The sequence below is a fragment of the Kribbella sp. NPDC005582 genome (assembly GCF_040605415.1).
Classification (GTDB): domain Bacteria; phylum Actinomycetota; class Actinomycetes; order Propionibacteriales; family Kribbellaceae; genus Kribbella.
Genome location: NZ_JBEXCU010000002.1, coordinates 1,124,375 through 1,180,585 on the forward strand (window position 1 = coordinate 1,124,375; position 56,211 = coordinate 1,180,585).

Here is a 56,211-nt window from a genome sequence, read left to right on the forward strand (position 1 = left end):
GAGACGCTCGAGGAGTTCCATCTGGAATTCCTTGGTCTGCTGGCCGAACCGCTCGTCGTCGCGGCCGTCACCCCGGACCTCCGGGAGTCGATCCCATTGGTGCTCACACTGCTGAGCGACGACGAGCGGCGCCGGCTCGCCGCCAACGTCGCCCCCGAGCACTGGCCGCTCAAGCCCGGCGCCACTGCGCCCAAACGCACGACCAAGGAGACCGAGCTCGACCTGCAACTCAAGCGCCACGCTGCCGCCCTCGAACCGAGGCTGCACAAGGACGGCAACACCGAGAGCAACTACGACCAGTTCGTCCGCTTCCTGGTCAAGCGCGGCCGCCTGAACGACAAGGGCCGCGCCGCCTTGCTGGCCGCCTTCGCGATCGACCGCAAGGCCGAGCAACTCTCGTCCGCGGCACCTGGTGCCGGCGGGTTCCTGATGCAGTTCGCTGTCTCGGACCTGCAGAAGCTGCTCCTCGAAGGCAACGCCAGGTCCGCGGAGCTGGACAAGACCGCGGACTCGGTCTTCGCCCTGGATTCCGACAACGGCGCGTTCAACGAGATCGTCGGCTCGCACTCTCTGATGTCGAAGGACACGCTCACGTCGGTCCCGTTCTTCGACGACGCCCGAGTGCTCGCCAGTGTCGCGTCGTCGACCGTCTTCACGATCCTGCTCGAGCAGATCGCCACACCCAAAGCCGACCGCAGGTTGGCGTGGGAAGAGGTCCTGCATCACCTCATCCGCTTCCCGCCGTCCAACGGCGGCTGGGAACGCCGAGCGCTGGCCCTCTTCGCGCCCGAGCAGAAGATCCCGCGGTACGCCGACCTGCCCGAGTTCGCTCAGCTGGTCGCCCGATCGGTCCGGCCTGCTCCGAAGCAGCAGCCTGGGCAGTCCAAACGCGCCGACCTGGAAGAGCGCTACCGCCGTCTGGAATCCGAATTGTCGAAGTACCGCTATCCCTAGGCTCGTTGGAGTCGAGGGCGCGGACCGGGTAAGCGGTCCGCGCCCTCTAGGGCCGGCTTTGTGACACCGGGCAGCCCCTGTGCTGCGTCCCTGAACCCAGAGCTGCGGCGCTGGGGCGACTCGGGGGTATCACCCCAGCGCCTTGGCCTCGCAGTACCCAGGAACCACGGAACGAATCACACCGATCACGGACAGAGTTGGGTGATGCCCTTGATCGAGTTGCGGTCGTCGGTGGTGATCGGGAGCGACCACTTGTGGGCGACCTGGAGGTAGCGCAGGGCATAGGTGCAGCGGTAGCCGCGGTTGATCGGCATCCACTCGCCCGGGCCGGAGTCGCCCTTCGAGGCGTTGGCCGATCCGCCGACCGCGATCAGGTTCATCGCTTCGTCGTTGGCGAAGTCGACGCGGCGTTGCTTCGGCCAGCCGGCGGCGCCCATGTCCCACGCGCGCGACAGCGGATAGATGTGATCGATCTGGATCTCGGAAGCCTTCTCCTTGCGGAACTCGACGCGCTGACCGGTGTACGGCTCGACGAGCAGCGTGCCGGCGATCACGACACAACGGGACTTCCCGCGGAACTTCGGCGCCTGCAACTGCGCAGCCAGTACGTCGTTGCGCGTGTCACAACCGTTGTGGCCGCCGATCCCCGAGTGGTCGTCCGACCAGGCCTTGCCGAATTGATCCCGCCGATACCCAGCCACCTCGGGCCGCTTTCCGAGCACCCGCACTTCGCGGAGTGCGGCCGCGATCGCCTTCCCCGTCCCCGGCGAAGCGGTCGACGTCGCCACTGGCGGCTTCGGCCTCGGCTTCGACGGAGTGGTGGTCGGTCGCGGCTCGGCTCCAGCCAACGTGCACCCGGTGAGTACTACGGAAAACAGGCAAACGACAGCGAGCAGGCGGCGAGTCACCGGCGGGACAGTACCCGCTTGAGCCGCCCGCGCATCTGAGAATCGCCGGTGGTCGAGGCCCGCTCCTGCGTGATCCGCCGTACGTCGTGGATGCTGTCCAGGTGGAGTACGTGTCCAGAGTGCCGCGACCGCTCGACGGGCTGATCGACGACCTCTACTACCTGGAGGGTGCGCCGCCGTACCCGCGGCTGACGCTGCCGCCGCCGTCGGCCTTGCTGATCATCAATCTTGGGGCGCCGTTCCGCATCCGCGGCGGCGCCGACCTCGAGCTGACCGAGTACGCCGACGGTTGCGTCGTCACCATGCCGACTCGTGCCTGGGAGTTCGGCTACCCGCCCCAGACGCGGTCCGTCGGCGTGCACTTCAAGCCGTGGGGACCGGGGCCGTTCCTGCCGATGCCCGCGGCGGAGCTGTGTGACCGGCCGGCGACCCTCGAGCAGGTGTGGGGCGGGCCCGCCGTTGCCGAACTGCGAGACCGGCTGGCCGCTGCTGATGGACCGCTCGCCATGCTGACGCTGCTCGAGGAGGAGCTGGTACGCCGGCTGCGCGAGACAGCCGGCTTGGACCTGGTCAGCCAGGCGGGCAGCGTCATCGCGGCAACCAACGGAGCGGTGGCGATCGGCGACCTGACCGCGGCAGCCGGTGTCAGCAGCACACATCTGAACCAGCGGTTCAAGGAGATCATCGGCGTCACGCCGAAGCGACTCGCCCGCACCTACCGCTTCGCCGCCACCGTGCTCGCGATCGATCCCGCCGTACCGATCGACTGGAGTGAGGTCGCCGCCCGCGCGGGCTACTTCGACCAGGCCCACTTCGGCCACGAGTTCCGCAAGTTCACCGGGCTCACCCCGACCCGGTACGTCGAGATCCGGCGGCGGTTCCTGCGCGAACACCCCGGCCACGTGCTGGACAGCTGGCCGCTGCCGGCCGATTGATTTCTTACAAGCGCTGCCGCCCACAGCTCGCTACTTTGAGGTCTCCAATGAGAAGGGAGAGCCTTGTGGGCAAGGTGGTCATGTACAGCACGGTGTCGCTGGACGGCTTCGTCGCGGACGAGAACGACCAGCCCGGACCGCTGTTCGACTGGTTGACCAGCGGTGACGTCCCCTTGGACGACAGCGGCGTGCTGAAGGTGTCGCAGACGTCGTACGACTACGTTCGGCCGTACTGGGACTCGATCGGCGTGACCATCGTCGGCCGGCACGTCTTCGACCTGACCGACGGCTGGGACGGAACGCCGCCGGGCGGAGTGCCCCACGTGGTCGTCGTGACGCACCGCCCGCCGCCCGAGGGCTGAGACCCTGCCGCGCCGTTCCACTTCGTCGACAGCATCGAGGCAGCGGTGTCCAAGGCCCAAGAGCTGGCGGGCGACCGCGTCGTGGAGGTTGCCGCCGGCAACGTCGGTGGCCAGGTCCTCGCCGCGGGTCTCGTCGACGAGGTGCGGATGGACGTCGTACCGGTCGTCTTCGGCTCCGGCAAGCCCTACTTCGGATCGGCGCAGGTGCAGCACCTGCTGGAGGATCCTGAGGTAGCGATCCAGGGCAACCGCGTGCTGCACCTGCAGTACCGAGTACGTCGCTGACGAATCACTTGCTGGCCTGGATGCCCCAAATGGGCTGGGTGCTCGTCAGCCCGTTCGATCCGGGGATTTCCACCGGCTGTCCTGAGGCGTCCAGGAACTGGGTCTCCAGGGTGGCGCCGTCGGGCTGTACCACGATTTTGTCGGTCCAGGCCTGCAGGTAGACCACCCCGTCCATGGCCCGGCTGGAGTACCAAGGACTGGTTCGGCCGTGGTCGACGATCCGCTGCCGAGCCCGCTGCACCGACGAAGGAACCCGGACCCAGGTCGACGAGTAGCTCTTGCCGCCCTGACTGATCAGGTTGGTCCCCTCAGCAGGCCGGAAGCTGTCGTCGTAGCGCATCTTGCCGGTCGTCGTGATGAAGTTCTCCATCCGGAAGCCCTGGGCGGCGATGGTCCCGTCGGTGACGCCGGTCGGCTTGCCGGAGCAGCCGGTGATCCGGTTGTCGCCTCCCGTCACGCCGTTGCCGCCCTCGCTCCGGCCGAGCCAGGCGACCGTCCACTCGGTCTCGCCCAAGGCGGTCTTGATCTTCGTCGCGTGCAGAGCCTTCCGCATCGTGCCGTTCCAGAACCAGCAGTGCTTGAAAAGCGTCGCGGTCTCGGCCGGCGTCAGTGGTCCCAGATCGATGTCGATCTCGGCGGGCTGGGTCGGCGTCGCGGCCGGTTGCCGGTCCGGTGCCCCGGACCTGAGCGCGGGCGATACGACGACCGCGGCGGTGACGACGGCCGCGGGACTTGACCGTGCCTTCGGGAATACCGAGGACCGCCGCTGCTTCGGCCATCGAGCAGCCGGACCAGGCAACGAGTTCGACGACCTCGCGCTGGCCGGCCGGAAGCGTGGCCAGAACGGCTCGCAGCTCCCGCATCGCGCGTTCGGAGTCGACGTTCGCGGCCGCCGTACCGGAGTGATCCGGTACGGCGTCACCTCGGACCGCGACGCGTAATCGCTCCCGCAGCGCGCGCAACCGCCGTACCGACCGGAGCACGTTCGTGCACTCGAACGTGGCGATCCGGAAGATCAGCGGCCGCGCACTGTCCAGCAGCAACTCGTCCAGCGCTCCGTCGCCCGCCCGCCGCCACAACGCCGTGAACGTCGCCTGCACGACGTCCTCCGCGCTCGACCACGAACTCGTCCGCCGGAACGCGAAGTTGTACACCGAGTCACAGTGCCGACGGAACAACTCGCTCAGCGCTCCTTCGTCACCGCCCCTCAGCCGCTCCCACAACTCGCGGTCCGACGTCGGCTCAAGCCCCGGGCCATCGCTCACCGCCACCCCTAGCTTCGTCCTCATACCCCGCCCGTGTCCGCCACCCGGAATCCGGTTCCCCTTGGATTCTGCTCCCAGGCGGCTCCGGCTCAGAGTAAGTAGTGGTCGATCAGGTCGGCGACGGCTCCTTGGGAGCAGGGGGACACGATGACGTCGGCAGCTCGTTTGACGTCAGGGTGGCCGTCGGCGACGGCGGCGCCGAGGCCTGCGGTTTGGATGAGTTCCAGGTCATTGGGGTTGTCACCGATGGCGGCGACGCGGGCGAGGGGGATCTCGAGGGATGCGGCGAGGGTGGCGAGGGCGGATCCTTTGTCGGCGTGGGCGGGAAGGACTTCGAGGTAGGTCTTTTCGGAGCGGACCAACCGCACTCCGGTGATGGAGTCGGCGATCAGGTCGACCAGGTCGCCTGGCGACTCGGCGATGAGCATGAGTTTGGTGGGGACGCCGGGCGGGGCGGAGGTCTTGAGCTCGATCTGGTCGCGGGCGGCGTAGTCGGTCAGGGCTGGAGCGGATTTGACGATGTAGGCGTCGAGGTCCTGGAAGGCGACGGCGCCGACCGTTGCGGGGAGCAACGGCAGGCTCTGGGTGCAGAGGACGTCCCAAGCATCGCCCAGGGTCAGGTCGAGCAGGCGGTTGCTGGAGGCAAGGTTCGTGATGCGGGCGCCGTTGTACAGGATGAGCGGGGTGTCCAGGCCGAGTTGTTCGTGGTAGCGGCGGGCCGAGTGCTCGTTGCGGCCGGTCGCGATGGTGACGACGCCGCCGGCCGCACGGTAGCGATCGATCGCCTCGGCGTTCCGGGGTGGGATCTGCAGGTCGCGGCCGACGAGCGTGCCGTCGAGATCGGTGACCAGCCAGTCGTACTTCAGGCGCGCGGTCATGCGCGGTAGGTGTCGGCGAAGTGCTGGAGCACTGCCGGCTGGAGGTCCGGGGTGTGCGCGGCGTACCGGGGCTGGTCCCAGCCCTTGCCGCCGAAGCCCAGGTAGGCGCCGCCGGCTTGGCGGACGATGAGTTGTGCGGCGCAGATGTCCCAGGCGCTGACCGACGTGCCGAGTGCGGCATCGGCCCAGCCCGCGGCGACATGGCACAGACTCAGGGCGGCGCTGCCAGGACGCCGGACGGTCCCGTAGCCGGCGATCAGGTCTGCGTAGAGCGCGAGACCTTCGGCTCCGTCCTCGGTCAGGGCGCGTGCGTTGGGGTAGCTGGTGATCAACAGCGCGCGAGCCTCGGTGGTGACGCCGCGGGAGCGTAGCGGTTCGCCGTTGAGCCAGGCGCCGGTGAGGTCGGCGGTGAACAGGTGTCCGGCGATCGGGTCCAGTACGGCGCCCGCCACGATCTGGTCGTCGACGACGGCGCCGATCGACGTGCAGAAGAACGCCAGTCCGCGAGCGAAGTTCGCGGTGCCGTCGATCGGGTCGACGTACCAGGTGACCGTGCTGCCGCCGGGGCGGACGCCGTCCTCCTCGCCGACGATGCTGCTGCCCGGGATCTTGCTGGTCAGCAGTTCGGCGATGGCGTCCTCGGCCTGCCGGTCGTGGACGGTGACGGGATCGTGCTCGTCGCGTTTGAAGTCGACAGTCATCGAGCTGCGAAACGCCTGCTGCAGCTGGGGACCGACGAGTTGGGCGGCTTCCGCGGCGACCGCACGGAGCTCTTGGGACAGGACGGTCATCAGACTCCTCAGTCAGATTGATGCGAGCAGCAGTGCGCGGAGGCCGTCGGCATCCGGTACGACGGCATCGGGGACGGCTCGGACGACGTACGGCCGGTCGTAGGTGCCGGGCGCCTCCATCAGGATCGTTGCGCCGACCCCGGCGCGCCGGCCGCAGACGACATCACGGTCGAAGTTGTCGCCGACGTACCACGTCTGCTCGACCGGTACGCCGAGGGCGCGGACGGCGAGCTGGATCATCTCGGGATTGGGCTTCCGGACGCCGACTTCGTCGCTGTAGACCTGCAGGGCCAGTTGCTTCACGAGCCCGGTCCGATCCAGATAGTCCCGGTGAACGGCGCCGCTCAACGCGTTGCTCACCACGGCGACCGGGATGTCCGCAGCGGCGGCCGCATCGAGCAGCTCGGGGATCCCGGGCCGATGCTCGCGGTCCTGCCGGACCTCGCCCATCCGCTTGCACAACGCCGTCGCGTGCGCGATCACCCAGTTCTGTGGGCCGATCGGCCAGTCGGCGGCGACGAAGTCGGCCCAGAACTCGCGATGAGTCAGCTCTCGTGGGGCGGCCGGGCGGGACATCGCGTTCTTCCACGCCGAGTCCGCCGCGGCTCCGGCCTCGATATCCGTCCGCATGTCGTCGATGCTGAGTCCTGCCGGACCGAACCGTTCGTAGAGTTCGGCGGCGAGTTCTCTCGACCAGTCCGGCCGCTTGGTGGTCGCGACCAGTACGCCGCCGAAGTCGAGCAACAAGGCCGCCGGCCTGGTCAGCTGATCCATTGCGCGGCCTCGTTCCGGACGAGCTGACGGTCGTTGCCCAGGTCGAGACGGTTGCCATCGGCACCGAAGAGGTGGATCGCCTTGCGTTTGACCGCGCAGCGAAGGACCTCACCGGAGGCCGCGGACACTTCGTCGGTGCTGACCAGGTAGAGCTCGGTCGCGCCGACCGTGACCGAGACCGTCCACGCGGCACCGGTCGGAAGGACGGCGCGGACCTGCGCCTCGAACACCCACTCGTTCTCGGTGCCGAGATGCCCGTCCTCGACAACCCGGATGGCCTCCGGGCGCACCCCGATCGTGGCGACGTCATCGATCGCGCGGGTCTGGGTGAGCGTCAGATAGCGCCGGGCATAGCCGCCGAGCGACGAGTCGTCGCTGTCGCACGGCGCGAGGTTCATCGGGGGACTGCCGACGAACGCCGCGACGAAGGTGTTGGCGGGCCGGTGATAGACCTCCAGCGGCGGCGCGAGTTGCTGCAGTACGCCGTCCTTCATCACCGCCACCTGGGTCGCCAGAGTCATCGCCTCGAGCTGGTCATGGGTGACGAACACGATCGTGTGACCGGTCTCCTCGTGCAGCCGCTTGAGCTCGGCCCGCATCTCCAGCCGGAGCGTGGCGTCGAGGTTCGACAGGGGTTCGTCGAGCAGCAGAACAGACGGATTGACCGCCAGCATGCGTGCCAGCGAGACGCGCTGCTGCTGGCCGCCGGACAGCTGGGACGGGTACCGGTCCGCGGCCTGTTCGATCTGCATCATCTTCAGCGCCGCATCGACTCGCGCTGTGCGTTCCGGTGCCGCAACCTTCTGCACCCGCAGCCCGAACTCGACATTGCGGCGGACGGACAGATGCGGCCAGAGCGCGTAATTCTGGAAGACCAGGCCCATCCCACGTTTCTCGGTGGGAACGAAGGTGCCCTGGGCCACTGAATCGAGGACCCGGTCGCCCACGGTGATGGAGCCGTCGGACGGGTGCTCCAGGCCGGCGATCATCCGCAGCGTGGTGGTCTTCCCGCAGCCCGACGGACCGAGCAGGCAGGTGAAGGAGCCGTCGGGGATGGTGAGGTCGAGGTTGTCGACGGCCCGCGGACCGACGCCGTACGACTTGCTCACGGATTGCAGCGTGATGGTGGGCACAGGCCTAGCCTCCGAGTCCGGACGCCAAGCTGGTCCGGGTCAGTCGTTGGGTGAGATAGGTCGCCAGGAACGCGACCAGCGCGATGACCAGCACGACGGCGTTCGCCATCTGGTCGTAGGCGAAGTCGATCAGGTTGATGGAGAGCGTGGTCAGCAGTTGAGTCCCGGTCGTGGTCAGCATGATCACGATGCTGAGCTCCTTGATCCCGGAGATGAACGGCAGCACGATGCCGGTGACCAGCGAGCCGCGCTGGATCGGGATGACGACGGTGCGCACCCGGGTGAACCAGCCCGCGCCGGTGATCTGCGCGGCCTCCTCCGGCTCCCGTCCGAGCTGCGTCATCGCGCTGATGCCGGATCTGGACGCGTACGGGAGGTGGGTGACCGCCAGCACGATCACCAGCAACGTGATCGATCCGTACAAGGCCGGCACGGGACCTCGGCGTACGGCGAACAGGGACAGGAAGGCGGCGGCGAACGCGATGCCCGGCACCAGGTAGGGCAGGAAGCTCACCTGTCGCAGGGCGGTCGCGATCCGCGATCCGTCGGAGCGGACGACGACGTACCCGATCAGGAGGCCGATGAGACCGCAGATCAGTGCGGCCAGACCGACGATCCGCAGGCTGTTCCAGGCCGCATCGAGCAGTTCGGTACCGCGGAGCAGGCCGTGCGGGAAGCCCGGGGCATCGGGCAGATCGCGCGCCAGCCAGTACCTCAGCGTGAAGTTCTCCGCCTTGAAGACACCCGGCGTGATCGTCACGGTGGACAGCGCCAGCGTCAGGACCGGCACCACGACACTGAAGACGAAGATGCTCAGCGCGACCCCACCGGCGACCCAGCGCCAGCGTCCCAGTTCGATGATCCGGTCCATCGCGCCCTTGCCGCCGACGGTGACGAAGCGTCGTTGTTCACGGAGCAGCCGGGCATCCGCCAGGACGACAGCGACCCCGATGACGACGATCACGGTCGCGATCACCGCGGTGATGCCTGGCTCGTGGTTGCGGACGGAGGCGAACAACGAGGTCGACAGCAGGTTGAAGTCGACCGGCAGTCCCAGGATGTACGGCGTACCGAACGTGCCGAGGATCCGCCCGAAGACGAGCAACGTGGACGACGACAGCGACGGCAACATGAGCGGCAGCGTGATCCGGCCGAGCACGGTACGGCGACTGGCGCCGAGGATCCGGGCCGAGTCCTCGAGCTGTGAGTCCAGCCGGCGCAATGCGTTGCCGAACAGCAGCAGGACAAAGGGAAAGTAGTGGAGTCCCAGACAGATGATGATCGGGACCGCGCCGTAGGCCAGCCAGTCCGGCGTACTGATGCCGCGGGCTTCCAGGATGCCGACTTGACCGCCGGAGCGCTCGTTCTTGAACAACGCCAGCCACGCCAGGGCGAACGTCCACGACGGCAGCATGTACGGGACTACCAGCGCGGTGGACAACCACTTGCGTCCGGCAACATTCGTCCGGGTGAGCAGGAAGGCGCTGACGCCGCCCAGCAGGAGCGCCAGCGCGGTCACGCCGACCGCCACGATCAGTGTGTTCAGCAGCGGCTCCCAGAACACGATCGAGCTGATCTGCGAGCGGAAGACGCGCCAGAGGTAGTAGCCGGTCAGCTCACCAGCGGCCTGACCGGTCTTCGGTTCGTCGCCGAACTGCACGCGCGCAGCGTCGGACAGGACAGCGATCAACGGCGCGATCACGAGGTAGAGCAGGACCAGCGTGAGCACGATGCCGATCAGCAGCGTGGGTTCGTGCAGGGCTACGCTCAGGCGATAACGCCGGCGGCGGGTACGGCGTACCGCCGGGCGGGCATCGGTGATGACCATGGGGGAGTCCTTCGGGGAGCAGGGGGATCAGCGATGGTTGAGGCGCCAGTGGTCCTGCATTGTCTGCGCGTCCCGGAAGTCCGCGAGCAGCTTCGAGGAGTCGAACTTCATCAGCTGCCGGCTCCAGTCGTTCAGCCCGGGCGGGTTGTTCTTGCTCGGCGGTACGGCGTTGCTGCCGGAGATCCCGCCTGAGCCCATCTCCGGTGTGATGCCTTCCGCGGTCAGGACGAAACGCAGGAACAGCTTGGCCGCGTTCGGATGTTTGGAGCCGGTCGCGATCGCGCCGAACTTCGGGTACTGATAGCCGACGTACGGCTTGAGGGTGTCGCAGACCTTCATCTTGTAGCCCTTGCCGGCGACATCGCGGAACTTCGCGATCGACACCAGGCCGATGCGGGGCTCCTTCTGATTCGGCGCGGCGACCGCGGCTGAGACGTCGTCGTCGGCCGAGGTGAGCACGGGACTGTTCTTCGCGAGCTGCTTCACCCATTCCTTGGCCGCGGACGATTCCGTCGTCTTGAGGTCCTGCCCGCTGTTGGCCTTGTACGCCGTTCGCAGCTCCTCGTCGTACGTCGAGCCCATCTGGTTGAACCACTCGACGATGTTGGGTTTGCCGAGCGGATCCTGCAGGGTGACCTTGCCCTTCCACTCCGGCGAGGTCAGGTCCCAGAGATTGTCGACCGGGCAGCCCCGCGGGAAGACCGCCGGGTTGTAGATCCAGACGTTCGCCTTGGACAGCACCATCAGCGGATTGCGGTTCGACTCGTCGATCTGGTCGGCGACGTCAGCCGGGATCCAGGTATAGACCGTCTTCTGCGGGAGCAGCTGGCCGACCAGCGTCGGCCCGTTCTCGTACAGAGTCAGGTCGATCGTGACGTTCTTCGCCTGGGCCTCGCGGGTCATCTTCTCCAGCGTGTCGCCGACGTCCGACTTCACGCCGGTGGTCTTGATCCCGTACTTCGTTTCGAACGCCTCGGCCACCTTCTTGATGTCGCCGGTGCTGTCGTAGACGGTGACCGAGCCTTCCTTCTTCGCGGCGGCGGTCAACGCGGCCAGGTCGAAGGCGGTGTCGATCACCGGCTCGGCAATGGCTGCGGCATCGGTGGCGTCCGTGCCGTGCGTCGCCGTGGACGGTGCGCAAGCGGCGACGGCCAGCGTGGCGAGAACCCCGGCCGCGAGCAGCCGGTGCCGGCGTTCGGCGGGGCGGCGAGTAGTCCTGGTACGGCTGACCATGAGCGATACCTCCTGGATCTGACCGGGCGAGAGCCTCGGCGTGGTGCAGAAAGGCTCACTCGGTTACGTCGTTATGTCAAGACATAAGGACGTACTGATTGGGCGATTGTTGGTAAGGACATACTGATGTATGGTCCAGCACACATTCACCGCTCCGCCTGATCTGGAGGTACTGGTGTCAACTCCCCGACGTTCCTTCCGCCTACCGGTCGTGCTCGGTCTGGGCCTCGTCGCCACTGCGGCGATCGGCCTGCCGGCAGACGCAGAGACGACCATCCCCTCGATTCACGCCGTCACCGAGACGCCGGCCCAGTTCGACGACGACGCCGGCGGCAATGCCGACGCCGACGACCCCGCGATCTGGCGCAACAACGCCCACCCGTCCAAGAGCCTGGTGATCACGACCGCCAAGGAAGCCGGTCTGAAGGTCTACAACCTGGCCGGTGCTCAGCTCCAGGTGCTGCCGGTGCCTGCTCCGCCGGCGCCCGGTTCGGAGAGCGGCCGATTCAACAACGTCGATCTGCTGACCGGTGTGCAGTTCGCCGACGGGAAGGCCGACGTCGCTGTCGTCTCCGACCGCGGTCGCGACCGGATCCGGACATACCGGATCAACCCGAACAGCACGACGACACCGTTGACCGATGTGACGGCGGCGTCGGTACCCCGGGTCTTCTCCGCGACCGAGGCCGAGGTCGAGGACCAGAACACGGCGTACGGGCTGGCTGCCTTTACGGACAAGGCGACCGGGAAGCACTACGCGATCGCCAGCCGGCGGAACAACACCACCCTCAAGCTCGTCGAGCTGAAGGTGCTCGGGGCAACTGTTACCTACACCACCGTCCGCAGCTACAACCTCCCGGCCAGTTTCACGCTGCCGAACGGGACGAGCTGGGCACCCTGCGACGAGCCGGGGTCGACGCCGCAGGTCGAGGGCATGGTTGTCGACAGCTACACCGGCAAGCTGTACGCCGGGCAGGAGGATGTCGGCATCTGGAAGCTCAACGCCAACCTGGTCGGGACCCCCGTACTGGTGGACAAGGTCCGCGAGTTCGGGGTCCCCGGGACCTACGACCCGGAGACCGACGAGTGCACGGCCGGTGCCGATCCCGGGTACGGCGGGACGCACATCACGGCCGACGTGGAAGGTCTGACCATCTTCGACGACGGCGATGGTGAGGGGTACCTGCTGGCCTCGAGCCAGGGCGACAACACCTTCGTCGCCTACGACCGTGAGGGATCCAACTCCTTCGAGACCAACTTCCGGATCGCGCCCGGTACGTCGGTCGACGGTTCCGAGGAGTGTGATGGCGCCATGGTCTCCAGTGCGTCCTTCGGTAGCGCCTATCCGGACGGACTGCTCGTCGTGCAGGACGGGTTCAACGCCCCGGACGTGATCGGCGACGACGGCGAGCCGCGCGCCAACACGAACTTCAAGTTCGTCAGCTGGGACGACGTCGCGGACGAGACCGGCCTCGACGACTGAGTCGCGATCACCGAAAGAAGGCCTGCTTCCTGTGCCGTTCCTCCTCCTAGCCGCTGCCATCGCCTTCGTCTTCATCTGCGGCGCCAATGACGGTGGAGCCTTGTTGTCCTTGGGAATCAGGCATCGCGGCGCCTCGTCCGTAGTGGTCCTGACCGTGCTGGCGTGCGCGGTAGCTGTTGGACCTGCTGTCTTCGGGCTTGGCGTCGCCGCGACGTTCGTCGATGTCACCGGTACCGATGGTCAGTTGATCTTTCTCGTCGGTACCGGAGTCGCGATCGGCCTCGTTCTGGCCCTGACCTGGCGAGGTATCCCGACCAGCATCACGCTGGCGCTGCTCGGAGCGGTCGCGGGCGCCGCGGTCGGGCTCGGCTCCGCACCCGACTGGGCTCGCCTCGGCTTCGTCCTCGCGCTGGGTGCCGCTGCTCCCTTCGTGGGGATGGCGGTGGCGTATCTGCTCGGCCGCGCCGTACGGCGGGTGCCGGTGCAGCGGGTCGCGCGCTGGACGAGCGCGGTCCAGCTGCTCGCCTTCGTCGGTCAGAGCCTCGCGTACGCCGCGAACGACGGGCAGAAGATGTACGCCGTAGCCGTGACGACCTTCGGGGTCGCCGGCTATCCACTGGCGCTGGAAACCCAGGTCGTGCCGGTCGCCGCCATCGCGGGCGTCTTCATGATCGGCGCCGCCGTCAGCCTGCGACGGGTGGGCCGCGGGGCGACCTCGACCTTGTTACGGATGCGTCCTGGCCATGTCATCTCCGCCGAGGTGGCGGCATCGGCGGCCGTCTTCGGCAGTGCAGGTCTCGGCGTTCCGGTCAGCATGACGCAGGCCACGACCGGCGGCTTGGTCGGGGCGGCGCTGAACGACGGCCGGCGTTCCATTCGATGGCAGTACACCGCACCGCTGGCCGTCGCCTGGGCGGTCACACTGCCTGCCGCGCTGGCGGGCGGCGTACTGATCGGGCTTGTTGTGAACGGAGTGAAGTCATGAGGATCCGTAGGTTGTACGACGACCTGACCGGCCGAACACATCATCGGGCACTGGAGGCTCTGCGCGGCCAACTAGGGAAGGCGATCGACGGCGTGAGCCTCACCGCGCGAATGGTCAGGGGCGAGATAGGCCCTGCCGAGGCCCGTGCCGAAATGGTCGACGTCGAGCACGACGGTGACTCGCTGCGGGCGGTCTTGGTCGGCGAACTGTCCACGGCCTTGACCACCCCGATCGACCGCGAGGATCTCTACCGGCTGTCCAGATCGGTCGACGACGTACTGGACAACCTGCGTGACCTGGTTCGCGAAACCGACCTGTACGGCGCACTCCCGGACACCGCCGACAGTGAGATCCTGGCAGCGGTCGCCGAGGGGCTGGCTCTTCTGCAGACTGCGATCGGGAGTGTCTCGCGGCGGCCGGCCGAGGTCACCATGACGACGCTGGCGGTTCGCAAGTGTGCCGGCAGAGTGCGGCAGCTCTACCAAATGGCCGTAGCGAAGCTGTTCGAGCAGGAGCTGTCGACCGACCTACTGAAACGCCGGGAACTCTTGCGGAGGCTCGATGTCGTCGGTCTTCGGCTTGGTGAGTGCGCCGACACTCTCTCCGACGCGATGCTGAAGCGCAGCCACTGAGGCGGTCAGTCGAAACCGAAGGAGATGTCCACCGAGTACAGCGATGCCCGGTACAGGTCGCGCCCGAATTCGATCGGGCGCCCGCTGCCGTCGTACGCGGTTCGGTGCACTGTCAGCAGCGTCGCGCCGCGGGATTCATGTAGCAGACCGGCCTCGGCCGGCGTCGCCTTCCGGGCCCCGACGGTCTGCTCGGCCGACTTCACCTCGGTGCCGGCGGCGCGCAGCAACTGGTAGAGCCCGCGGCTCGCCAGCCCTTCGGCCGTCACGTCGAGATCCGCCAGGATGTGGTTACGCAGGATGGCCAATGGCTCGTCATCGGCGAACCGAAGTCGCTCGATCGCGAGCACCTCGGTTCCCGGCTCGAGTCCCAGCGCCGTGGCCACTTCCTCCGGCGCTTCCACCAGCTCACACGACAAGACCTCGGTCCGCGGTCGCCGTCCGGATCGCTGCAGATCCTCGAACAAGCTCGTCCGCTCGACCTTGCGGCGGACCCGGTTGTTGACCACCGACGTACCGACGCCGCGCTTGCGACTCAGCAGCCCCTTCTCGACCAGGTACTGCATCGCCTGCCGCACCGTCGGCCGTGAGATCCCCAACTGCTCGGCCAGCACGATCTCGTTGTCCAGCCGGGTCCCGGACGGAATCTTGCCCGCCTCGATCAGCTCCTGCAGCCGCTGCGCGACCTGAAAGTACAACGGCACCGGACTCGACCTGTCGATGTCGACCAGCTGGTCGAGACTCTGCATCATTCCTCCAAGCCTGTCCGAACACCCAATGTCATTATGTCAGCATCAACGACCAAACGCGCAAAGGCGGGGGAGCGACTCGGTGACCGCAACCTGCCAACGTCGGCACAACTGCCGCGGACGGCGGGAGACTGGGCGGCCAATGGCCGCTAGCGCAAGGACTGTGGATGAAACGACGACATCTGGCTGAGGTTGCGATGGCCGGTCTGCTGGTTCTCGGTGTCGCACCGACCGGTGCCGGTACGGCGTCCGCCGGCGGGCGGACGTTGACGGTCGGGAAGTCAGGGGCGCAGTACCGCACGATTCAGGCGGCGGCCGATGTGTCGAAGCCCGGGGACACGATCCTGATCTCGGGCGGTGTCTATCGCGAGGCTTTGAGGCCGAAGAGCGGGGCGGCGGGGCGGGTGATCACCTATCGGGCTGCGGCGGGAGCGCGCGTCGTACTGGACGGCGACAAGACACTGAAGTCGGGTAACGGGTTGCTCAACCTGGACGGCACGTCGTGGCTGAAGTTCGACGGGATCGGGGTGACGAAGTCGCCGGCTCATGGTGTCTACGGCAACGAAACGAAGCACATCACTTTCACCGGGTGCGAGGTGTCCTCGTCGTCCGACGGTGGACTGGTGCTGGTGAACAGCAGCGACTTGGTCGTCGACGGCTGCGACATCCACCACAACAACGACAAGGGCACCAGCGCGGACAACGAGGCGCTGTCGATCGCCTTCAGTACGCGGTTCGACGTACGGAACAATCACGTGCACGACAACGGTGAGGAAGGGATCGACGCCAAGTACAGCGACCACGCGGCCGGCGTGATCCGGAACAACCTCGTGCACGACAACCGCGGCCCGAACATCTACGTCGATTCGTCGTCCGGCGTCGAGGTGAACGGCAACACGACGTACGGCGCCAAGGAGTCGACGAAGGCCGGGATCGCGATCGCGGTGGAGGACTATTCGGAGTCGCGGAAGGCGCAGAACATCCGCGTGGTCAACAACGTCTCGTACCGCAATGCGGGCGGCGGTATCTCGTTCTGGAAGGAGAGCAGCGGCACGATCTCCGGGATCTCGATCGTCAACAACACGATCGCGAACAACGCGAAGCCCGGCATCGTCGGCGCCTCCGAGGTGAGCGGCTCGAGGAACGTCGTACGGAACACGATCTTCGCGGGCAATCAGCCGGGCATCGGCGGATCGTTCCGGGCCGACCACAACCTGACCACCGATCCGGGATTCGTCGACCCGGGCAACGGCAACTTCCACCTGCGCGCGGGCTCGCCCGCGATCGACACCGGCCGTGCCTCGGGCGCCCCGGCGACCGACCGGGACGGCATCGCGCGACCGCAGGGCAACGGGTACGACGTCGGCGCGTACGAGGGCCGCTGACGGCGGTACTAGAAGCGGTCGCGCTGGGGGAGCCGGACGGTGATGTCGAGCCGGTGCTCAGGTGGGAGCACGTCGAGGTTGCTGCGTGGGCCGAGCAGGGCGTCGTGCCAGTTGAGCCCGATCAGCACGGCCTTGGGATGCTCCGCGAGCCAGGTCGCGGCGGCGCGGAGGAGTGCGGGTTCGGATGGACCGGTAAGGGTTACCAGATGGAGGTTCGAGCTGTTCTGACGCAGGCTGATGGGGCCGTGGTAGGTGCCGCCGGAGTTCTTGCTGGCCAGCAGCGCCGGTACGGCCTCATCGCCGTTGAGAGGCGTCATCCGGATTCACCAGGTCGTAGGCGTTGCTCGGATTGCCGTCGAGCTGGCTGACGTTGTCGTAGTACAAGGTGCGGTTCTCGCCGGCGGTGTAGTGGGCGTCGTCGTAGCAGTACATGCCGAACTTGAGGCCGATGTGGTTGTCGGCGATCTTGGCGAGGCTGTCGCCGTCGTAGGTGCCCCACGACGCGAAGTTGATGCCTGTGGCCCGGTACGTCGGGGCGGAACGTGGCGCGCCGTCGTACCAGACCTCGATCCGGCCGGCGTTCGCCTTGGACACGACGTAGTGGATGACGACGGACCGCCAGACGTCGCGAGGGATGTTCGGGTCCAGGCGGGTGCTGGTCGCGCCGGCGCAGGCGCCGCGGTGGTTGAGCCACAGTTCGTTGTTCTTCACCTCCAGTGTTCCTGCCCAGGAGCTGCAGCCGCCGAGGTTGAAGATCTGCCCGATGATCGCGGCTTTGTCGCGCGGGTAGCCGACGGCGGGGAGCAGGAACTTGAAGCCGTACCAGCCTTCCTTGTAGACCTTCAGGTCGCTGCAGGCTTCGGCGCCGCGGTCCATCCGGGTGCCGTCGTAGCCGACCTGGGTCCAGTAGAACTTCATGGCCTTGGAGCCGTTGTACGGTGCGGCCTGGCCGTAGTTCGGGCTCTGCGTGGTGCAGATCGAGAACGGCGAGATGTTGCCGTCCTCGAAGTCGGATTCCACGACTCCACCGAAGACGATGAGGGCGAGAAGCAGCGGGGCGCACGAGGGGGCGGTAGGCATAGCGGACTCTCCAAAGGGTGAGCTCCAGCAGGCGGTCAGTGGTCGGTGATGCGCAGTGCGATGTCGTAACCCGCGGGCAGTTGTGCGGTGATGGTCTGGCGGCGCCGGTCGACGGTGCTCGGCGCGGTGACGAACCCGGTGCTGGTTCGGTACTGGACCTTGGCCTTCGCCACATGTCCGTGCAGCGGCAAGGTGACGGCTACTGGGGCGGCGGCCGAGTACTGCAGCCCGGTCGCGGTGCGGGTGAGTCCGGCGGCGATCGGTACGTCGCTGAGGGCGGTCAGACGGTAGTCGTGGAGCCGAAGGTCGGTGCCGGAGCCGAGGTAGAGGAACTCGAATCCGTTGCAGGTCTCGGCTGCGACGGCGTGCGTGCCGGTGAAGTCGATGCCTGCGCGGGGCGCTTGGGCGCCGCCGTCGGACGAGCTCAACACGTAGTCCGTCCGGTCTTTACTGACGACCTTCAGGCTGACGGAGGTCGCGGTCGATGCGAGTGCTGTGACGCTTTGCAGCGAACGGCGGTCTTGCAGGGTTGGCTCGAAGACGGCGACGAAGGGTGCGCTCGCCGCGTTGTTCGCGGTCTGGCGGACGATCAGTGTGGGCGTGGCCTGCGGGGACTTGTTCACGCCGGCCGGTGTCACGGTGTCGCCGACCGTGGTGGGCGGTGCGTCGACCGCGTAGATCGTGCGGCCCGGCTGACCCAGCATCCACAGGTCCATGCCGAGTTCCGGCGTACTGGCTGTGGCGTCGATGCGCCAGCGTGCCCGTAGATCACCGGTGTGGCCGATGCTGCGGATGTTGGTGAAGTAGGAGTAGCCGGGATTGCCGGCTGTGCCGAGATCCGTTGCCGGGTTGAGTTCCAGCGCCGCGCCGGCCCCGTCGTACAGGGTGAGGCTGTTGCCGAGGTTGTGGTGGAGGTAGTCGTTGTCGGCTTGGTCGGAGCGGAACACGTCGACGTAGTACCCGGTCGTCTCCGACGTACGGACGATCGTCACCTGGCGACGCTTCTCCGCGGCCGAGACGTCCGCGAACTGCACGTGCGGCGAGATCTCGGTGGTGTTGGTGAAGGCATCGCCCGGTACGGCGGGCTCGATGGCGTTGATGGTGATCGGACCGGCGGTGTAGCCGGGAACGATGGTGTTGGCTCCCGCGGGACCGCTGTGGTACTTGTAATCGGCCGTCCAGTAGGACTCGTAGGCCTTCGCGTTCGGCGCGAGTGCCCAGCCCTGGCCGTACAGCTGAAGGGCGAGTCCGTTGGGGTTGAGATGGTCGGCCGCGTTGTGACCGCCGTAGATGGTCGCCATCAGACCGGATGCCACGTCGTTGCGGTTCTTCAAGGTGACATGGCGGTGATGCGCGGAGTACGCCGTCCGTACGGCGGCCGGCCGCGCGCCGCCGGTGGGAACGGCGTCGAGGTCGACGTTCAGCAGAAGGTTGGTCCAGCTCGTCGTGGTGCGGCTGTACTGCCCGGCAGCGACGGCATTCCGCAGTACCTCGGCCACCTGCGCCGCCCGCGTGGTGTCGCCGTGACCGACGTAGTAGGTGAGGAGCCGTTCGAAGGCGAGGTAGCCCGGCGATCCGCCGCGGCCGTCTCCGAAGACGACGGTGTTGCCGCGGGCATCGAGCCACGGCACGATCGCGAGTGCTGCCTTCTGCATGATCGCGTTGCCGCTGATCGTGTCGAACCCGGCCCGTTCGATCGGTACGGCGAAGTCGACCAGAGTCGAGATGGTGCCGAACGAGTACCCCGGCGATTCGTGCCACAGGCCGGTGACCTGGTCGTACTCCTGCAACAGATCCGGCAGGCACTGGTGGTAGGGGCTGCTCGCGGTCGTGTAGCCGCGCAGGTAGTACTCGCGGCCCTTGCCGTCGGCGTACTGGTCGTTGGGTTCGAGGGCCAGGATGGCCGGCAGGATGCATCCCCAGCCGTTGACGTTCCAGTTGCCGGAGAAGCCGCCGCGGACCAGGCCGATCTCGATGAACCGCTTGAAGACCTCGGTCGACAACTCGGCCACCGTGCGGCCGATCGCCACCGCGTGCGGGTCGGGGTGAGCGTGCAGGTAGTCGTAGAGGAGGTCGTAGACCGGAGCGGCCAGGCCACCCATGGGATCGTGGATGACCTCGTAGTCGTAGTAGCCGCCGATGCCGCCAGGTGCGTAGCCGCCGGGGCCGCCGAGCGACTTGGCCGGATCCAGCATCGGCTGCATGTAGTAGACGCCGAGCAGCCATTGCCAGTAGATGTCCGCGCCGAGCTTGGCGTACTTCTCGTCCGCGGTGACCCAGTGCAGGAACGCTGCCTGCTGCGCGATCGCGAGCAGTTCCTCGTTGTTCGTCCGCACCATGTGTCCGGTGCTCAAGTAGGGGATCGTCTGGCCGGCGGTGTTGATCATCGAGCCGTCACCGCTGTAGGGCAGTCGTTGGCCGAGCGGCGCGTTCTTGTTGGTGTTCCAGGCTCGCGTCGGGTCCACGCGCAGCGTCGGCACCGGGGCGTTGCCCTCGCCGCGAGCGAAGTTCTGTTTGGCGACATAGAGCTGGGTGAAGCGTTGGCCTTCGGTCCAGAACATCGACATCCGCGACAGGATCCAGGCCGGGTCGGTCTGGTGCCGGTTCGCGAGAGGATCGATGGCAGCCTTCAACGCAGCCAATGACTGCTTCGCCCAGTCGGCTGTGGTCAGCTTCTCGATCAGTACGTCGCGCTGGGCGGCGTCGGTGTAGATCCGGGGATGGACCGCTGCCGCCGTGGAGCCGGTCGGCGCCGCGTCCGCGGTCCGGGGGAGAAGCGTGGCGATCGCGCCGGCGGCGCCGACGCCGAGCAGTCCTCTTCGGGTAAGCCTCACGTAGGTCTCCTTCAGCTCCGGCTCGAGGCGGGCGGTCCGACCGAGCCACGCACGACCACATTGGTCCCGAGCGTCAGCTGCGCGGGCTCGTCCGGGCGGCGATCGAGCAGCAGCCGGACCGCCGTCCGACCGACCTCCTCGAACGGAACGCGGACAGTGGTGAGCTTGGGATACAGGTCCAGGGCGAGCGGGATGTCGTCGTACCCGACCACCGACACGTCACCGGGGACGTCGAGTCCTGCTTCCCGCAGCGCCAGATAGGCGCCGGAGGCAACAAGATCACTGCTGGCGAAGACCGCTGTGAACGACGTCCCCTTCGCCAAAGCGGCGCGGACGGCTCGGTAGCCGGGATCGCGCTGGAAGTCTCCGGTTGCGAGCAGTTCAGGATCCGGCTCGATGCCGCGCGACTCCAGCGCTCGCAGATAGCCGGCCTTGCGGCCCTCGGCGGTGCTCTGGCCCGGAACGCCGCCCAGGAACAGGATTCGCCGATGGCCGGCATCCAGCAGATGCCCGGTCGCGCCGTACGCGCCGCCTTCGTTGTCGTAGTCAACGACCACAGCGTCGGCTGCGGACCCGGCCGCGGGCGGCCTCCCGCACAGCACGAGACGCGTTCCGGCGGAGCTGAGGAGCCGGGCGTAGCGATCCATCCGCGCTCGATAGGCGTCGTCGTCGACGGCGCCACCGACCAAGATGACAGCCTCCGCACCTTGGGCCCTCAGCAGGTCGATGGCTTCGGATTCACGGGTCACATCCCCGTTGGTGGTGCAGACCATGCACAACCGGCCCTGACGTGCGGCCTCCTCCTCTACTCCCGAGGCCAGTAAGCCGAACGAAGGGCTGGAGATGTCCCACAACAGCATCGCGATCACGCCCGTACCGGTGCCGTGCAAGGCGCGCGCGTGACCGTTCGCCACGTAGTCCAGCTCTTCCACCGCACGCATCACGCGCGCTCGGGTCTTGCCGGCCACGGGGTAGGTGCCGCCGAGCGTCCGCGACACAGTCGCCGGGGATACCCCCGCCAGCTTCGCCACGTCCAGGATCGTGTGCCTCACAGTGCCCGCAACTCCTCGTGGTAGAAAAGCTTTTCTGTCCTTTCCGTAACTCGCCGATGACGGCGATGTTGCGGTGGGATGTCCACGAGTGTGCGGGTATGAGCCTGGAGCGTCAAGAGACCGACAAAGCTTTTCTGTCATCCGGCGCACGCCAGAGCACAATCCGGCTAGCTCCTCGTGTCTGGGCGGTTTCGGACCGATACGATAAGCCGATGGATCCTGGCTCGCTTGTCGCCGGTCGCTACCGCCTCGAAGAAGAACTCGGCCAAGGCGGCATGGGCTCTGTCTGGCGCGCGGTCGACCAGGAACTGGGCCGCGAGGTGGCGCTGAAGCGGGCGATCGTGGGGACCATCGGGCAGATCCGCCGCGAGGCCAAGGTGGGCGCCGGGGTGTTGCACCCCAACGTGGTGGCGGTCTTCGACACGGTTGTCGACGGGGACACGCAGTGGCTGGTGACGGAGTATGTGCCGGCGACGAGCCTGGATCGGATGATCGAGACCGGTGGTCCGCTGCCAGAGGCGCGGGTGCTCGCGATCGGCGCTCAGCTGGCAACGGCGCTCGTCGCGATTCACGAGCGTGGCATCGTGCATCGCGATCTGAAGCCGGCCAACGTGCTCGTCACGGACGACGATGTCGTGAAGCTCACCGATCTCGGAATCGCTCGCTGGACCGAGGTCACGCAGACCGGGGGAGCGCAGCTGACGGGCACGCTGGGCTATGTCGCCCCTGAGGTCGCCAATGGCTCGGAGGCGACCGCGGCCTCCGACGTGTTCTCGCTCGGCGCCACTTTGTACGCGGCGGTCGAAGGCGGATCGCCGTGGGGTGATGGCGCCGACGGGCCGTTCTCGCAGATGCAGCGGGCGGCGAAGGGCACGCCGCTCCCTTACCGGCACGCACGGAAGCTCGCGCCACTGCTCGATGCGCTGATGGAGCCGGACCCGGCGCATCGACCTTCGGCCGCGGAGGCCGCCGGGCTGTTCCAGGGGAACGATGTTCCGCGCCGATCCTGGAAGCGGCACCTCCGATCGGTACGGCGGGGGACGGTCCTGACCGCGGTCGCGGCAGTCGTCGTGGTGGGCGCCGTACTGCTGGCTTGGCTGCTGCCGCGTGGCACGACACCGCAGGCGGCCACGACGAATCCCATCAGCCTCGGGCCCGATCCGACGGCTGCCGATCCCTGCGCGCTGATCCCCGCGGACGCGCTGCGTGAGTTCGGCGAGGCGTTCGTCGACCCTGAGGTCCGGAACTACGCCAGCTGCGTCATCTCGAGCACGCTCAAAGACGGCACCGGCCAGGTGCAGACCGCGCTTGAGTTCACCGGCCCGGAGGAGTATCCATCGCGCCCGGTTGTGCCCGGCCAAATGGGTGAGATCGAACGGTCGGACGAGAAGGAAGGCAGTTGCGACCGGGCCGTCACCCTGCCTGACACCAACCGGCTCACCATCACGACGTTCCGCATCAACAAGGCGAAGCGAGCAAAGCTCTGCCCGTTCGCGGAGTCGCTGATCCAGGACGTGATGGCGGTCTTGTCGAAGGGCCCGCCGGCGCGCCGAGCGGACCTGCCCGCGAACTCGCTGGACAAGGTTGACGCCTGCAAGCTGATCGACGCCGCTGAGGCCGGGAAGGCACTCGGCGCGAGTGGTCAGCCAGTTCCGGACTTCGGCCACTGGGGTTGCAGCTGGGAGGCAGAGTCGAGCGAGCTGAGCGCGAAGTTCACTCGCGAGTGGCCGATCGAACCCGACAACGAGTGGGGCGGCACGGTCATCAAGGTCGGCAACCGGAACGCGCGGCTGATCCCCGACTCCGAGAACAAGGCCGCTTGTACGGCAATGGTGGTTCACCGGCTCTACACGCCGAGGCTGCCGGTCCTGAAGGGCACGGCGCCGAAGCGCGAAGAGGTGGTTACCGTCGAGCTGGTTGATACCGACGCTCCGAACCAGGCTGCTGTCTGTGCGAAGACGCGGGCCGCCGCCGAGGCCGTCGTACGGCGACTTCCGGACGTTCGTTGACCATGGAGCCGACACCCAACCGGGCGAAGTTCAACCAGCTCCGCAGCCTTCGCCATGTCCCTGAGGAACCGCAGCCGGGCACCTTGAGTGTCCTGACGGTCACCGAGAACCTCGTCGTGCCGCCCGCTCCCGATGCCGAGATCAGCTTCGGGCGGAACCGGCTGGCCGTCGACCTGTGCATCGGCGAGAACGACGTACGGATCAGCAGGGTGCACGGCACCATCACCTATCAGGGTGGGCGCTGGTGGCTGCGCAATCACGGCCGGCTTCCGATCCGGGTGTCGAACGCCGTACTGCTGCATACCGGGGGCGAGCCGCTCCCGCTGGCGGTCGGGTACACGACGCTCTTCCTGCGTGGGAACCGCCACCGCGAGCATCTGTTGGAGGTGCTGGTCTCGGACGGCGATGGCCGGGCCACCCAACCTCGGCCGAGCCAGATGACCGTGCCGCCGAAGCGCTGGCGATTGACCCCGGAAGAACACCTCACGATGACGGTGCTTGCCCAGCGCTACCTTGCCTATGATCTACAGCCCTTGCCGCTGACCAGGGCGCAAGCGGCGGCAGAGCTCGCCGAACTGCGACCGCAAGAGACCTGGACCGTCAAGCGGGTCGAACACATCGTTTCGCGCCTGCGGCAACGACTCTCCGACGCCGGTGTCGCCGGGCTGCGCCGCGACGAGGTCGGCGAACCGGTCGGACTGACCCTCACGGTCAACCTGATCTGGGAGCTCGTGCAGTCCACCAGCATCGTGCCCATGGACCTGGAGTGGCTCGAGCTGGGAGAAAACCCCGGCGCCTGATCCGGCCATCAGGACAGCCAGTCCAGCAACCACCCCCGGTCGGCGGCCTTCACCCCGGCCTGGAACCGGCTGCGCGCACCGAGCCGGTTCATCAACTGCGCCACCATCCGACGGATGGTCCGCACGGAGACCCCCAACTGCGCCGCAGCATGCTCGTCGGTGCAGCCGAGAGCCATCAACCGCAGGACCTCCTGCTCCCGCCAGGACAGCTCCGCCGCCATGACGACATCGGTGTCGCCGAACGGCACCGCATCAGGCCAAACTCGCTCGAAGAAGCCAGTCGCGGCGGCAACCACGCTGTTCAGCCGCAGTACGGCCACCGTGTTGTCGGCGCTGTCCGCAGGGAGCACCGCAGTCCGCCCATCGATGACGAGCGCGTTCATCGCCACCACCGGCGTCGTCCGCACCGCCACACCCGCCAGCGCCAGCGCGCCGAGCCGCCGCGACAACGCCGGAGCGGTCCGGGCACTGTCCGGAAACAGCGCCCGGTACCGAACGCCGGGACGGACATCGCGCGGCCCGAACATCGCCCCGGTCGGCGTCAGCGTGCTGATCGCGATGACCTCCTCGTGAGCATCGGCCAGCAATGCGGCAACTCCACCCCGTGCAGTTGCCTGGTGCGAACCGTTTCGCTGGGAGAGCGTGGTGACAGTCATGATCGTCGTACCTCCGAGAGGTGAGCGTCACAACTTTGTACCGCCGCCCTCGCGGGACCGGTCCCCAAACTCGGCTCCGCCTGGGGACAGTTACGGCCGCAGCGTCTCGAGCAAGTGGTCGAGGAGGTCAGCCGGCTCGTTCGGTAGCTGGAACTGCGACTGGATCTGCAGGCCGTCGGACAAGGCGATCAGCAGCGTGGCGATCTTCTCCGGATCGGCCGCCGTACTGATCGTTCCGGCTGTTTGCCGGTCCTGAACGGCTTCGGTCAACGCGTGCCGCAGCTGCTGATAACGCTCGACGAAGAACTCGTGCGCGCCGTGCTGCGGATCGCCGGCTTCGGCCGAGAAGGTCGAGTACAGCTGGACAAGACCCGGTACGCCGGAGTTGTGACGCACGATGGCCGCCAGTTTGCCGACGGCGTCGGCCTCGGTACCCAATCTCGCCGTGTCGGTCTGGTCGCGTGCTCGCAGGACCTCCTCGAAGAGCTTCTCCTTCGACCCGAAGTAGTGCAGCAGGCCGGCCTCGCTCAGCCCGACGGCACTCGCCAGCTCGCGGGTGGACGTCCTGCGATAGCCCTGCGTGGCGATCACCTCCAGGGCTTTGGTCAGGATCTCCTCGCGCTTGGCGACCCCCTTCGCGTACGGGCCTCTTGCTGGCATGGCTCAAAACCTAGCACTACTCGGTTTTCGCGCCTACAGTGCACTGCATGGATGACTTCACCGCGCTTCTCGGTCGTCTCACCCTCGAGGAGAAGGTCCGGATCCTCACCGGTCAGGACTTCTGGTCGACCCACCCGCTCCCCACGATCGGCCTGCGGTCGATGGTCCTGTCCGACGGGCCGAGCGGCGTCCGGGGCCCGGTGTGGGACGAGCGGGATCCGTCGCTCAACCTCCCGTCCGCAACGGCGCTCTCGTCGTCGTGGGATCTGGCCGTCGCCCACCAGTACGGCGTGGTGTCCGCGCTCGAAGCACGCCGTAAGGGCGTGGACGTCGTCCTCGGCCCGACGATCAATCTGCACCGATCGCCGCTCGGCGGCCGCCACTTCGAGGCGTTCAGCGAGGATCCGGTGCTGACGGCGGGACTCGCTGCCGCCTACGTGGCCGGCGTACAGGAGCTTGGTGTCGGTGCGACGCCGAAGCACTATGTCGCGAACGACTTCGAGACCGATCGCTTCACCGCCGATGTCGTGGTCAGCGAGCGGGCGCTGCGCGAGCTGTACCTGCTGGCATTCGAGAAGGCGGTCGTCGATGCGAAGGCCTGGCTGGTGATGAGCGCGTACAACTCGATCAACGGCGCAACCGCGTCGGAGAACGAGTTGCTCGAGACGCCGCTGAACAGTGAGTGGGGCTTCGACGGCGTCGTGGTCAGCGACTGGACCGCCGTACGCAGCGTGGAGAGCGCGAAGCACTCGCAGGACCTGGCGATGCCGGGTCCCGTCGGGGCGTGGGGAGACGCGTTGGTCGACGCCGTGCGGTCGGGCGAGGTCTCGGAGGAGGCCGTCGACCGGAAGGTGCTGCGTTTGCTCGCGCTGGCCGCCCGGGTTGGCGCGCTCGAAGGATTCGAGAAGCCGGCTGAGGTTCCGGAGGTCGATACGCTCGCGTTCGCGCGATCCGCGGCGGCCGAGGGCTCGGTTCTGCTGCGCAACGCCGACGACCTGCCCTGGAACGCGGCTGCACTCCAGCGGGTTGCGGTCATCGGGCACAACGCGCGGGACGCGCGGACCCAGGGCGGCGGCAGCGCGACCGTGGTTCCGTCGTCCGTGGTCTCGCCTCTCGACGGGCTGCGCGCTGCGCTGCCTGAGGTCGAGGTGACATATTCGATCGGTGCGGTGGTTCAGGAAGGGGTCGCGGAGCTGCCGCTCTCGGCGATGACCAACCCGGTCACCGGTGAGCCTGGCGCCCGGGCGCGCTTCCTTGCCACGGACGGGACCGAGTTGTTCGCCGAGGATCGTTTCTCCAGTGCGCTGGTCTATCTCGGCAGCGACGTGCCGCTCGCCGACGCGGCGGTCTTCGAGTTCCGTACGACGGTCGCCAAGTGCACAGCGAACCCGGTCAGATCGTGATCCTCAACGGGCCGCCGCGGGCGGGGAAGTCGAGTATCGCGAGTGTCATCCAGAACACGTTCGAGGGCGTGTGGATCAACCTGGGCGTCGACCACTTCCAGGCGATGACGCCGCCGCAGTACCGGCCTGGCATCGGCCTCCGGCCGGGCGGCGAACGGCCTGACCTCGAGCCGCTGGTCGTGCGCTTGTACGCCGCCCTGTACGACGCGATTGCCGCGCACAGCCGAGCCGGTCTCAACGTCGTGGTCGATGCCGTGCACCACGATTCGTACTCGACGCCCCTCGGGATCCTCCCGGCATGCGCCCGCCGGCTGGAAGGTCTGCCGGTGCTATTCGTCGGGGTGCACTGCCCGGTCGACGTTGTGCTGCAGCGCCGGCGGGCGACGTGGGGTGGCGTTGGCTACAAGCAGGACGGTGCTGTCGTGGACCCGGTTGGCCTGTGGCACAAGGAGGTTCACACGCCAGGCGTGTACGACGTCGAGGTGGACACGTCGGTGCTGAGTGCCGAGGAGTGTGCGGAGATTATTCGTCAGCGGCTTGGGAGCGGTACGGCGTTCGCGGGATTGGCTTAGGGTCGTCCGGTGGCTCAGATCGGGGATGGTACGACGCGCCTTGTAGTGGTGCGGGGGAATTCGGGGTCGGGGAAGAGCAGTACGGCGCAGGAGCTCCGGCGGCGGCTCGGGTACGGCGTGGCGTGGGTGGAGCAGGACTATGTACGGCGGATTCTGCTGCGGGAGCACGATCGGTTCGGGCAACCGAATGTGGGACTGATCGATCTGACCGTGCGGTACGCGCTGGACCACGGGTATCACGTGGTGCTGGAGGGCATTCTGAACAACCGGACGTACGGCGACATGCTCCGGCAGCTGATCGCCGACCACGCCGGCGTGAGTGGCGCGTACTACTTCCAGTTGCCGTTCGAGGAGACGATCCGGCGGCACTCGACGCGGGAGCTGTCGAAGGTGGTCACCGCGGAGCAGATGCAGGAGTGGTACCGGACGACCGACCTACTCGGAGTCCCCGGCGAGCAGGTGATCGGCGTGGAGAGCACGCTGGAGCAGACGGTCGACCGGATCCTCACCGACCTCGACTGGACCTCCGGTGGTGCGGTCAACGAGCCGATCCAGTAACCAGCTCACGAAGCGCTGCGGCGTGGCCGGCGTGGTGTGCGGTCTCGGTGACCATGGTGAAGAGCAGAAACCCCAGTGTGGTCTGGGGATTCGACCAGTGCGGGACGTTCGCCGGGCTGTCGAGCTCTAGCGACAGGATCACCTGGTCGGAGTGAGCGGCGAGCTCTCGATAGACGGTGGTGATGTAGTCGGTGGACTCGTCCGGCTCGGCCCACATGTCGTTCTCGTCATACGGGTCGTCGCGAAACCAGCTCGGCCGCAGCGCAGGCTCGTACCCGAGACACTCCCCCAGATACCCGTGCTCCTCGCCGGCCAGATGCTTCACCAGCCCGAGCAGGTTGGTACCGCTAGGCACCAACGGCCGCCGCCGGTCGTATTCCGACAACCCGTCGACGGCAGCCAGCACCTCCGCGCGACTACGACGCAGGCTCTCCAAAAGCTCGAGCTTCATCGAATCTCCTTGATCGTGCGGAGTGGTGAGAGTGCTGCGATCAGTACGCCGATGAGCATGCCAGCGCTGGAGAGCACGAGCGTGGAACGCAGGCCGAGCTCAGTTGCGAGTACGCCGGCCAACGCAGCACCTAGCGCCTGGCCGCCAATCACCAGGGTGCGCCAGGTGGCAGTGGCCTGACCCAGCTGATGCGGTGGGATGCGGGACTGGCGCAGTGTGCGTTGCGGGATACCGAACAGCGCCATGCCGAACCCAGCGATCATCTGCCCGAAGTAGATGACCGGCGTGAGCCCGGTTGCCAGTCCGGCGCCGGAGAGAATCGACAGGAACTGCCCCGATAGATAGGCCCGGCCGATGCCCACCCGCTTGCACCACGTGCTGGCGAGCAGCGTCCCGACCACGGTGGCGACTCCGGATGCGGTCAGAGCGATACCGACGTACGCCGGGGACCAGTGCAGCTCGCGGACCAGGTAGAGCACGACGAGCGGCGCCTGCATCGCCCCGAACAACGACGCGACAGTCGCCGACAGGGTCAGCGGACCGAGCACACGGTCGGCGAACAGCACCCTCAACCCGGTCGAGAGCCGGACCGGCGCCCGCTCCGCCGACTCAACACGCTGCGGCTCCCGGATCAAATACACCGCGACCGCCGACACAACGAACGACACGGCATCCACCACGATCGCGAACGGCGCACTCACCGCCTGCACCAGAAATCCGGCCACGGACGGTCCGGTGGTCGTCGCCACGTTGGTGGTGAGCAGGGACGCGCTGTTCGCCCGTATCAGCTCCGCACGCGGCACCAGCGCCGGCAGCAGCGTCTGAGCCGCCGTATCCGCGAGCAGAGTGAGCACTCCGGCCAGTACGGCGACGCCGTACAGCTGGCCCATCGTCAGCACACCCACAGCCGCAGCGGCCGGGATCGACCCGAGCAGTACGGCGCGGCCCATGTCCGCCCCGACCAGAAGCCGCCGCAGCGACACTCTGTCGGCCACCAGCCCCGCGGGCAGACCGAAAACCAGATGCGGCAGCACAGTGAGTGCCGAGAGCAACCCCATCTGCAGCGGCGACGCCTGCAACGTCAGCACAGCCACCAGCGGCAGCGCGACGGTGGTGATCGAGCTCCCGGCCGCAGACACCGACTGCCCCACCCACAGCTTCCGAACCTCACCCTTCACCGAGCGAGGATTGCAGGAAGGTGCAATCCGAACCGGCCACCTATCGCGGTTCGTTATGACTGTGACGGTGGTCACCGCCTAGGCCCGGCAGTGGCCTATTGCAACAAGCTGTAATTCATCCACGGGGAATGGAATTGCCGCGACAAGCGCTTACCTACTCAGCGATACTGGAAAGTGCGCCGTCTTCCGGTCGCGAACCCCTTGCCTAGTGATGATGGGAAGTGCGCCCGTCCAGATGCCTTCTGAGCACCCTGTACCAGCCCCTGTCATAGCTCCCTCTATCGCAGCCCCTTCTCCCCGAACACCCGAGCGCAGCCGCAACCTCTGGCGACTCCGGCCCTATCTACGGCCCCACCGCTGGCGGCTGGTGCTGATGTTCTCCACCGCCATGCTGGGTGTCGGCGTCAGCCTCTCCGTTCCGCTGGTCACCCGGTCCATCATCGACGGCCCGGTCACCCGCCGTGAGCTGGACCTGCTCGTCCCGCTGGCCTTCCTGGCCCTCGGCCTCAGCATCGCCGAAGTCCTGCTGGTCTGGATCCGCCGGATGGCCCAGTCCCGCACCGTCTCCGACCTGGAGGCGTCGCTCCGTCACGACCTGTACGTCCGTCTGCAGTCCCTGCCGATGGAGTTCCACACCCGGTGGCAGAGCGGTCAGCTGCTGTCCCGGGTCACCACGGACCTCTCGACGATCCGCCGGTTCATGGGCTTCGGCCTGCTGTTCCTGGTGATGAACATCCTGCAGCTGGCCGTCGTCACGATCCTGCTGCTGCAGCTGTACTGGCCGCTCGGCATCGTCGTGCTCGCGGCCGCCGTACCGATCGTCATGGTCTCCATGCGCTTCGAGAAGAAGTACCTGAAGATCTCTCGCCAGGTCCAGGACCAGCAGGGCGACCTGGCCACCCGGATCGAGGAGTCTGCGCTCGGTTTCCGGGTCGTGAAGGCGTTCGGCCGCCGGCAGCACGTGCAGCGGCAGTTCGACGACGAGGCGATCACGCTCTACAACACCGAGGTCGACAAGGTCCGGCTCGCCTCTCGGTTCTGGAGCTTCCTCGGCGTCATCCCAAACCTGACGCTGGTGATCGTGCTGCTGCTCGGCGCGCTCGCGGTCGGCCGGGAGTCGATCACCCTCGGCACGCTGGTCGCGTTCATCACGCTGATGCTGTCCCTGGTCTGGCCGGTCACGTCGCTCGGCGGCATCCTCGCGATGGCGCAGGAGGCGATGACCGCGGCGGACCGGATCAGCGAGATCCTCGACACCCACTCGGTGATCAAGTCCGGTCCGCTCGAGCTGACGAACTCGCGCGGTCACCTCCGCTTCGAGCACGTCGGCTTCCAGTTCTCCGACGACTCCGCCGAGATCCTGCACGACATCAACCTCGACCTGACTCCCGGTACGACGCTGGCTCTGGTCGGCGCCACCGGATCCGGCAAGACCACGCTCACCGCGCTGGTCCCCCGCCTGTACGACGTGACCGCCGGCCGGATCACGATCGACGGGCACGACATCCGCGACCTCACGCTGAACTCGCTGCGGACGGCGGTCGCCTCGGCGTTCGACGACCCGACGCTGTTCTCGATGAGTGTCCGGGAGAACCTCAGCCTCGGCCGCCCGGACGCGACCGACGCCGAGATCCAGGAGGCGCTGCAGGTCGCCCAGGCCGAGTTCGCCAACGACCTCCCGTGGGGTCTGGACACTCGGGTCGGCGAGCAGGGCATGTCGCTGTCGGGCGGTCAACGGCAGCGGCTCGCACTGGCCCGCGCAGTGCTCGCCAAGCCGGCCGTTCTGGTGCTGGACGACACTCTGTCCGCGCTGGACGTCCACACCGAGGCTCTGGTCGAGGAGGCGCTCCGCAGAGTGCTTGCCGACACCACCGGCATCGTCGTCGCGCACCGCGCGTCCACAGTGATGCTGGCCGACCAGGTGGCGCTCTTGCAGGGCGGCACGATCACCCACGTCGGTACGCATCAGGAGTTGCTCGCGACAGTACCGGCGTACCGGCATCTGCTGGCGGCAGAGGAAGAGGAGGTGCATGCATGACGACGACCCAGCAAACACCTCCTCAGCAGGACGACCCGGACAACCCGCAGCGGTCCTGGCGCGGGGTGTACGAGGACGAGGGCTCCAAGGAGTTGTCGAAGGCAACGACCGTGCGGCTCAAGGAGGACTCCCGCAAGCTGCTCGGGGAGCTGCTCCGGCCGTACAAGAAACTGATCTGGGTCCTGGTCGCGATCGTCGTGATCGAGAACGCGGCCCGGCTCGCGGTGCCGTACCTGGTCCACCTGGGGATCGACAAGGGCATCCCGCCGATCCTCGCCGGTGACGGACCGAGAGCACTGATCACGGTTGTGATCGCTGTCCTCGTGAGCGCGCTGCTGCAGGCGTTCACCCGGCAGATCTTCCTGATGCGGTCCGGCCGGCTCGGGCAGACGATCCTGCTCGGCCTGCGCCGACGGGTCTTCGACCACTTCCAGCGGTTGAGCCCGGCGTTCCACGACAAGTACACGTCGGGTCGCGTGATCTCGCGGCTGACCTCGGACGTCAGCGTCATCGACGAGCTGCTGGCGAACGGGTTCGACGGTCTGGTGACCGCCGTACTGACCCTGTTCGGCACGATGATCCTGCTGCTGGTGCTCGACCTCAGGCTCGGTCTGATCGCGCTGCTGTCGTTCCCGATCCTGCTGTTGCTGACGGCATGGTTCCGGAAGCGGTCGGCGATCGTGTACCGGCGGACGCGCGAGGCCGTCGTACTGGTGATTGTGCACTTCGTCGAGTCGATGACCGGCATCCGCGCGGTCCAGGCGTTCCGCCGGGAGCCGCGCAACGAGGAGATCTTCGCCGGCGTCAACGAGCAGTACCGGGAGGCGAACTACGAGTCGTTCCGGCTGAACGCGGTCTTCATGCCGTCGATCAAGGGCGTCGGCAACGTGACGATCGTGGCGATCCTCGCGTACGGCGGTTACCAGGCCTATCACGGTCACGTCACCGTCGGCGTACTCACCGCGTTCCTGCTCTACCTGCGGCAGTTCTTCGAGCCGCTGCAGGACATCTCGCAGTTCTACAACACGTTCCTGTCCGCGAGTGCGGCGCTGGAGAAGCTGTCCGGCGTGCTCAACGAGGAGCCCGACGTACCGGAGCCGATCAAGCCGGTGAAGCCCGCCGCGGCCCGGGGACACCTCGAGCTGCGCGGAGTGCAGTTCCAGTACGTCGACGGCGTACCGGTGCTGCCGGGTCTTGACCTGGACGTGCCGGCCGGTCAGACGCTGGCTCTGGTCGGTACGACCGGCGCGGGCAAGACGACCATCGCCAAACTCGTGTCGCGCTTCTACGACCCGACCGGCGGCCACGTGCTGCTCGACGGCCAGGACCTGCGCGACCTGACCGAGGACGACCTGCGGGAACGCGTCGTGATGGTGACGCAGGAGAACTTCCTCTTCACCGGCACGGTCGCCGACAACATCCGCTTCGGCAAGCCGACCGCCACCATGGACGAGGTGGTCGAGGCCGCCAAGGTGATCGGCGCGCACGACTTCATCACCGCACTCCCCCAGGGCTACGAAACCCAGGTGGAGAAGCGAGGCAGCCGCCTGTCCGCCGGCCAGCGCCAGCTGGTCGCGTTCGCCCGCGCCTTCCTCGCCGACCCCGCCGTACTGATCCTGGACGAGGCCACCTCCAGCCTCGACATCCCCAGCGAACGCCTCATCCAGCGCGCGCTCCGCACGATCCTCGCGGACCGCACCGCCATCGTCATCGCGCACCGTCTCTCCACCGTCGAGACCGCCGACCGCGTCCTCGTCCTGGAACACGGCCGCATCCTCGAAGACGGTCCCCCGGACCTCCTCATCACCACCGGCGGCAACTACGCCGGCCTCCACCAAGCCTGGGAAGACTCCCTGGCCTGACCCCGCGGTCGGCGCGTGCACCCCACGCGCCGACCGTACGTCGAACAACCCCACACGCAGGTTGGTGAGCCCGCGGGTGCGCGGGCGCGCGTGAGCGGGTGCGCATGGGTAGGTGAGCGCGCGGGTGCCGCGAGTGGGTGCGCGTGGGTTGGTGGGCGCGTGAGTGGGTGCGCATGGGTAGGTCAGCGCGCGGGTGTCGTGCGTGGGGTTGGTGGAGTGGGGATGCGTCCGTGGTGTGAGTGGGCGCGGACCTGAGCCACTCATCAACCGGCTATCGAGCGTCCCAGGCATGGCGTGCTGAGCGTGAACCGGATGGGATCCCCCGAGTTGGTGAGTGCCGGCGGTCCGCCGTCGCCCGCCGCACCACCCCGGTCGACGCGCCACCACAGGCACCCCGCATCGACTGTGCGGAGATTGCCGTCGGTAAACAATGCACAACGGCACACTGTTCCCACTCGACGGCACCTTCTCGCCAACCCACATCCCGGACCCGAAGGTGCGTCGCCTTCTCTTTGTGCACGAGGTACCGCTTTGTGCACCCATCAGTCGTTTTCGTGAGCTCCGGGTGGTTGGTGGGTGCCCAAGGATGAGCTGGGTGCACAAAGAGCAGCGAGGTTGTCGGGAGACGTGGCGCTGCTCTTTGGGCGAGGTGCGGTTCGGCGTCAGGCGTGGGGGCGGACGCGCAGGCGTGGGAGCGGACGCGCAGGTGGGGGCGGACGCGCAGGCCATCACGATTGCGGGCCGGGGGCCGGCGTACGCCTGGAGATGGGTGCTGGGGTGCACTTGTGATGGTGTGGCGGTTCGCCCGGTGGGCGGCGGCTAGGCGGTCCAGTCGAACTGGGGCTCGGGGATGGCCAAGGAGCGGCCGTGGGACTTGGCTTCGGCTCGGGTGGCCTGGTCGCCGCGGGAGTAGCGGAAGGTGCGTTGCGGGAAGACTGCGAAGATCTCGTGGTTGTTGTGAAAGTCGGCGTACCAGCCGGGGTGGTCGAGTGCCTCTGCCAGGGCTGCAGAGCTTCCGAACCGAAACTTGTCCGAGCTCGTCGTTAGGCTCCCGTTCATGGCAGTGACGGCGTCTGGGGTGTTTCGGCGGACCGCGATCGAGCGGTCGGATCAACGAGTCTCGTGGGAGCGGACAGATCAAGCGTTCTTCGCGAGTGGGGCCTGCCATGTGCTGGCCTGGGTGTGCAGGGACACCTATCCCGATCAGGAGCTCGGCCTGGCGGCGATGTACCTCGGGGACTTCGAGCATCCGCTGCACGTGTACGCACGCTGGGGCACGTGGGCCTTCGATGCCAACGGATGGAACCCTGAGTCCGAACTCCTAGAGGCCAACAGCGCCTTCGAGGGGCTTCCCGTCCGTGAGGTCGAAACGATCAGCAGCGACCTCCGGGAGTTCTGCGAGAAGCACGTCCATCGCCAGCCCCACCAGTACTGGGCGGATCCGACCGAGCGTGCGCGCGACTACGTCAACCGCTACACACCACCCTGGCTGTCGGGATGTTGACGACGTTGGCGGTGGAGAACTATCGGTCGTTGCGGCGGGTGGTGATGCCGTTGCGGGGGTTGAACGTGGTGACGGGGGCCAACGGAGCCGGGAAGTCGAGCTTGTACCGGGCTTTGCGGCTGCTGGCGGATGCCTCGCGGAACGGGGCGGTGGCGGCGTTGGCGCGGGAGGGCGGCCTGGGGTCGACGCTGTGGGCGGGGCCGGAGTTCGTGCGGAAGGACCGGCCGGTGCAGGGGACGGCGCGGACCGGGCCGGTGACGTTGCGGATGGGGTTCGCGTCGGAGGACTACGGCTACTTGATGGACCTCGGGTTGCCGCAGCCAAGTCGGTCGATGTTCGGCCGGGATCCGGAGATCAAGCGCGAGGCGCTGTGGGCGGGGCCGTTCTTGCGGCCGGCGGCGTTGCTGGTTGAGCGCAGCAACAGTCAGGTTCGGATCCGGGCCGAGAGTGGCGGGTGGGATCGAGGCGGGCCGGAGCTGCAGACGTTCGACAGCATGCTGAGTCAGTTCGCGGATCCGCAGCGGGCGCCGGAGTTGCTGCAGGTGCGGGAGCGGATGCGGTCGTGGCGGTTCTACGACCATCTGCGGACGGACATGGACGCGCCGGCGCGCCAGGCGCAGGTGGGGACACGTACGCCGGTCCTCGGGCCGGACGGTGCGGACCTGGCGGCTGCGTTGCAGACGATCTTGGAGATCGGGCCCGCAGGAGCGGTCGCGGAGGCAGTCGATCAGGCGTTTCCGGGAAGCAGCGTCGAGATCCATGAGAACGCGGGGCGGTTCGAGCTCGCCTTCCGGCAGTACGGGCTGCTGCGGCCGCTGTCGGGAGCCGAGCTCTCCGACGGGACCCTGCGGTACCTGCTGTGGGTGGCGGCGTTGCTGACGCCGCGACCGCCGGAGTTGCTGGTGCTCAACGAGCCGGAGACGAGTCTGCATCCAGATCTCTTGCCGGCGTTGGCGAATCTCGTGGTCACGGCCTCGAAGGAGACGCAGGTGATCGTGGTGACGCACTCGCGTCCGTTCGTCGCGTCGATGGAGGCGCTGGCCAATGACGTGCACACGATCGAGCTGGTCAAGGAGCGCGGCGCCACGAGCATCGCCGGGCAGCGACCACTCGACGAACCGCCCTGGAAGTGGCCGGCACGCTAGCGGCCACTTCCCCAGACAGAGCGGTCAGCGGACGACGTCGTACACGAGCTTCTGGATGCCGTTCGAGTACGACGCGTTGTCGACCAGCCGCAGGCTCTGCTTGTCCTTGTCGCTCTCGCTGAACAGCCGCTTGCCGGCGCCGAGCAGGACCGGGAAGACGAGCAGGCTGTAGCGGTCGATCAGGCCGGCATCGGCCAGGTTGCGGTTCAGGGTCGCGCTGCCGTGGATGGTGATCGGGCCGCCGTCGGTCTCCTTCAGCGCGGCGACGTCGTCCAGCGACCGCAGGATGGTGATCTCGCCCCAGTTGGTGACCAGGTCCGACTCCTGCAGTGTCGACGAGACGACGTACTTGGGCATCGCGTTGTACTTCGGGAAGTCCGAGATTCCCGGCCAGACCGGAGCGAACGACTCGTAGCTGACACGGCCCATCATCATCGCGGCGGCCTCGTCCTGCTCCTGCCCCTTCAGCTCGTACGCCGCCTCGTCCATCGCGATGTCCTTGAACGTCCAACCGGCGTTCCGGTACCCCGCTTCGCCGCCCGGAGCCTCGACGACGCCGTCGAGCGAAACGAACGCGGTGGTGATCAGAGTGCGCATCGGAATGTCTCCTTCAGGTGGTTGCTGCTGACACCACTGCGTCGACCCGGCCGTACCGAACTCGACAGCCGGAAAATGTGACGCCGGTCACACAGTCTATTTGACGGATTCGAAGCGGACGAGGACCACAGAGCCAGCCGCGGACAGGACGAAGCCCAGCACAGCCAAGGGCCACCAGCCGGCGCGCACAGCGTCGGACAGTACGGCGACGCCGACAACAGCAGGCGTGATGGTCTGCAGGGCGATCATCGGCGTGGTCGCGAGCGTGACTGAGCCACGCTGGAGCGCGAGCGAGTACAGGACGAACGCCAGCGCACCACTCAGCGGAAGCGTGTACGCCGTCGGACTGCGCAGTAGTTCGCCAAGAGAACCGTCCTGCAACAACCGGGCAGAGATCGCGACGCCCGCATAGCCGAGGCCGGCGAGGAGGCCGAGTAGAGCGGTGGCGAGGCCGTGCTGGGAGCGGGTGACGAGGGCACCGAGGACGGCGATCGCAATCAACCCGACGACAACCCCGATCGTCAGACCGTGGTGCTGGACGTTGGGGCCTGCGTCGCCGGAGGAGACCGCCAGGAGGCCGAGGCCGACGACGACTCCGACGATCGCGGCCCACTCCACCGGACTCAGGTGGTCCGACATCAGCCGGGTCGCGAGCAGGGCGGTGACGACGAGGCTGACCGCGATGCCGGCCTGGGCCAGGTAGAGCGGCAGCAGGCGGAGGGCGACGAAGTGCAGGCCGAAGCCGGCCAGCTGCAGGACCAGGGCACCGAGGAAGGGGGGCTGCCGGAGCAGCGCGACGACAAACCTGAAGAACCGTCGCGGATCGAGTTCGGACTCCGTCGGCACCTTGCGGGAGCCCACCGCCTGCAGGATCGAGGCGATACCGAACAGCACCGCGGCGCCGAGCGCCGAGCCGAGACCGAGGATCAAGTCAGCCGACCTTGCGGCGCGGCACCCAGAACGTCAGGTACAGACTGAGCCCGCCGTAGTACACCAGGTAGGCCAGCGAGATCGCGACCACGATCGCGTTCGGGTTCGGCATCTGCGCCAGCAGGACGGCGTACGACGCCATCCAGATCGCGGTCGTCAGCAGGTTCAGCGACCGGAAGACCTTGGTCCGGGACGGGTAGACGTACTTGACCGGGACGAAGACCAGGATCGAGCAGATGACCAGGATCAGGCCGGTGGTGGTCGGGCTGAGACCGAGGATCACCACGTAGAAGGCGACCACGTTCCAGTAGCTGGGGAAGCCGAGGAAGAAGTGGTCGTCGGTCTTCGCGTCGGTGCGGCAGAACTGGTAGCTGGAGGCAAGCAGCGGCAGCGCGGCGAGCACCGCACCCCAGCCGCCGCCGGGCAGGTAGTGGCCGGTCCAGAGCAGCACGATCGGCGCGAACGCGTACGTCAGGTAGTCGACGATGTTGTCGAGCATCGCGCCGTCGAACCACGGGATCGTTTCCTTGACCCGAAGCCGGCGAGCGAGCATCCCGTCGGTGCCGTCGATGAAGAGCGCGAGCAGCCCCAGCCAGAGCGCCCGGACGGCGTCGCCGTCGATGGCGGCGATGACGATCAGCAGCGCGAGAACGGTTCCGCTCGCGGTATAGGCGTGCAGCGCGAATCCGGCCAGACGCAACCGCGTCGACCCGACGAACGGCTCCCGCACCGCGTCGTGTGTGGTCAGGACGACTCCCAGAACTCAAACGGCCCAGAGTTCGGCGCAGCGCGCCGGGCCGGATCGACACGATCCGGCCGCCGCCAGCGTCTCACAGACCACGTCCTGACCTTTGCATCGGCCGGACCACACACGCCGAGAACTGCCAGAGAACTTACTTGACCGGCTCGAGCAGGAAGATCGGGATCTTCCGGTCGGTCTTGGTCTGGTACTCCTCGTACGGCGGGTAGGCGGCGACCGAGCGGGCCCACCACTCGTCGTACTCGGCGCCCTCGATCTCGCGCGCCACGAAGTCGCTGGCGACCTCGCCGTCGAGCACGTTCACGTTCGGGTCGGCCTTCAGGTTGAAGTACCAGACCGGGTGCTTCGGCGCGCCGCCGAGCGAGGCGACCGCGGCGTACACACCGTCGTGCTCGACCCGCATCACCGGGGTCTTGCGGATCTTGCCGGACTTGGCGCCCCGCATCGTCAGCACGACGACCTTCAGGCCCATCACATCGGCCACGTCGGTGGTGCCGGCCTCGAGGATCTGGTCCACATGGCCGCGCGCGAAGTCGGAAGCGCTCGGAACGTACTCGTCGTTGGTGGTCATACCGGCCATGTTAATGGTGACGCATCAACATCCACAATCACGGCGCGGTGTCACGGCGACGTCAGGGCGCACACGACTGTAACTGCGTGGCGGTCGCGATCGTCGCTTCGATCCAGCGCCGGCGCAGGAAATGCGCCTTCAGCAGCCGGTGCACGCCGTCCAGCACGACCAGCCGGCCGCGGTACGCGACCAGGTTGATCGGGAAGTCCAGGTCCGCGTCCATCACCCGCTGGTAGTGCGGGCGGAAGTTCATCGGGGTTTCGGCGACCTGGCTCGGCGTGACCTTGAAGCGTTCGCCGTCGAGCTGCCACAGCGGCAGCTCGAACATCCAGACCAGGTCGGCGACCTCGATCGGTTCGACCTTGAGGTCCAGCGCCCAGAGCTTCTCGAGCTGCCAGCTGGTCGGCGGGAAGACCGAGCGCAGCTCCTCGGGCATCGACGCGATCAGCTCGTCGAACGAGACATCCGGCGCACTCCGATCCGCAGCGGTGTCCGTGTCACGCATCCCAGCACTCGTCACGACGGAGCAGGCTACGCCATCGCGGGCCGGTACGGCGGTCAGGAATGGGCGAGCCGGTGAATGATCACGATCGCGGAGTCGTCGTCGGGGCCCCCGGCCGCGGTGACCAGCTCGGCCGCACCACCCCGGAATCCCTGTGCCACCAGGCGTTCCGCGTGCCCGGCGAGCCGGTCGGTACCGCGCCCGATGTCGCGGCGCGGTGTTTCGACCATGCCGTCGCTGTAGAGGAACAGCGCGTCGCCCGGCTTCAGTACGCCGTGGTTCGGCGCGAATTCCGGTGCTTCCATCAATCCGAGCAACGGCCCGTCGGCGTCCCGGGTCTGCCACCGCCCCGACCACGCGTCGAACTGGATCGCCGGCGGATGCCCCGCCGTACGGACGCAGAACGCTCCCGTGTCGAGCTGGACCGCGACATGGACGACGGTCGCGAAGTCGTCCTCCCAGTCCTGCCTGCGCAGATAACCGTTGGCCGCGGGCAAGAAGTCAGCCACCGGTACGACGCCCAGCAGCCCACCGAAGGCGCCCGACAGCAACAAGGCCCGGGTACCGGCGTCGACACCCTTGCCCGAGACATCGACCAGCGCGACCTCCAGGAAGTTTTCGCGCGCGGTCGAGACCACGAAGTCGCCGGAGAACTTCGACTTCCCGGCCGACCGGATCGCCACCTCCGCACGCCACCCGGCGGGCAGCGGCGGCAGCTCGCCCTGGGCGGTGAGCGTGTCCCGCAGCTCCATCAGCATCGACTCGCCCCGCGTTCCGGGCACCCCGAGCTGGTTACGCACCTTCGCCCCCGCGATGACTATCCAGCCGATCGTGCCGAGCACCAGCAGGAAGCCTGTCGTCGGGGTGGGCTGCTCACGCGAGGCCAGCACGAACGACGCGATCATCAACGTGACCAGGGTCAGCGCCACCAGTTGCCGGAAGCCCAGAACCATGCCGCCCAGCAACAGCGGAATCACCAGCGTCGAGGCCGGCACATGGGTCGGCCACGCAGTACTGGCGGCAGCGAACACCAGCTCCAGCGAGAGCAGCGCGAAGAACGCCAAGGGGTGCACGCGGCGGGCGCGTCTGACCACCGCGACGACCAGGCGGCCGACTCGTCGTACAACAGCGCGACCGCGACTCCTGATCATGGTGTGAAGAAGATAACGGCACTCCCAGGTCCGCGCATCAAAAAACTTGATAACTGTTCAGACTTACTTGCGGGTGAGTCCCGTGCGCTGGCACTTGGGGCACCAGAAGAGGTTGCGTCCGGCCATGATCTCGGTGCGGATCACCGAGTGGCAGACATGGCAGCGCTGGCCCTGGCGGCGGTAGACGTAGACCTCGCCGCCGTGGTCGTCCTGGCGTGGGTCGCGGCCCATCGCCTCGGGCGTGTGGTCGGCGGCGACGGTGTCGATGCGGCCGGTCTCGACGCCGTACTTCATCAGCTCGAGCAGGTCGTCCCACATGCCTTGCCACTCACGCTTCTTGACCAGGTGGCCGCGCGTCATCGGGTGCAGCTTGGCGCGGAACAGCACCTCGGCGCGGTAGACGTTGCCCACGCCGCTCAGTACGTCCTGGTTCATCAGCAGCTGCCCGATCGGCAGCTTGCTGCGATGGATCCGCTTCCACGCGAGCTCCGGGTCGGCGTCGTCGCGCAGCGGGTCCGGGCCAAGCCGGGAGATCAACGTCTCGCGCTCGTCGTCGGTGATGACCTCACACACGGTCGCTCCGCGCAGATCGGCGTACGCCGTGTCGTTCTGCAGCCGCAGGCGGACCTGGCCGACCGGCTCCGGCACCGGGGCCGCGCCGAAGTCGACCTTGCCGATCAGACCGAGGTGGATGTGCAGCCAGCCGGCGCCCTCGAAGTCGGCGAGGAAGTGTTTGCCGTGGGCCTCGGTCAGCCGCAGGACGTGGCCGTCGAGCAGCGCCGCGCCGTCGACGAAGCGGCCCTGCGGACTGCTCGCCCGGACCGGCCGGCCGCCGAAAGCGTCCCAGACGTCGTTCGCCAGCCGGTGCAGAGTGTGGCCTTCAGGCATGATTCCTCTTATGGGGATTGCAGGTGGTACGCCGAAGGGCCGGTCCGGACCGGCCACACCGGCCGTGGTCGGCATCGGCCGGTCGATGCGGGCCCGCGACGTCTCCCGGCCACGAGAGCCGTTCAAACGCCGCGGGGTCCAGCCTCCGGAGGATCAGGATCAGGAAAGCGGCGGCAGTTCGCCGGTCTCTTCGTAGGCGCTGAGCATGTCGATCCGGCGGGTGTGGCGCTCCTCGCCGGAGTAGTCGGTGGCCAGGAACGTCTCCACGAACCCGGTCGCCTCCTCGGTCGAGTGCATCCGGGCGCCGATGCTGATGACGTTGGCGTTGTTGTGCTCGCGGCCGAGCTTGGCGGTGTCGGTGCTCCAGGCCAGCACGGCCCGGATGCCCTTCACCTTGTTCGCCGCGATCTGCTCGCCGTTGCCGGAGCCGCCGACCACGATGCCGAGACTGCCCGGGTCCGCGACCACACCGGCACCGGCCCGCAGGCAGTACGGCGGGTAGTCGTCGACCGCGTCGTACACGGCCGGGCCGTGGTCGACGACGTCGTGGCCAGCAGCGGTGAGGTGCTGAACCAGATGATTCTTGAGCTCGAAGCCGGCATGGTCAGAGCCGATGTGCACTCGCATGGGCTGCAATCTACTGATACACCGGAACGCCTGGCAGCTTGGGTGTATCGGAGCCGACGTACACAGTGGTCACGTAGCCGCCGTACTTGGGCAGATAGGCCCACCAGTCGCTGGACCGCGGCGGTACGTCGATGAGCTCGCCCTGCTTCTGTCCACTGACCAGAACCTCGACTCCGGCCGGCAGCATGCCCAGGATCCCGCAGGAGGTGTTCGGGGCGGTCCGGACTCGCACTCCCTCACCAGTGGTGGCCAGCCAGCTCCCGCTGCTCCGCACTCCGCCCGGAACGATCAGCGACCGGGTCAGCCGGGTCACGTCGGTGTACGCCTTCCCGTACTGCGTCCCCTTCGGGTGCAGCGTGTACACGGAGACGATGCACCGGTCGTCCTTCCCGACCGTGCCCGTGGTGTGCAGTGCGTCGCTGACCAGGTCCAGCGTGTTCACCGGCTTGGACCGGTCGCTGCCGTAGCCGCTGGAGCCGAGAAAGCCCGACCAGCCTTGCTTGATGCTGAAATCAGGATCGAATACCGAGGCGATCCCGAAGTACTGGTCGAACCCGTCGGTGCCATAGCGCGTGGGCTGGTGCAGCAGGTCCATCACCAGCCGGCGGACCGGCAGAGGTGCGTGATCGAGGATGTAGCGATAGATCCGGACCGTGTCGGCGGCGGTGATCGCGACGTAGCCCCAGAACCCCGGATGCGTAGGCGGCGGGCCCTCGGTGTGGGTCAGCCCGAGCCGCCGCACCATCCGCTCGACGATCGCCGCACCGCCGTTGTGGTCCCAGTAGTAACTGGCCGCGTCGTCGTCGCTGCTGCGCAGCATCACCTCGAGCCGGGCCTGGTCCGCGGGCTCGACGCCGTATGCCGGTCCGCGGTCCCAGAGCAGGTCGAGGACGATCAGCAGTTTCACCACCGAGGCGGAGCGAAACCGGTGGTCCGCGTTGGACTCCTGGACGAACCGGCCGGCCTCGCGGTCGAACACGGCGAATCCGGCGGTCACGCCGGCGGGGACGACATCGAGCTCGGACCGCTCGTCACGCAACGTCATGTGACACCTACTCACCACTTGAAGAATTCCCGTTGGTGAGCAACCTTCACCGGCACAGGGCGCTCAGTTCAAGCCTTGAACCACAGACCGAAACTTTCCGTTTCAAACATGGTGCTCAGTCGAAGACGGGATCGCGGTCGCGGCTGCGCTTGATCTCGAAGAAGCCGTCGGTGTTGGCGACGAGCAGGACGCCGTCCCACAGCTTGCCGGCCGCTTCACCCTTCGGGGCCGGGGTGACGACCGGTCCGAAGAACGCGGTTCCCGCGACCGAGATGACCGGCGTACCGACCTCCATGCCGACCTGGTCCATGCCGGCGTGGTGCGACTTGCGCAGCGCCTCGTCGTACCGGTCGGTGTCGGCGGCCTCGATCAGCGCGGCCGGCAGACCGACCTCGGCCAGTGCCTCGGGCAGCACCGACTCGTCGCTGCCGCCCCGGCCCTCGTTGTGGATCCGGCGGCCGAGCGCGGTGTAAAGCGGCAGCAGCACCTCGTTGCCGTGGGCTTGCTCGGCGGCGATCAGCACCCGGACCCGGCCGAGCTTGCGCTGCCAGTTGGCGTCGTGTTCGTCGCGGTCTTCGTTCAGGACGGCCAGGCTCATCACGTGCCAGGTCGTCGTCACGTCGCGGACCTGCTCGACCTCGAGCATCCAGCGGGACGTCATCCAGGCCCAGGGGCAGGCCGGGTCGAACCAGAAATCGGCGGAGGCAGTCATGTTCACGATCATACAAACTTCAAGAAAGTGATACCGGCTTGGTATCCATCCCCCGATGTCGCGGGGAAACCCGCGACCAACGCGCCGGTCAGGTGCATAGGATGCCGATATGCCTGGAACCAACCTGACGCGCGATGAGGCGCGGACCCGTGCGGGTGTGGTCAGCGATGTCAGCTACTCCGTCGAGCTGGACCTGACCAACGCCCCGAGTGGAGCGCCGACGTACCCGTCCGTGACCACGATCACCTTCGCGGCCACCGAGGGCGCGAGCACCTTCGCCGACCTGATCGCCGACAAGGTCCGCGAGCTCACGCTGAACGGCCGCGCTCTCGACCCCGACGAGGTCTACGACGGCGCGCGCATCCAGCTGGACGGCCTGGCCGCCGCCAACGAGCTGCGCGTGGTCGCGGACTGTCTGTACTCGCGGACCGGTGAAGGGCTGCACCGCTCGGTCGATCCGGCCGACAAGGAGACCTACCTCTACACGCAGTTCGAGGTCCCGGACGCCCGCCGGGTCTTCGCCACCTTCGAGCAGCCCGACCTCAAGGCACCCTTCACGTTCACCGTCTCCGCCCCGGCCCGCTGGGTCGTCATCTCCAACTCCCCCACCCCCGAGCCGACGCCGTACGCCGGTCCGAGCGGCGAGGAGCTGGCCCGCTGGGAGTTCCCGCCGACCGAGCGAATGTCGACGTACATCACCGCTGTGGTGGCCGGTCCGTACCACGTGGTGACGGACGCCTACGAGGGCCCGAACGGGACCTACCCGCTGTCCCTGCTGTGCCGGCCGTCGCTCAAGGACTCGCTGGACACCGAGGACCTGTTCGAGGTGACCAAGCAGGGCTTCGAGCTGTTCGAGAAGGCCTTCGGGACGCCGTACCCGTTCCACAAGTACGACCAGGCGTTCGTGCCGGAGTACAACATGGGCGCGATGGAGAACGCGGGCTGCGTGACCATTCGCGACGAGTACATCTACCGCAGCCGCACCACGCACGCCGAGCTGGAGAGCCGCGCGAACACCGTGCTGCACGAGCTCGCGCACATGTGGTTCGGCGACCTGGTCACGATGACCTGGTGGGACGACCTGTGGCTGAACGAGTCCTTCGCCGAGTGGGCCTCGCACTGGGCGCAGGCGACCGCGACCACCAAGTACGCCGGCGCCTGGACGACGTTCTGCAACGCCCGCAAGAACTGGGCGTACCGCCAGGACCAGCTGCCCTCGACGCACCCGATCGCGGCCGACATGGTCGACTTCCACGCGGTCGAGGTGAACTTCGACGGCATCACCTACGCCAAGGGCGCCTCCACGCTGCGGCAGCTGGTGGCGTTCGTCGGTGAGGACACGTTCATCACCGCACTGAAGGAGTACTTCGCCGATCACGCCTTCGGCAACACCGAGCTGGCCGACCTGCTCAAGCCGCTCGAGAAGGCCTCCGGCCGCGACCTCGACGACTGGACCGAGCGCTGGCTGCGGACCGCCGGGGTGAACACCTTGCACGCCGACTTCGCGGTCGATGCCGAGGGCAAGTTCACGTCGTTCGCGATCGAGCAGACCGCGATCGAGGCGTTCCCCGTACTGCGCCCGCACCGGCTGGCGGTCGGCCTGTACCGGCGTACCGACGAAGGCCTGGTCCGGACCGAGCGCTTCGAGGTGGACATCGACGGTGCCCGCACTGAGCTGTCCGACCTCGTCGGGGCCACGCAGCCGGATCTCGTGCTGCTGAACGACGACGACCTCACCTACGCGAAGATCCGGCTCGACGAGCGCTCCCGGCAGACCCTGGTCGAGTCGATCGACCAGCTGGCCGAGTCGCTGCCCCGGGCGCTCGCCTGGGGTGCGGCGTGGGACATGACCCGCGACGCCGAGATGCCCGCCAGCCAGTACGTCGGCATGGTGCTGCGCGGTATCCGGGCCGAGAGCGACCTGACCGGTGTGCGGTCCCTGCTCTCCCAGGTCACCAGTGCCATCAACCTGTACTCCGCTCCGGAGAACCGGGACGGGCTGCGGGCGCAGTTCGAAGAGACGCTGGCCGAGCTGGTCGCCGGTGCAGAGGCCGGTAGCGACCACCAGCTCGCGTTCGTCCGCGCCTACGCCAGTGCGGTCTTCTCCGCGGCCGGTGCGGACCGGCTGGCCGGCTGGCTGGACGGTCGGGAGCTTCCCGAGGGTCTGGTCGTCGACACCGACCTGCGCTGGACGCTGATCGTCGCACTGGCCCGGCTGGGCCGGATCGGCGCCGACGAGATCGACGACGAGCTGACGCGCGACACCACCATCACCGGTGGCGAGCGGGCGGCCCAGGCGCGCGCCGCACGGCCGACCGCCGAGGCCAAGGAAGAGGCGTGGCGGATCGCCGTCGAGTCCGGAGACACTCCGAACGAGACGCAGTTCCGGACCATCCTGGGCTTCCAGCAGCCCGGCCAGGAGGACCTGCTCCGGCCGTACGTCGAGAAGTACCTGACGGCGGCCAAGGACGTCTACACGCGTCTCGGCTCGTCCATGGGTGAGAACGTGCTGGTCTACCTCTCGCCGCGCAACCTGGCCGAGCAGCCGGCCCTGGACGCACTCACCGACTGGCTGGCCGCGGAGTCGACGACCGTCGACGCCCCGACCCGTCGCTACGTCTCCGAGGCGCAGGCCGACCTGACCCGCGCCATCGCCGCCCAGGCCCGCGACGCGGGCTAGGCCTTAACGCGACAGCGTGCACCCGGCCGGGGTAGAACAGAGGCGATGCCTGCTTCTGACCCCGCCCTGGCCGGTGCAGCCGCTGTCGCGCTGACTGGACTCGCCGAGGCGTACCGCCCGCGCCCTGTCATCCCCCTGCTCCCCTGGCGGGACCCGCACCGGCTGGTGAAGCCGTACATCATCACAGCGCGCGGCCGGCAGTGGGACGACCAGATGGTCGGCTTCGCGCGGTCCGCCGCCGGCAGGCAGCTCGACTTCGACGAAGCGATGGGCTCGGTCGGGCTGGCCGTCGTCGTACTGCATTTGAGTGACGACGGTGCGTACCTCGTCGTGCAGAGCTGGGCGAAGGACTACCAGTCCAGGTTGAGCAGGTTCAGCGGTCTGGACGTCGACGACCTGCGCCCGGTACCGACCGGCGTCGCGCCGAGCGTTTGGGAGCTGGAGGTACTCAGCCACGAACGGACGGCGTACGTGACACACATCCTGGGTGGCGGCGTCGACGTGGACTCCTGGCTGGAGGACGCACTCGACACCCGTCCCCTCCCGAAGCCCGACGGAATCCCTAGCGGCACATGACGTCGTCGATCAGCTGGCTGGCTGCCTTCTCCTGAGCCAGCAGGGCCTCCATCGAGTCGTACAGCTGGCTGGACATGGACACCACCACACTGCGCTTCCCGTCTGCGCTGACCGCCGTACGGGTTCGGTAACCGATCTGGTCACCACTCGGGATCCACACCGTGCCACCGCACGGCAGCGATCGGGAGAAAACGCCGAGACCATAGGCGGCATCCGGCCAGAACTCCGCCTGGCTGCCGACCGGCACGGTCGACTTCAGCTCACGCAGCTGAGCAGGCTTCAGCAACCGTCCGTCGAAGATCGCCCGGACGATCCGGTCCAGGTCCTTCAGTGTGGAGATGTAGCCGCCGGACGCGTCAGCGTCGACCAGCTCTGTCGTGTCGATGTACTCACCGGGGTTGAACCGCGTGTAGCCGTGCGCATGCGGGCCGTTGATCCCCGGGGCGGTTCCCGGGAAGTACGTGTCCTGCAGGTGCAGCGGACGGACGATGCGGCGGTGGACTTCGTCGTACCAGGTACGTCCGGTGACCGCCTTGATCATCAGGCCGATCAAGTCGTAGCCGGTGTTCGAGTAGTCCCACCCCTTGCCCGGCTGGAAGGTGGGCTTGTTGCGCAGCCCGGCTTGCACGATCTCCTCCTCGGTGTGCACGCGATAGCGGTCCGCGTAGTACTGCTCAGCAGTCTCGATCGTGGGGAAGCTCTCGTCACTGATGCCGGCGGTGTGCTGCAACAGGTGCCGGATGGTGATCTTCCGACCGTCATAGCCGGTCCCCCGGACCAGACCAGGCAGCCACTTCTCCACCGAGTCATCCAGCCGCATGCGCCCTTCGGCGACCAGCTGAAGCACCACAGTCCCAACCAGCACCTTGTTCGTGCTGCCGATCCGGAAGCGGCCGTCGGTACGAGGCGCACCGCCACCAAGCACCCGTACGCCGCTGACCGCCGTCCGTGAACGATGTGGTGAGGTCTCCCGAACCAGTACGCCGGTCACGCCGGTGGCGACGATCCGGTCGGCATCTCGCTGCAGTGTGGACCGACCGGCCTCGGCACTCACCGGTACGGCGGCTGTCGCCAGCGTCACCGCGATGGCGGCGAAAACTCGTCTTCTCATGCTTGGCAGGCTCTCAACGCAGTTTTCGCGCCACCATCACCCGTAGACCCGGACAGTGGTAGCGCGAACGCGACCTGTAGCCATCAAACGATTGCTGGTCGGCAGACAGTGAGGAGGTGTGCGCGGACTGCGATGCCCTTGTGCAGAAGGAGATTTCCGCCACCTGAAGAACGCTCACTTCTGGCCCGGATCGGTTTAAGCTCCACCGGAGAGACCTGGGGAGGGGTCCTGTGCCGTGACATCACATCGCCGGAAGAAACAGCCGCAGCGTTCGCGCAGTGCGGTCGGTGCCGCCATTGTGGCGACCGCCGCGATCGCGGGCACCTCTGCCTTCATCCTGACCAGGGGCGAGTCCGCGCCGCCGGCCGACGTTCCTGTCCGGGCGGCCTCCGTACCGGACAGCGCGGCGTCGACACCGACGCCGAGTGCGCACCCCACGGTCGCCTCGAAGGCCGATCGCAAACCGCCGTCGAGCCGGTCGGCTGCCAAGGCGACGACCTCAGCGCCGCCGGACACCGGTCCGACCTCGCCCCGGTTCAAGCCCGGCCAGTGGATCGCGGTGCTGGACAAGTTCTCGTCGGACGTCGGGCCGGATGCCGGCCAGGTCGCCCAGGCCGCGGCAGCCAGGGTCATCTCAGCTGGTGTGCCTGCGAAGGCCATGCTGGTGAACGGCCAGTACCCGGGCATCGCCAACAGCTCAGGTGACGCGATGCTCAACACGTGGGTCGTCTATCTCGGTCCTGGCGCCACCTCGGCTCAGATGTTGGACCTGTGCTCCGCGCCGAAGACGCAGCGCGCCTACAAGAGCCCCGCGTGCCCGACCTACGAACCGGCGGTCGGCGGCCGCTGATCGGTCGCCAGACGCGCATGCAGATGCGAGTCGTGCCGGTCACCGTTCACTTCGACGTAGTAGTCCCGCATGGTGCCTTCCAGCTGGAACCCGGCCCGGAGCGCGACCCGGCAGGACCCCTCGTTGACCAGCGAGTGGTCGAGGGAGATGCGGTGCAGCCCTAACCCGCCTGGCGTGAAGGCCCAGCTGGCGGCAGCGTCCAGAGCGCGGGCTCCGAGAGCGCGGCCCCGCGCGGCCGGACTGACCCAGTAGGCGGCGACCGCCTGGTCCGGGATCCGATGCACATCGCGCAGGGCGACACTGCCGAGCACCCGGTCAGTGGCACGGTCCGCGATCGCGAAGACGGCATTGCCGAGTGACCACGCGTCCAGGCGCGGCTCCAGCCAGCGCCGCGCCCGCTGGGCCGCGGGAGTGCGGATCACCGCAGTCCCCGCGGTCCAGCGCAGGATGTCAGGGTCCTGTAGCGCCTCGGCCACCGCCTCCTCGTCGGAGGGTTCGAACTGACGCAGTACGACGTCGTCCAGCTCGATGCGGTGCGGCTGCAGAGCCCGGGTCACTGCTTGTGCGGCTCGTTGGCGTGCAGCAGTGGTGCCTGGTGCGCGTTCGCGCCCAGCTGCTGCACACCGGTGACCAGACCGCCGGTGAGGTCACCGGTGGCGAACGACGTCTGCATCGTCAGCGCAGCCAGACCGGCCGCGGTGTCGGACAGCTGCCGCTTCGCCTCGGCGCCGGTGACGATCTCCAGCCGGCGACCGGCCGGGTCGACGTACACCAGGACGGTGTGGTCCGGGTCCTCGAGCTCGTTCAGCAGCTCGACGGCGAACGGACGGGTCTCCGAGTCCGCTCCGCCGACGTACACCGAGAAGCGCAGGCCGGACGCCTCCTCGGCGTTCCGGACCGCGCGCTCGATGTCGTAGAGCTGGTCGGGTGTGAACGCGTCACCAACTGGCACTTGCGCCTCCGGTCGTACGAGCGACGCCGGCAGCGGCAGTCGCGGGGGTCCCTGGCGCGGCGGGCAGCTCAGGCAGGTTGGCAGGGTCTGGCTTGGTCGCGACCGGTCCGTTGATCCAGACCGGCGGCGCCCACCAGGACAACCCCGGCCGGTACCGCGGCCCGCTCGCGATCGACCCCGCGAACACCAGCAGCGCCAGCACCGCGACCACCAACAACGGAATCCCGACGAACACCAACACCGTGTGGCCGGACAGCTGAACAATCACACCCGCAGCCTAGTACTCCCCGCGGCGCGGGCCGTCAGCAGCCACCGCAGTTGTAGTAGGTGATGTCCCAGTGGTTGCCCTCGTTGGCGTAGATGTTGCCGGCACCCGAGCGCCACTGCTGGGCGCCGTCACCCCGGTCCGCGATCCGGGTGAACGTGCCCCGGATGTAGTTGCTGACACAGGTGTAGACCGAGATGTCGACCTTGTAGCCGTTGCGGTGGCTGTAGGTGCCGCTGGCGTGGCCGGTCTCGGTCCCGCCGGTGATGTTCACCGCGCACCCGCTGGACTGCTTCAGCGTGCGAACGCCGTACACGGTGGTGTCGTTGATGTTGGTGAACGACGTACAGGTCGAGTTGTTCCAGTCCGAGCAGTTGCCGCTGGACGACCAGGTGATCCCGGCCGCACTAAAGATGGCGGCTGCCTGCGCGTGCGTCATCTTGGTGACCGCGGACGCTTCGACGGTGGGCAGCAGACCGGCGACGACCACGGCTGCTGCGACGAAAAGCCGGAGGACGACCTTCATGGGGACACTCCTTGAAATAGGGGCGGTTATTTCAAAGAGTGCCATGCCCAAGAAAGTTATTTACCAAACATTGTGTGAATCAGAAATTCACATCCGAGCACTGGTAGAAGGCGTTGGCGGTGTCGGCGATGGTCCAGACCGAGACGATCATGTGCCGGCCGCTCTTGCCGGCCGGGAGCGTGCCGGGGTGCGAGAAGTCGTTCGGTGGGCGGCCGCTGTAGGCCTTGATCAGGAACGGCGTCAGCTCGAGCGCCGAGCGGGTCAGCGGGGCGTTCTGGTTCCAGCCGTTCTTGGTGATGTAGTACCGGAAATCGGTCGTCGAGTGCGGCGCGGTCAGGTGCCACTTGAACGTGTACGACGCACCGGAGGTCAGGCGGTTCGTCGGCCAGGTGCCGTTGCGCTGGTCGTCCAGCGGGGCGAACTGACTCAGCCCCGCCGAGCAGATCTTGCCGTCGGGGGGACCGCCGTTCGGGAAGCCCTTCGGACCTTCGACACTCTGCGGTTCCCACTGGATCTGGCCGCAGTTCTGCGCGGCGCCGGTCTGGCAGAACTTGGCCCGGCTGGTCGGCGAGTCGGTCCAGCCGTGGCCGTAGGCCAGCGGCACGGAGGTGCTGAAAGTCAGGGCCAGTGCGCCAACGGCAACACCGGCCATGCTGACTTTGCGTGATCGCAGCATGAGGTAACTCCTTGCACTGTGGGGCGGAGAGACAGTGAAGGAAGGCGCCTTCGTGGTTGATCAATAGAAAACAACTCTTCAAATCTATTGTCAACAACTCGTGACCGCGGAAATACGGAAAGCTAGATTGTCAGTGCGCCGATGAGGCGGCGGAGTCGGAGATTGTTCGGTAGGTCCTCGACGAGAACCGGTTCGCCCGCCGGACCGCCGAGCGGAATCCGCCAGTTCGGATACTCGTCCGTGGTGCCCGGCTGGTTCTGGGTACGCCGTTCTCCGACCGCATCGGTCAGTGCGACACCCACCAGCTTCGACGGAGTGTGAGCGACGTACTGGTGCAGTGCTTCGACGATGCGCTCGACGTCGCCGTCGGTGTAGCGGAGCAGGTGGCGCTCGCGCAGCGCTGTCAGCCAGGCGTCGCGGTCCGCCTCGTCCACGGCCAACTCTTCGGCGACCGGGCGGGTCAGCAGACCGAGCCGGTTGCGCAGCTCGACATGGTCGCCGGCCAGGTAGCCCGCGGTCGGCGGGAGATCGTGCGTGGTGACGGTGGCCAGGCACAGCTCTCGCCAGCGCTCCGGTGCGAGCGGCTTGCCGTCCGCGTCGCGCTCGAACCACAGCACCGACGTACCGAGCACGCCGCGTTCCGTCAGGTAGTCACGCACCCACGGCTCGACTGTGCCGAGGTCCTCCCCCACCACAGTCACCCCGGCGCGGGTGGCCTCCAGAACGAGAATGCCGATCAGAGCTTCGTGGTCGTAGCGCACGTAGGTGCCCTCGGTCGGCCGCTCCGGCGAGGTGACCCACCACAGCCGGAACATGCCGAGGATGTGGTCGATCCGCAGTCCGCCGCCGTGGCGCATCACTGCGCGCACCAGGTCGCGCCAAGCGGCGTACCCGGTCTCGGCGAGCGCGTCCGGTCGCCATGGTGGTTGTGACCAGTCCTGTCCCTGCTGGTTGAACGCGTCCGGCGGCGCCCCGACGTGGATGCCCTGCGCGAGCACGTGCTGCAGCGCCCAAGCGTCCGCACCGTCCGGATGGACGCCGACCGCCAAGTCATGGACGATGCCCAACGACATCCCCGCCGACTTGGCCCTGGCCTGCGTGCGGGCGAGTTGGTCGTCCATCTGCCACTGCAACCAGCAGTGGAACTCCACAGCGTCCGGGTTGTCGTTGCGGAACGCTGTGACTGCGGGACTGGTCGGGTCCTGCAGTTCCTCGGGCCACTTGCTCCACTCCGGCCCATGGACGTCGGAGATCGCCGCCCAGGTGGCGAAGTCGACGAGTCCCTGGTTCTCACGGTCGCAGTACGCGCCGTACTCCGCGATGCGGCCGATCGAAGGCCGCACGCCGAACAGCAGTTGCAGCGCCTCGCGCTTGACCGCCCAGACCGTGTCCCGGTCCAGCGCGTTCGCGTCCTCGCTCAGAGCGCGCGCCTGCAGGCTGAGTGCTCGCACGCGATCACGCTCGGCCGGCGCAAGGTCGCCGTACTCGTCGATGTCCTCGATGCGCAGGTAGATCGGGTTTCCGAAGCGACGCGACGCCGGCAGGTACGGCGAGGGCTCCATCCGACCGGCCAGCTCGGCGGCGTGCAGCGGGTTGATCAGCACGAAGCCGGCACCCAGGTCGTTCGCGGACCAGGCGGCCAGATCGGCGAGGTCGTGCAGGTCCCCGATCCCCCACGAGCGCCGGGAGCGAACGGAGTACAGCTGCAGCACCCAGCCCCAGGTGCGGTTGAGCTTCTCCGGCTCCAGCTTGCTCGGCGTGACGATCAGCGTGCCGACCGCGATCTCGGGACTGCCGCCGACCCGCGCGCACAGCCGGTGATATCCCAGCGGCAGGTCACCCGGCAGCTGGTACGTCGCCTCCCCCATCTGTATGCCGTCGACCCACTCCGGCTCGACCCAGTGATCCTGCTGCGAGATGTCCCGGCGCTGGCCACCGTCCTCCAGATCCACCCACACCTCAGCAGTGGAACCGTGCGGCAGATGCACGGCGAACCACGGCGTCCAGCCCGCACGCATCACCACAGTGGCGGGCAACGTCCGTCGCCAGCGCGCCAACTGGTGTTCGTCCAGCGCCTCAGCAGCCTTCTCCGGCGTGGACGCATCCACACCAAGCGCTGCCAGCACTGTGGAGACAACCTCACTGGGGACGATCACATGCTCGCCTTGCCAGTTCCAGTACTCCGTCGCCACACCATGGGCAACCGCTAGCTCGACAAGGGCCGGGGTGGGAGCAGTCACCTCAGCGAGTCTGCCGTATCAACGCCCCTTGTGTGTAACGCAGCGCCGTGTCAGGTAGTCGGTCGTCGCCGACTCAGCAGCAGTACGGCGAACAGCAGGGCCACGCTGGCGACGACAAGACCGATCGCCACTCCGGCCACGTTGTCCGTCAGCTGGTAGAGCGCAGTCGGCCAGATGACCAGCAGGATCGAGCACCCGACCACCGCGTACGCCGATGCGCGCTGCCGCCCGTAGGCGACCAGCAGTGCGGCCGGTCCGGCGGTTCCGACCGCCAGAGCCATGATTTCGCCGCGCTCCTGGATCAGCCAGCAGATCGACGAGCTGAACATCGCCGCGCCGGCCAGCGACCAGGCAGTCGGCCGGTCGCGGACCAGCCCGAGCACGCCCAGCACGATCGCCACCAGGATGAACCCGGTCCCGGCGATCCCGGCCGAGTTCGAGGCCGAGCCGTCGGCCGGCGTGAGGAGATCCGCGGTCACCACCAGTACGCCGACCGCCAGGATGCCGAACGTTGCCACCAGCAACGATGATCCGGCCAGCCACCACAGTCCGAGACCGGCCAGTGCGAGCGCGACCACGACGCCGATGACCCGGCCCGCCGCACCCTCGATCGCGACGTACGTGGCGAAGCCGGTGACACAGCAGCCGAGCGAGGCCAGTGCCGAGGCGAGCTGGTCCCGGCGGCGGAAGATCCGCAGCACGATCGCCGACCCGAGCAGCACGACCGCGGCGACGCTCCCGGTGCTGATCCGGGCGGCGCGACCCATCTCACCCCAGTTCGCCAGCGTGAGCAACGCCACTGCACCGAGCAGCAGCGCACCACCGACGTACCCGAGGACCTCGACGAGCGCGTTCGAGTGGACGGCGGCGGGCGGCGTTCGCGGCTTGGGCGGCGGGGCCACAGCCGCCGTCGGCTCGGGCTGGGTCCGGGCCAGGGCCGCCTCGACTTCGGCGTCGGCGGCCGCGCGCAGCGCCTCCGCCTGGTACTGGCGCAGCACGCCCGCGCTCACGAGCCTGAGCAGCTCGTCGTCCAAGCGGCTGGGCATCCGATCGTCTCCCTGGTCGGGGTCACTCCGCGGCGTCATTACTATGGGCGGCGAGATGCCTATTCTGACCAGCTACCTTCTGTCCGCGTCCAGTCACCCCCTGTTTTCCGGTGCGTTGGAGCTCCCGACCTTCTTCCGCTGGGGCAACGACGGGAAGCTCGAGGTGACCGACGAGATCATCACCGTTCCGGCGCGCATCGCCGGGCTGATCATCGGTTTCTTCATCCTGCGCTGGGTGCTGCACAAGCTGATCCGGCGGCTCGCCCGCCCGGGCAACGGCACCGTCGCCGGCGTGCTGTCCAGATCGAAGCTCGGCCAGGACTTCGTCGAGAACACCCTGGCCACCGATCGCCGCACCCAGCGGGCCGAAACGATCGCTTCACTGCTCTGCAGTGCCGTGACGATCATCCTCACCGCCGTGCTGGTGGTGATGCTGCTGGCCGAGCTCGGCTTCAACATCATGCCGGTGATCGCCACCGGCAGCATCCTCGGCGTCGCCCTCGGTTTCGGCGCCCAGACCCTGGTCAAGGACTTCCTGGCCGGTGTCTTCATGATCTTCGAGGACCAGTACGGCGTCGGCGACCTGATCGACATGGAGAAGGCGACCGGCACCGTGATCGCGGTCGGCCTGCGGATCACCACGCTGCGCGGTGAGGACGGCACCACCTGGTACGTCCGCAACGGCGAGGTCTTCCGGATCGGCAACCTGACCACCCGCGACCCGCAGTCCTCAGCCTCGTCCGGGGTCGGCAGTGCCACTGAGAAGGCCGAGGAAGCTCACCTTCCGACGGAATAGAACACAATTCATCATCACAGATCTTGACCGCGCCGGCACCGAGGGTCATCATCGCTGGTGATTAGGAAACCTTCCTAACCAAATCCGACGCCCCCGGTTTTGGAGCTAGCGATGCGCGTACCCGCCCTCCGCCGCGCCCTGGCGGCACTCCTGTCCATCCCCCTCCTCGCCACCTCTGTCGTCGCTCTTCCGACCCCCGCGCAGGCCGAGGTGCAGCATCCCCGGCAGCAGTTCCTCCGCGACTCCGTCGGCGGACTGTTCCTGCACTGGGGGATGCGCACGTCCCCCGGCTACACGAGTTGCAGCGGCTGGGAGAACGCCGTGACCGCCG

56 protein-coding genes and 2 pseudogenes (2 of these 58 only partly in view) are annotated in these 56,211 nt (G+C 67.6%); 21 read left to right on the forward strand and 37 right to left on the reverse strand.

The window, feature by feature from the left end; genetic code table 11:
- Window positions 1-954: the end of a hypothetical protein gene (locus ABZS29_RS16915; RefSeq protein ID WP_355462780.1), read on the forward strand. Its footprint begins 1,302 nt before the window's first position; the window shows 954 of its 2,256 coding nt (coding positions 1,303-2,256); the start codon falls outside the window, past its left edge; its stop codon occupies window positions 952-954.
- A gap of 185 nt (window positions 955-1,139) precedes the next feature.
- On the opposite strand, the gene ABZS29_RS16920 is transcribed toward ABZS29_RS16915, so the two are convergent.
- Window positions 1,140-1,742: an HNH endonuclease family protein gene (locus ABZS29_RS16920; RefSeq protein ID WP_355462782.1), complete on the reverse strand. Its 603-nt coding sequence runs from the start codon at window positions 1,740-1,742 to the stop codon at window positions 1,140-1,142.
- A gap of 230 nt (window positions 1,743-1,972) precedes the next feature.
- Here ABZS29_RS16920 and ABZS29_RS16925 point away from each other — a divergent pair, with 230 nt between their 5' ends.
- Complete coding sequence (locus ABZS29_RS16925) at window positions 1,973-2,797, forward strand: helix-turn-helix domain-containing protein (RefSeq protein ID WP_355462784.1); 825 nt, start codon at window positions 1,973-1,975, stop codon at window positions 2,795-2,797.
- Window positions 2,798-2,862: 65 nt separating this feature from the next.
- Window positions 2,863-3,444: pseudogene (locus ABZS29_RS16930) on the forward strand (dihydrofolate reductase family protein).
- Between the two features lie 4 nt (window positions 3,445-3,448).
- On the opposite strand, the gene ABZS29_RS16935 reads toward ABZS29_RS16930, so the two are convergent.
- The 8 genes and pseudogenes from ABZS29_RS16935 to ABZS29_RS16970 form a co-directional block, all read right to left on the reverse strand.
- On the reverse strand, window positions 3,449-3,997 hold the full coding sequence (locus tag ABZS29_RS16935) for a hypothetical protein (RefSeq protein ID WP_355463203.1): 549 nt from the start codon (window positions 3,995-3,997) through the stop codon (window positions 3,449-3,451).
- 217 nt (window positions 3,998-4,214) lie between these two features.
- Window positions 4,215-4,733: pseudogene (locus tag ABZS29_RS16940) on the reverse strand (sigma-70 family RNA polymerase sigma factor); the annotation flags it as partial.
- A gap of 65 nt (window positions 4,734-4,798) precedes the next feature.
- On the reverse strand, window positions 4,799-5,587 hold the full coding sequence (locus tag ABZS29_RS16945) for an HAD-IIB family hydrolase (protein ID WP_355462786.1): 789 nt from the start codon (window positions 5,585-5,587) through the stop codon (window positions 4,799-4,801).
- Complete coding sequence (locus ABZS29_RS16950) at window positions 5,584-6,378, reverse strand: inositol monophosphatase family protein (RefSeq protein ID WP_355462788.1); 795 nt, start codon at window positions 6,376-6,378, stop codon at window positions 5,584-5,586. The genes ABZS29_RS16945 and ABZS29_RS16950 overlap by 4 nt, the downstream gene beginning before the upstream one ends.
- Window positions 6,379-6,390: 12 nt before the next feature.
- A complete protein-coding gene (locus ABZS29_RS16955; protein WP_355462790.1) occupies window positions 6,391-7,152 on the reverse strand; it encodes an HAD-IA family hydrolase in 762 nt (253 codons plus the stop codon).
- The gene (locus ABZS29_RS16960; RefSeq protein WP_355462792.1) at window positions 7,140-8,285 is read right to left on the reverse strand and encodes an ABC transporter ATP-binding protein; all 1,146 of its coding nucleotides are present in this window, start codon (window positions 8,283-8,285) and stop codon (window positions 7,140-7,142) included. Before ABZS29_RS16960 ends, ABZS29_RS16955 begins: the two co-directional genes overlap by 13 nt.
- Before the next feature lie 4 nt (window positions 8,286-8,289).
- Window positions 8,290-10,113: an iron ABC transporter permease gene (locus ABZS29_RS16965; RefSeq protein ID WP_355462794.1), complete on the reverse strand. Its 1,824-nt coding sequence runs from the start codon at window positions 10,111-10,113 to the stop codon at window positions 8,290-8,292.
- 27 nt (window positions 10,114-10,140) lie between these two features.
- Entirely contained in the window at window positions 10,141-11,346 is a 1,206-nt protein-coding gene (locus ABZS29_RS16970; RefSeq protein WP_355462796.1) for an ABC transporter substrate-binding protein, read from the reverse strand.
- A gap of 175 nt (window positions 11,347-11,521) precedes the next feature.
- On the opposite strand from ABZS29_RS16970, the gene ABZS29_RS16975 reads away from it, so the two are divergent.
- The 3 genes from ABZS29_RS16975 to ABZS29_RS16985 are packed head-to-tail and all read left to right on the forward strand — an operon-like array spanning window position 11,522 to window position 14,446.
- Window positions 11,522-12,829: a phytase gene (locus ABZS29_RS16975; RefSeq protein WP_355462798.1), complete on the forward strand. Its 1,308-nt coding sequence runs from the start codon at window positions 11,522-11,524 to the stop codon at window positions 12,827-12,829.
- Between the two features lie 31 nt (window positions 12,830-12,860).
- Window positions 12,861-13,814: an inorganic phosphate transporter gene (locus ABZS29_RS16980; RefSeq protein WP_355462800.1), complete on the forward strand. Its 954-nt coding sequence runs from the start codon at window positions 12,861-12,863 to the stop codon at window positions 13,812-13,814.
- Window positions 13,811-14,446, forward strand: a complete 636-nt coding sequence (locus tag ABZS29_RS16985) for a DUF47 family protein (protein WP_355462802.1) — start codon at window positions 13,811-13,813, stop codon at window positions 14,444-14,446. The genes ABZS29_RS16980 and ABZS29_RS16985 overlap by 4 nt, the downstream gene beginning before the upstream one ends.
- Window positions 14,447-14,451: 5 nt before the next feature.
- On the opposite strand, the gene ABZS29_RS16990 is transcribed toward ABZS29_RS16985, so the two are convergent.
- Window positions 14,452-15,192 carry a GntR family transcriptional regulator gene (locus ABZS29_RS16990; RefSeq protein WP_355462804.1) on the reverse strand — a complete coding sequence of 247 codons (741 nt, stop codon included), beginning with the start codon at window positions 15,190-15,192 and terminating at the stop codon, window positions 14,452-14,454.
- A 167-nt stretch (window positions 15,193-15,359) separates the two neighbouring features.
- Between ABZS29_RS16990 and ABZS29_RS16995 the strand changes: the two genes are divergently transcribed.
- Entirely contained in the window at window positions 15,360-16,577 is a 1,218-nt protein-coding gene (locus tag ABZS29_RS16995; RefSeq protein ID WP_355462806.1) for a right-handed parallel beta-helix repeat-containing protein, read from the forward strand.
- An 8-nt stretch (window positions 16,578-16,585) separates the two neighbouring features.
- Here the strand turns inward: ABZS29_RS16995 and ABZS29_RS17000 are convergent, their stop codons facing one another.
- The 4 genes from ABZS29_RS17000 to ABZS29_RS17015 are packed head-to-tail and all read right to left on the reverse strand — an operon-like array spanning window position 16,586 to window position 21,543.
- Entirely contained in the window at window positions 16,586-16,894 is a 309-nt protein-coding gene (locus ABZS29_RS17000; protein WP_355462808.1) for a hypothetical protein, read from the reverse strand.
- Window positions 16,872-17,657: a heparin lyase I family protein gene (locus tag ABZS29_RS17005; protein ID WP_355462810.1), complete on the reverse strand. Its 786-nt coding sequence runs from the start codon at window positions 17,655-17,657 to the stop codon at window positions 16,872-16,874. The genes ABZS29_RS17000 and ABZS29_RS17005 overlap by 23 nt, the downstream gene beginning before the upstream one ends.
- A gap of 35 nt (window positions 17,658-17,692) precedes the next feature.
- On the reverse strand, window positions 17,693-20,491 hold the full coding sequence (locus tag ABZS29_RS17010) for a hypothetical protein (RefSeq protein ID WP_355462812.1): 2,799 nt from the start codon (window positions 20,489-20,491) through the stop codon (window positions 17,693-17,695).
- An 11-nt stretch (window positions 20,492-20,502) separates the two neighbouring features.
- A complete protein-coding gene (locus ABZS29_RS17015; protein WP_355462814.1) occupies window positions 20,503-21,543 on the reverse strand; it encodes a LacI family DNA-binding transcriptional regulator in 1,041 nt (346 codons plus the stop codon).
- 212 nt (window positions 21,544-21,755) lie between these two features.
- Between ABZS29_RS17015 and ABZS29_RS17020 the strand changes: the two genes are divergently transcribed.
- Window positions 21,756-23,552 carry a protein kinase gene (locus tag ABZS29_RS17020; protein ID WP_355462816.1) on the forward strand — a complete coding sequence of 599 codons (1,797 nt, stop codon included), beginning with the start codon at window positions 21,756-21,758 and terminating at the stop codon, window positions 23,550-23,552.
- Between the two features lie 2 nt (window positions 23,553-23,554).
- On the forward strand, window positions 23,555-24,352 hold the full coding sequence (locus ABZS29_RS17025) for an FHA domain-containing protein (protein ID WP_355462818.1): 798 nt from the start codon (window positions 23,555-23,557) through the stop codon (window positions 24,350-24,352).
- Between the two features lie 8 nt (window positions 24,353-24,360).
- On the opposite strand, the gene ABZS29_RS17030 is transcribed toward ABZS29_RS17025, so the two are convergent.
- Entirely contained in the window at window positions 24,361-25,008 is a 648-nt protein-coding gene (locus tag ABZS29_RS17030; RefSeq protein ID WP_355462820.1) for a helix-turn-helix transcriptional regulator, read from the reverse strand.
- A 90-nt stretch (window positions 25,009-25,098) separates the two neighbouring features.
- Window positions 25,099-25,668, reverse strand: a complete 570-nt coding sequence (locus tag ABZS29_RS17035) for a TetR/AcrR family transcriptional regulator (RefSeq protein ID WP_355462822.1) — start codon at window positions 25,666-25,668, stop codon at window positions 25,099-25,101.
- Window positions 25,669-25,715: 47 nt separating this feature from the next.
- Between ABZS29_RS17035 and ABZS29_RS17040 the strand changes: the two genes are divergently transcribed.
- From ABZS29_RS17040 to ABZS29_RS17050, 3 genes are read left to right on the forward strand one after another with little or no spacing between them, the layout of a single operon-like run.
- Window positions 25,716-27,071, forward strand: coding sequence for a glycoside hydrolase family 3 N-terminal domain-containing protein (locus ABZS29_RS17040; RefSeq protein WP_355462824.1), 1,356 nt, complete (start codon window positions 25,716-25,718; stop codon window positions 27,069-27,071).
- Window positions 27,044-27,643: a chloramphenicol phosphotransferase gene (locus ABZS29_RS17045; protein WP_355462826.1), complete on the forward strand. Its 600-nt coding sequence runs from the start codon at window positions 27,044-27,046 to the stop codon at window positions 27,641-27,643. The genes ABZS29_RS17040 and ABZS29_RS17045 overlap by 28 nt, the downstream gene beginning before the upstream one ends.
- 9 nt (window positions 27,644-27,652) lie before the next feature.
- Window positions 27,653-28,201 (forward strand): kinase, encoded by a 549-nt coding sequence (locus ABZS29_RS17050; protein WP_355462828.1) that lies wholly within the window; start codon window positions 27,653-27,655, stop codon window positions 28,199-28,201.
- On the opposite strand, the gene ABZS29_RS17055 is transcribed toward ABZS29_RS17050, so the two are convergent.
- Complete coding sequence (locus tag ABZS29_RS17055) at window positions 28,182-28,652, reverse strand: DinB family protein (protein WP_355462830.1); 471 nt, start codon at window positions 28,650-28,652, stop codon at window positions 28,182-28,184. The genes ABZS29_RS17050 and ABZS29_RS17055 overlap by 20 nt on opposite strands.
- Window positions 28,649-29,830 (reverse strand): MFS transporter, encoded by a 1,182-nt coding sequence (locus tag ABZS29_RS17060; protein ID WP_355462832.1) that lies wholly within the window; start codon window positions 29,828-29,830, stop codon window positions 28,649-28,651. Before ABZS29_RS17060 ends, ABZS29_RS17055 begins: the two co-directional genes overlap by 4 nt.
- Before the next feature lie 373 nt (window positions 29,831-30,203).
- Here ABZS29_RS17060 and ABZS29_RS17065 point away from each other — a divergent pair, with 373 nt between their 5' ends.
- Both ABZS29_RS17065 and ABZS29_RS17070 read left to right on the forward strand, forming a co-directional pair.
- Entirely contained in the window at window positions 30,204-31,868 is a 1,665-nt protein-coding gene (locus ABZS29_RS17065) for an ABC transporter ATP-binding protein (protein ID WP_355462834.1), read from the forward strand.
- The gene (locus ABZS29_RS17070) at window positions 31,865-33,730 is read left to right on the forward strand and encodes an ABC transporter ATP-binding protein (RefSeq protein WP_355462836.1); all 1,866 of its coding nucleotides are present in this window, start codon (window positions 31,865-31,867) and stop codon (window positions 33,728-33,730) included. The genes ABZS29_RS17065 and ABZS29_RS17070 overlap by 4 nt, the downstream gene beginning before the upstream one ends.
- Before the next feature lie 819 nt (window positions 33,731-34,549).
- On the opposite strand, the gene ABZS29_RS17075 is transcribed toward ABZS29_RS17070, so the two are convergent.
- Window positions 34,550-34,789: a hypothetical protein gene (locus ABZS29_RS17075; protein ID WP_355462838.1), complete on the reverse strand. Its 240-nt coding sequence runs from the start codon at window positions 34,787-34,789 to the stop codon at window positions 34,550-34,552.
- Here ABZS29_RS17075 and ABZS29_RS17080 point away from each other — a divergent pair.
- On the forward strand, window positions 34,788-35,234 hold the full coding sequence (locus tag ABZS29_RS17080) for a hypothetical protein (RefSeq protein WP_355462840.1): 447 nt from the start codon (window positions 34,788-34,790) through the stop codon (window positions 35,232-35,234). The genes ABZS29_RS17075 and ABZS29_RS17080 overlap by 2 nt on opposite strands.
- Window positions 35,228-36,379 (forward strand): AAA family ATPase, encoded by a 1,152-nt coding sequence (locus tag ABZS29_RS17085; RefSeq protein WP_355462842.1) that lies wholly within the window; start codon window positions 35,228-35,230, stop codon window positions 36,377-36,379. The genes ABZS29_RS17080 and ABZS29_RS17085 overlap by 7 nt, the downstream gene beginning before the upstream one ends.
- 24 nt (window positions 36,380-36,403) lie before the next feature.
- Here ABZS29_RS17085 and ABZS29_RS17090 read toward each other — a convergent pair whose 3' ends face one another.
- The 10 genes from ABZS29_RS17090 to ABZS29_RS17135 all read right to left on the reverse strand — a co-directional run bounded on the left by ABZS29_RS17090 (window position 36,404) and on the right by ABZS29_RS17135 (window position 44,162).
- Window positions 36,404-36,976, reverse strand: a complete 573-nt coding sequence (locus tag ABZS29_RS17090) for a dihydrofolate reductase family protein (protein ID WP_355462844.1) — start codon at window positions 36,974-36,976, stop codon at window positions 36,404-36,406.
- Between the two features lie 96 nt (window positions 36,977-37,072).
- Window positions 37,073-37,906 (reverse strand): hypothetical protein, encoded by an 834-nt coding sequence (locus tag ABZS29_RS17095; RefSeq protein WP_355462846.1) that lies wholly within the window; start codon window positions 37,904-37,906, stop codon window positions 37,073-37,075.
- A gap of 1 nt (window position 37,907) precedes the next feature.
- Complete coding sequence (locus ABZS29_RS17100) at window positions 37,908-38,636, reverse strand: CDP-alcohol phosphatidyltransferase family protein (RefSeq protein ID WP_355462847.1); 729 nt, start codon at window positions 38,634-38,636, stop codon at window positions 37,908-37,910.
- Between the two features lie 163 nt (window positions 38,637-38,799).
- Entirely contained in the window at window positions 38,800-39,237 is a 438-nt protein-coding gene (locus tag ABZS29_RS17105; RefSeq protein WP_355462849.1) for a nitroreductase family deazaflavin-dependent oxidoreductase, read from the reverse strand.
- Window positions 39,238-39,298: 61 nt separating this feature from the next.
- The gene (locus tag ABZS29_RS17110) at window positions 39,299-39,742 is read right to left on the reverse strand and encodes a hypothetical protein (protein WP_355462851.1); all 444 of its coding nucleotides are present in this window, start codon (window positions 39,740-39,742) and stop codon (window positions 39,299-39,301) included.
- Between the two features lie 53 nt (window positions 39,743-39,795).
- Window positions 39,796-40,890, reverse strand: a complete 1,095-nt coding sequence (locus tag ABZS29_RS17115; protein WP_355462852.1) for a PP2C family protein-serine/threonine phosphatase — start codon at window positions 40,888-40,890, stop codon at window positions 39,796-39,798.
- A gap of 63 nt (window positions 40,891-40,953) precedes the next feature.
- Window positions 40,954-41,778, reverse strand: a complete 825-nt coding sequence (locus ABZS29_RS17120; protein ID WP_355462854.1) for a DNA-formamidopyrimidine glycosylase family protein — start codon at window positions 41,776-41,778, stop codon at window positions 40,954-40,956.
- Between the two features lie 159 nt (window positions 41,779-41,937).
- Entirely contained in the window at window positions 41,938-42,405 is a 468-nt protein-coding gene (locus tag ABZS29_RS17125) for a ribose-5-phosphate isomerase (protein WP_355462856.1), read from the reverse strand.
- A gap of 10 nt (window positions 42,406-42,415) precedes the next feature.
- On the reverse strand, window positions 42,416-43,450 hold the full coding sequence (locus ABZS29_RS17130) for a hypothetical protein (protein ID WP_355462858.1): 1,035 nt from the start codon (window positions 43,448-43,450) through the stop codon (window positions 42,416-42,418).
- Between the two features lie 115 nt (window positions 43,451-43,565).
- The gene (locus ABZS29_RS17135; protein ID WP_355462859.1) at window positions 43,566-44,162 is read right to left on the reverse strand and encodes a DsbA family protein; all 597 of its coding nucleotides are present in this window, start codon (window positions 44,160-44,162) and stop codon (window positions 43,566-43,568) included.
- Window positions 44,163-44,271: 109 nt separating this feature from the next.
- Here ABZS29_RS17135 and pepN point away from each other — a divergent pair, with 109 nt between their 5' ends.
- Together pepN and ABZS29_RS17145 are read left to right on the forward strand one after the other, a co-directional pair.
- Window positions 44,272-46,842, forward strand: coding sequence for an aminopeptidase N (gene pepN, locus ABZS29_RS17140; protein WP_355462861.1), 2,571 nt, complete (start codon window positions 44,272-44,274; stop codon window positions 46,840-46,842).
- A 45-nt stretch (window positions 46,843-46,887) separates the two neighbouring features.
- Entirely contained in the window at window positions 46,888-47,418 is a 531-nt protein-coding gene (locus ABZS29_RS17145) for a hypothetical protein (protein WP_355462863.1), read from the forward strand.
- On the opposite strand, the gene ABZS29_RS17150 is transcribed toward ABZS29_RS17145, so the two are convergent.
- The gene (locus ABZS29_RS17150) at window positions 47,405-48,529 is read right to left on the reverse strand and encodes a serine hydrolase domain-containing protein (RefSeq protein ID WP_355462865.1); all 1,125 of its coding nucleotides are present in this window, start codon (window positions 48,527-48,529) and stop codon (window positions 47,405-47,407) included. The two genes, ABZS29_RS17145 and ABZS29_RS17150, sit on opposite strands and share 14 nt — an antisense overlap.
- A 235-nt stretch (window positions 48,530-48,764) precedes the next feature.
- On the opposite strand from ABZS29_RS17150, the gene ABZS29_RS17155 reads away from it, so the two are divergent.
- A complete protein-coding gene (locus ABZS29_RS17155) occupies window positions 48,765-49,379 on the forward strand; it encodes a hypothetical protein (RefSeq protein WP_355462867.1) in 615 nt (204 codons plus the stop codon).
- On the opposite strand, the gene ABZS29_RS17160 is transcribed toward ABZS29_RS17155, so the two are convergent.
- The 7 genes from ABZS29_RS17160 to ABZS29_RS17190 all read right to left on the reverse strand — a co-directional run bounded on the left by ABZS29_RS17160 (window position 49,352) and on the right by ABZS29_RS17190 (window position 55,084).
- Entirely contained in the window at window positions 49,352-49,936 is a 585-nt protein-coding gene (locus tag ABZS29_RS17160; protein WP_355462869.1) for a GNAT family protein, read from the reverse strand. The genes ABZS29_RS17155 and ABZS29_RS17160 overlap by 28 nt on opposite strands.
- Window positions 49,933-50,331, reverse strand: coding sequence for a DUF5130 family protein (locus ABZS29_RS17165; RefSeq protein ID WP_355462871.1), 399 nt, complete (start codon window positions 50,329-50,331; stop codon window positions 49,933-49,935). The genes ABZS29_RS17160 and ABZS29_RS17165 overlap by 4 nt, the downstream gene beginning before the upstream one ends.
- Entirely contained in the window at window positions 50,318-50,599 is a 282-nt protein-coding gene (locus tag ABZS29_RS17170; RefSeq protein WP_355462873.1) for a hypothetical protein, read from the reverse strand. The genes ABZS29_RS17165 and ABZS29_RS17170 overlap by 14 nt, the downstream gene beginning before the upstream one ends.
- A gap of 34 nt (window positions 50,600-50,633) precedes the next feature.
- Complete coding sequence (locus tag ABZS29_RS17175; RefSeq protein ID WP_355462875.1) at window positions 50,634-51,122, reverse strand: hypothetical protein; 489 nt, start codon at window positions 51,120-51,122, stop codon at window positions 50,634-50,636.
- Window positions 51,123-51,201: 79 nt separating this feature from the next.
- Window positions 51,202-51,798 carry a lytic polysaccharide monooxygenase gene (locus ABZS29_RS17180; RefSeq protein WP_355462877.1) on the reverse strand — a complete coding sequence of 199 codons (597 nt, stop codon included), beginning with the start codon at window positions 51,796-51,798 and terminating at the stop codon, window positions 51,202-51,204.
- A gap of 122 nt (window positions 51,799-51,920) precedes the next feature.
- Entirely contained in the window at window positions 51,921-54,038 is a 2,118-nt protein-coding gene (gene malQ, locus ABZS29_RS17185) for a 4-alpha-glucanotransferase (RefSeq protein WP_355462878.1), read from the reverse strand.
- A 50-nt stretch (window positions 54,039-54,088) separates the two neighbouring features.
- Window positions 54,089-55,084 carry a hypothetical protein gene (locus ABZS29_RS17190; protein ID WP_355462880.1) on the reverse strand — a complete coding sequence of 332 codons (996 nt, stop codon included), beginning with the start codon at window positions 55,082-55,084 and terminating at the stop codon, window positions 54,089-54,091.
- A gap of 55 nt (window positions 55,085-55,139) precedes the next feature.
- Between ABZS29_RS17190 and ABZS29_RS17195 the strand changes: the two genes are divergently transcribed.
- Both ABZS29_RS17195 and ABZS29_RS17200 read left to right on the forward strand, forming a co-directional pair.
- Entirely contained in the window at window positions 55,140-55,880 is a 741-nt protein-coding gene (locus ABZS29_RS17195) for a mechanosensitive ion channel domain-containing protein (protein WP_355462882.1), read from the forward strand.
- Between the two features lie 111 nt (window positions 55,881-55,991).
- Window positions 55,992-56,211 carry the 5' portion of a glycoside hydrolase family 88 protein gene (locus ABZS29_RS17200; RefSeq protein WP_355462884.1) on the forward strand. It continues 4,226 nt past the right edge of the window, so only the first 220 of its 4,446 coding nucleotides appear in the window; its start codon is at window positions 55,992-55,994; its stop codon lies off the right edge, out of view.

Coding starts and splice junctions, on each gene's coding strand:
- ABZS29_RS17090 (WP_355462844.1), bottom strand. CDS start 36,976: ATGCGCACTCTGATCACCACCGCGTTCGTTTCGCTCGACGGCGTCGTC.
- ABZS29_RS17190 (WP_355462880.1), bottom strand. CDS start 55,084: ATGCCCAGCCGCTTGGACGACGAGCTGCTCAGGCTCGTGAGCGCGGGC.
- ABZS29_RS16995 (WP_355462806.1), top strand. CDS start 15,360: ATGAAACGACGACATCTGGCTGAGGTTGCGATGGCCGGTCTGCTGGTT.
- ABZS29_RS16970 (WP_355462796.1), bottom strand. CDS start 11,346: ATGGTCAGCCGTACCAGGACTACTCGCCGCCCCGCCGAACGCCGGCAC.
- ABZS29_RS16965 (WP_355462794.1), bottom strand. CDS start 10,113: ATGGTCATCACCGATGCCCGCCCGGCGGTACGCCGTACCCGCCGCCGG.
- ABZS29_RS17105 (WP_355462849.1), bottom strand. CDS start 39,237: ATGACCACCAACGACGAGTACGTTCCGAGCGCTTCCGACTTCGCGCGC.
- ABZS29_RS16990 (WP_355462804.1), bottom strand. CDS start 15,192: ATGCAGAGTCTCGACCAGCTGGTCGACATCGACAGGTCGAGTCCGGTG.
- ABZS29_RS17040 (WP_355462824.1), top strand. CDS start 25,716: ATGGATGACTTCACCGCGCTTCTCGGTCGTCTCACCCTCGAGGAGAAG.
- ABZS29_RS16945 (WP_355462786.1), bottom strand. CDS start 5,587: ATGACCGCGCGCCTGAAGTACGACTGGCTGGTCACCGATCTCGACGGC.
- ABZS29_RS17000 (WP_355462808.1), bottom strand. CDS start 16,894: ATGACGCCTCTCAACGGCGATGAGGCCGTACCGGCGCTGCTGGCCAGC.
- pepN (WP_355462861.1), top strand. CDS start 44,272: ATGCCTGGAACCAACCTGACGCGCGATGAGGCGCGGACCCGTGCGGGT.
- ABZS29_RS17180 (WP_355462877.1), bottom strand. CDS start 51,798: ATGCTGCGATCACGCAAAGTCAGCATGGCCGGTGTTGCCGTTGGCGCA.
- ABZS29_RS16950 (WP_355462788.1), bottom strand. CDS start 6,378: ATGACCGTCCTGTCCCAAGAGCTCCGTGCGGTCGCCGCGGAAGCCGCC.
- ABZS29_RS17125 (WP_355462856.1), bottom strand. CDS start 42,405: ATGCGAGTGCACATCGGCTCTGACCATGCCGGCTTCGAGCTCAAGAAT.
- ABZS29_RS17110 (WP_355462851.1), bottom strand. CDS start 39,742: ATGCGTGACACGGACACCGCTGCGGATCGGAGTGCGCCGGATGTCTCG.
- ABZS29_RS17035 (WP_355462822.1), bottom strand. CDS start 25,668: ATGCCAGCAAGAGGCCCGTACGCGAAGGGGGTCGCCAAGCGCGAGGAG.
- ABZS29_RS17195 (WP_355462882.1), top strand. CDS start 55,140: ATGCCTATTCTGACCAGCTACCTTCTGTCCGCGTCCAGTCACCCCCTG.
- ABZS29_RS17065 (WP_355462834.1), top strand. CDS start 30,204: ATGTTCTCCACCGCCATGCTGGGTGTCGGCGTCAGCCTCTCCGTTCCG.
- ABZS29_RS17025 (WP_355462818.1), top strand. CDS start 23,555: ATGGAGCCGACACCCAACCGGGCGAAGTTCAACCAGCTCCGCAGCCTT.
- ABZS29_RS17135 (WP_355462859.1), bottom strand. CDS start 44,162: ATGACTGCCTCCGCCGATTTCTGGTTCGACCCGGCCTGCCCCTGGGCC.
- ABZS29_RS17115 (WP_355462852.1), bottom strand. CDS start 40,890: ATGATCAGGAGTCGCGGTCGCGCTGTTGTACGACGAGTCGGCCGCCTG.
- ABZS29_RS16985 (WP_355462802.1), top strand. CDS start 13,811: ATGAGGATCCGTAGGTTGTACGACGACCTGACCGGCCGAACACATCAT.
- ABZS29_RS16955 (WP_355462790.1), bottom strand. CDS start 7,152: ATGGATCAGCTGACCAGGCCGGCGGCCTTGTTGCTCGACTTCGGCGGC.
- ABZS29_RS17080 (WP_355462840.1), top strand. CDS start 34,788: ATGGCAGTGACGGCGTCTGGGGTGTTTCGGCGGACCGCGATCGAGCGG.
- ABZS29_RS17020 (WP_355462816.1), top strand. CDS start 21,756: ATGGATCCTGGCTCGCTTGTCGCCGGTCGCTACCGCCTCGAAGAAGAA.
- ABZS29_RS17145 (WP_355462863.1), top strand. CDS start 46,888: ATGCCTGCTTCTGACCCCGCCCTGGCCGGTGCAGCCGCTGTCGCGCTG.
- ABZS29_RS17120 (WP_355462854.1), bottom strand. CDS start 41,778: ATGCCTGAAGGCCACACTCTGCACCGGCTGGCGAACGACGTCTGGGAC.
- ABZS29_RS17085 (WP_355462842.1), top strand. CDS start 35,228: ATGTTGACGACGTTGGCGGTGGAGAACTATCGGTCGTTGCGGCGGGTG.
- ABZS29_RS17070 (WP_355462836.1), top strand. CDS start 31,865: ATGACGACGACCCAGCAAACACCTCCTCAGCAGGACGACCCGGACAAC.
- ABZS29_RS17075 (WP_355462838.1), bottom strand. CDS start 34,789: ATGAACGGGAGCCTAACGACGAGCTCGGACAAGTTTCGGTTCGGAAGC.
- ABZS29_RS17130 (WP_355462858.1), bottom strand. CDS start 43,450: ATGACGTTGCGTGACGAGCGGTCCGAGCTCGATGTCGTCCCCGCCGGC.
- ABZS29_RS17005 (WP_355462810.1), bottom strand. CDS start 17,657: ATGCCTACCGCCCCCTCGTGCGCCCCGCTGCTTCTCGCCCTCATCGTC.
- ABZS29_RS17150 (WP_355462865.1), bottom strand. CDS start 48,529: ATGAGAAGACGAGTTTTCGCCGCCATCGCGGTGACGCTGGCGACAGCC.
- ABZS29_RS17055 (WP_355462830.1), bottom strand. CDS start 28,652: ATGAAGCTCGAGCTTTTGGAGAGCCTGCGTCGTAGTCGCGCGGAGGTG.
- ABZS29_RS17030 (WP_355462820.1), bottom strand. CDS start 25,008: ATGACTGTCACCACGCTCTCCCAGCGAAACGGTTCGCACCAGGCAACT.
- ABZS29_RS17175 (WP_355462875.1), bottom strand. CDS start 51,122: ATGAAGGTCGTCCTCCGGCTTTTCGTCGCAGCAGCCGTGGTCGTCGCC.
- ABZS29_RS16935 (WP_355463203.1), bottom strand. CDS start 3,997: ATGCGGAAGGCTCTGCACGCGACGAAGATCAAGACCGCCTTGGGCGAG.